Annotated in this window: 57 protein-coding genes (2 of these 57 cut by a window edge); 27 read left to right on the top strand and 30 right to left on the bottom strand. The window is 72.0% G+C overall.

Annotated features, from left to right (window positions below; translation table 11 throughout):
* Both ACQPY0_RS13440 and ACQPY0_RS13435 read right to left on the bottom strand, forming a co-directional pair.
* On the bottom strand, positions 1-568 hold the 5' portion of the coding sequence (locus ACQPY0_RS13440) for a response regulator (RefSeq protein ID WP_432988475.1). It extends 110 nt beyond the left edge of the window; only the first 568 of its 678 coding nucleotides appear in the window; the start codon lies at positions 566-568; its stop codon lies off the left edge, out of view.
* A complete protein-coding gene (locus ACQPY0_RS13435; RefSeq protein WP_432988473.1) occupies positions 565-1644 on the bottom strand; it encodes a sensor histidine kinase in 1080 nt (359 codons plus the stop codon). Before ACQPY0_RS13435 ends, ACQPY0_RS13440 begins: the two co-directional genes overlap by 4 nt.
* Before the next feature lie 116 nt (positions 1645-1760).
* Here ACQPY0_RS13435 and ACQPY0_RS13430 point away from each other — a divergent pair, with 116 nt between their 5' ends.
* Positions 1761-2990 (top strand): alpha/beta fold hydrolase, encoded by a 1230-nt coding sequence (locus ACQPY0_RS13430; protein ID WP_432988471.1) that lies wholly within the window; start codon positions 1761-1763, stop codon positions 2988-2990.
* A gap of 63 nt (positions 2991-3053) precedes the next feature.
* Here ACQPY0_RS13430 and ACQPY0_RS13425 read toward each other — a convergent pair whose 3' ends face one another.
* The 3 genes from ACQPY0_RS13425 to ACQPY0_RS13415 all read right to left on the bottom strand — a co-directional run bounded on the left by ACQPY0_RS13425 (position 3054) and on the right by ACQPY0_RS13415 (position 6824).
* A complete protein-coding gene (locus ACQPY0_RS13425) occupies positions 3054-4460 on the bottom strand; it encodes an endo-1,4-beta-xylanase (protein WP_432988469.1) in 1407 nt (468 codons plus the stop codon).
* On the bottom strand, positions 4457-4699 hold the full coding sequence (locus ACQPY0_RS13420; protein WP_432988467.1) for a hypothetical protein: 243 nt from the start codon (positions 4697-4699) through the stop codon (positions 4457-4459). The genes ACQPY0_RS13425 and ACQPY0_RS13420 overlap by 4 nt, the downstream gene beginning before the upstream one ends.
* 244 nt (positions 4700-4943) lie before the next feature.
* Positions 4944-6824, bottom strand: a complete 1881-nt coding sequence (locus tag ACQPY0_RS13415; protein ID WP_432988465.1) for a diguanylate cyclase domain-containing protein — start codon at positions 6822-6824, stop codon at positions 4944-4946.
* A 226-nt stretch (positions 6825-7050) separates the two neighbouring features.
* On the opposite strand from ACQPY0_RS13415, the gene ACQPY0_RS13410 reads away from it, so the two are divergent.
* Positions 7051-7800, top strand: coding sequence for a hypothetical protein (locus tag ACQPY0_RS13410; protein ID WP_432988463.1), 750 nt, complete (start codon positions 7051-7053; stop codon positions 7798-7800).
* A 54-nt stretch (positions 7801-7854) separates the two neighbouring features.
* Here ACQPY0_RS13410 and ACQPY0_RS13405 read toward each other — a convergent pair whose 3' ends face one another.
* Positions 7855-9042, bottom strand: coding sequence for an RCC1 domain-containing protein (locus ACQPY0_RS13405; protein WP_432988461.1), 1188 nt, complete (start codon positions 9040-9042; stop codon positions 7855-7857).
* A gap of 279 nt (positions 9043-9321) precedes the next feature.
* On the opposite strand from ACQPY0_RS13405, the gene ACQPY0_RS13400 reads away from it, so the two are divergent.
* The 4 genes from ACQPY0_RS13400 to ACQPY0_RS13385 are packed head-to-tail and all read left to right on the top strand — an operon-like array spanning position 9322 to position 12621.
* Entirely contained in the window at positions 9322-11199 is a 1878-nt protein-coding gene (locus tag ACQPY0_RS13400) for a sensor histidine kinase (protein ID WP_432988459.1), read from the top strand.
* 44 nt (positions 11200-11243) lie between these two features.
* Complete coding sequence (locus ACQPY0_RS13395) at positions 11244-11633, top strand: hypothetical protein (protein WP_432988457.1); 390 nt, start codon at positions 11244-11246, stop codon at positions 11631-11633.
* Complete coding sequence (locus ACQPY0_RS13390; protein WP_432988455.1) at positions 11630-12199, top strand: hypothetical protein; 570 nt, start codon at positions 11630-11632, stop codon at positions 12197-12199. The genes ACQPY0_RS13395 and ACQPY0_RS13390 overlap by 4 nt, the downstream gene beginning before the upstream one ends.
* Positions 12196-12621, top strand: coding sequence for a hypothetical protein (locus ACQPY0_RS13385; protein WP_432988453.1), 426 nt, complete (start codon positions 12196-12198; stop codon positions 12619-12621). Before ACQPY0_RS13390 ends, ACQPY0_RS13385 begins: the two co-directional genes overlap by 4 nt.
* Here the strand turns inward: ACQPY0_RS13385 and ACQPY0_RS13380 are convergent.
* From ACQPY0_RS13380 to ACQPY0_RS13345, 8 genes are all read right to left on the bottom strand, one after another.
* Positions 12573-13841, bottom strand: coding sequence for a hypothetical protein (locus ACQPY0_RS13380; protein ID WP_432988451.1), 1269 nt, complete (start codon positions 13839-13841; stop codon positions 12573-12575). The two genes, ACQPY0_RS13385 and ACQPY0_RS13380, sit on opposite strands and share 49 nt — an antisense overlap.
* A 100-nt stretch (positions 13842-13941) precedes the next feature.
* On the bottom strand, positions 13942-15429 hold the full coding sequence (locus ACQPY0_RS13375; RefSeq protein ID WP_432988449.1) for a nucleoside hydrolase-like domain-containing protein: 1488 nt from the start codon (positions 15427-15429) through the stop codon (positions 13942-13944).
* Positions 15430-15654: 225 nt separating this feature from the next.
* Positions 15655-16299, bottom strand: coding sequence for a DNA alkylation repair protein (locus ACQPY0_RS13370; protein WP_432995217.1), 645 nt, complete (start codon positions 16297-16299; stop codon positions 15655-15657).
* 244 nt (positions 16300-16543) lie between these two features.
* A complete protein-coding gene (locus tag ACQPY0_RS13365) occupies positions 16544-20539 on the bottom strand; it encodes a glycoside hydrolase family 38 C-terminal domain-containing protein (protein WP_432988447.1) in 3996 nt (1331 codons plus the stop codon).
* Positions 20536-21399 (bottom strand): carbohydrate ABC transporter permease, encoded by an 864-nt coding sequence (locus tag ACQPY0_RS13360; protein WP_432995214.1) that lies wholly within the window; start codon positions 21397-21399, stop codon positions 20536-20538. The genes ACQPY0_RS13365 and ACQPY0_RS13360 overlap by 4 nt, the downstream gene beginning before the upstream one ends.
* A gap of 26 nt (positions 21400-21425) precedes the next feature.
* Positions 21426-22403: a carbohydrate ABC transporter permease gene (locus tag ACQPY0_RS13355; RefSeq protein WP_432988445.1), complete on the bottom strand. Its 978-nt coding sequence runs from the start codon at positions 22401-22403 to the stop codon at positions 21426-21428.
* An 18-nt stretch (positions 22404-22421) separates the two neighbouring features.
* The gene (locus ACQPY0_RS13350) at positions 22422-23690 is read right to left on the bottom strand and encodes an ABC transporter substrate-binding protein (protein ID WP_432988443.1); all 1269 of its coding nucleotides are present in this window, start codon (positions 23688-23690) and stop codon (positions 22422-22424) included.
* 434 nt (positions 23691-24124) lie between these two features.
* Entirely contained in the window at positions 24125-25078 is a 954-nt protein-coding gene (locus ACQPY0_RS13345; protein WP_432988441.1) for a GlxA family transcriptional regulator, read from the bottom strand.
* 74 nt (positions 25079-25152) lie between these two features.
* On the opposite strand from ACQPY0_RS13345, the gene ACQPY0_RS13340 reads away from it, so the two are divergent.
* Together ACQPY0_RS13340 and ACQPY0_RS13335 are read left to right on the top strand one after the other, a co-directional pair.
* Entirely contained in the window at positions 25153-25878 is a 726-nt protein-coding gene (locus ACQPY0_RS13340) for a DJ-1/PfpI family protein (RefSeq protein WP_432988439.1), read from the top strand.
* Positions 25879-25916: 38 nt separating this feature from the next.
* Positions 25917-26225 (top strand): hypothetical protein, encoded by a 309-nt coding sequence (locus ACQPY0_RS13335; RefSeq protein WP_432988437.1) that lies wholly within the window; start codon positions 25917-25919, stop codon positions 26223-26225.
* A 58-nt stretch (positions 26226-26283) separates the two neighbouring features.
* Here ACQPY0_RS13335 and ACQPY0_RS13330 read toward each other — a convergent pair whose 3' ends face one another.
* The 6 genes from ACQPY0_RS13330 to ACQPY0_RS13305 form a co-directional block, all read right to left on the bottom strand.
* Entirely contained in the window at positions 26284-26691 is a 408-nt protein-coding gene (locus tag ACQPY0_RS13330; protein WP_432988435.1) for an LppU/SCO3897 family protein, read from the bottom strand.
* Positions 26692-27151: 460 nt separating this feature from the next.
* Complete coding sequence (locus ACQPY0_RS13325; protein ID WP_432988433.1) at positions 27152-27748, bottom strand: hypothetical protein; 597 nt, start codon at positions 27746-27748, stop codon at positions 27152-27154.
* 73 nt (positions 27749-27821) lie between these two features.
* Positions 27822-29042 carry a hypothetical protein gene (locus ACQPY0_RS13320; RefSeq protein WP_432988431.1) on the bottom strand — a complete coding sequence of 407 codons (1221 nt, stop codon included), beginning with the start codon at positions 29040-29042 and terminating at the stop codon, positions 27822-27824.
* A gap of 53 nt (positions 29043-29095) precedes the next feature.
* Positions 29096-29842 carry an ABC transporter ATP-binding protein gene (locus tag ACQPY0_RS13315; RefSeq protein ID WP_432988429.1) on the bottom strand — a complete coding sequence of 249 codons (747 nt, stop codon included), beginning with the start codon at positions 29840-29842 and terminating at the stop codon, positions 29096-29098.
* A gap of 86 nt (positions 29843-29928) precedes the next feature.
* Positions 29929-30225 carry a hypothetical protein gene (locus ACQPY0_RS13310; protein WP_432988427.1) on the bottom strand — a complete coding sequence of 99 codons (297 nt, stop codon included), beginning with the start codon at positions 30223-30225 and terminating at the stop codon, positions 29929-29931.
* Positions 30226-30352: 127 nt separating this feature from the next.
* Positions 30353-30712 carry a hypothetical protein gene (locus ACQPY0_RS13305; RefSeq protein ID WP_432988425.1) on the bottom strand — a complete coding sequence of 120 codons (360 nt, stop codon included), beginning with the start codon at positions 30710-30712 and terminating at the stop codon, positions 30353-30355.
* A gap of 456 nt (positions 30713-31168) precedes the next feature.
* Here ACQPY0_RS13305 and ACQPY0_RS13300 point away from each other — a divergent pair, with 456 nt between their 5' ends.
* The 6 genes from ACQPY0_RS13300 to ACQPY0_RS13275 all read left to right on the top strand — a co-directional run bounded on the left by ACQPY0_RS13300 (position 31169) and on the right by ACQPY0_RS13275 (position 35997).
* Positions 31169-31399 (top strand): hypothetical protein, encoded by a 231-nt coding sequence (locus ACQPY0_RS13300; protein ID WP_432988423.1) that lies wholly within the window; start codon positions 31169-31171, stop codon positions 31397-31399.
* A gap of 141 nt (positions 31400-31540) precedes the next feature.
* Positions 31541-31759, top strand: a complete 219-nt coding sequence (locus ACQPY0_RS13295; protein ID WP_432988421.1) for a hypothetical protein — start codon at positions 31541-31543, stop codon at positions 31757-31759.
* Positions 31760-32041: 282 nt separating this feature from the next.
* Positions 32042-33307 carry a hypothetical protein gene (locus ACQPY0_RS13290; RefSeq protein WP_432988419.1) on the top strand — a complete coding sequence of 422 codons (1266 nt, stop codon included), beginning with the start codon at positions 32042-32044 and terminating at the stop codon, positions 33305-33307.
* 171 nt (positions 33308-33478) lie between these two features.
* Positions 33479-33625 (top strand): hypothetical protein, encoded by a 147-nt coding sequence (locus tag ACQPY0_RS13285; protein WP_432988417.1) that lies wholly within the window; start codon positions 33479-33481, stop codon positions 33623-33625.
* 22 nt (positions 33626-33647) lie between these two features.
* Positions 33648-34514: a hypothetical protein gene (locus ACQPY0_RS13280; RefSeq protein WP_432988415.1), complete on the top strand. Its 867-nt coding sequence runs from the start codon at positions 33648-33650 to the stop codon at positions 34512-34514.
* A 106-nt stretch (positions 34515-34620) separates the two neighbouring features.
* Positions 34621-35997 (top strand): PQQ-binding-like beta-propeller repeat protein, encoded by a 1377-nt coding sequence (locus ACQPY0_RS13275; RefSeq protein WP_432988413.1) that lies wholly within the window; start codon positions 34621-34623, stop codon positions 35995-35997.
* Between the two features lie 82 nt (positions 35998-36079).
* On the opposite strand, the gene ACQPY0_RS13270 is transcribed toward ACQPY0_RS13275, so the two are convergent.
* Entirely contained in the window at positions 36080-36913 is an 834-nt protein-coding gene (locus ACQPY0_RS13270) for a helix-turn-helix domain-containing protein (RefSeq protein WP_432988411.1), read from the bottom strand.
* Positions 36914-37116: 203 nt separating this feature from the next.
* Complete coding sequence (locus tag ACQPY0_RS13265) at positions 37117-37359, bottom strand: DUF397 domain-containing protein (RefSeq protein ID WP_432988409.1); 243 nt, start codon at positions 37357-37359, stop codon at positions 37117-37119.
* A gap of 207 nt (positions 37360-37566) precedes the next feature.
* Here ACQPY0_RS13265 and ACQPY0_RS13260 point away from each other — a divergent pair, with 207 nt between their 5' ends.
* The 3 genes from ACQPY0_RS13260 to ACQPY0_RS13250 are packed head-to-tail and all read left to right on the top strand — an operon-like array spanning position 37567 to position 38937.
* Positions 37567-38292, top strand: coding sequence for a GGDEF domain-containing protein (locus ACQPY0_RS13260; protein ID WP_432988408.1), 726 nt, complete (start codon positions 37567-37569; stop codon positions 38290-38292).
* 10 nt (positions 38293-38302) lie between these two features.
* Positions 38303-38506, top strand: a complete 204-nt coding sequence (locus tag ACQPY0_RS13255; protein WP_432988406.1) for a hypothetical protein — start codon at positions 38303-38305, stop codon at positions 38504-38506.
* On the top strand, positions 38503-38937 hold the full coding sequence (locus ACQPY0_RS13250; RefSeq protein ID WP_432988404.1) for a hypothetical protein: 435 nt from the start codon (positions 38503-38505) through the stop codon (positions 38935-38937). The genes ACQPY0_RS13255 and ACQPY0_RS13250 overlap by 4 nt, the downstream gene beginning before the upstream one ends.
* On the opposite strand, the gene ACQPY0_RS13245 is transcribed toward ACQPY0_RS13250, so the two are convergent.
* Positions 38858-39598: an endonuclease/exonuclease/phosphatase family protein gene (locus ACQPY0_RS13245; protein WP_432988402.1), complete on the bottom strand. Its 741-nt coding sequence runs from the start codon at positions 39596-39598 to the stop codon at positions 38858-38860. The genes ACQPY0_RS13250 and ACQPY0_RS13245 overlap by 80 nt on opposite strands.
* Before the next feature lie 11 nt (positions 39599-39609).
* Between ACQPY0_RS13245 and ACQPY0_RS13240 the strand changes: the two genes are divergently transcribed.
* Positions 39610-40866: an ArgE/DapE family deacylase gene (locus ACQPY0_RS13240; RefSeq protein WP_432988400.1), complete on the top strand. Its 1257-nt coding sequence runs from the start codon at positions 39610-39612 to the stop codon at positions 40864-40866.
* A 175-nt stretch (positions 40867-41041) separates the two neighbouring features.
* Entirely contained in the window at positions 41042-41389 is a 348-nt protein-coding gene (locus ACQPY0_RS13235; protein WP_432988398.1) for a PadR family transcriptional regulator, read from the top strand.
* A 234-nt stretch (positions 41390-41623) separates the two neighbouring features.
* Here ACQPY0_RS13235 and ACQPY0_RS13230 read toward each other — a convergent pair whose 3' ends face one another.
* Complete coding sequence (locus tag ACQPY0_RS13230; protein WP_432988396.1) at positions 41624-42064, bottom strand: MarR family winged helix-turn-helix transcriptional regulator; 441 nt, start codon at positions 42062-42064, stop codon at positions 41624-41626.
* Between the two features lie 81 nt (positions 42065-42145).
* Between ACQPY0_RS13230 and ACQPY0_RS13225 the strand changes: the two genes are divergently transcribed.
* Positions 42146-42517: a cupin domain-containing protein gene (locus ACQPY0_RS13225; protein ID WP_432988394.1), complete on the top strand. Its 372-nt coding sequence runs from the start codon at positions 42146-42148 to the stop codon at positions 42515-42517.
* On the opposite strand, the gene ACQPY0_RS13220 is transcribed toward ACQPY0_RS13225, so the two are convergent.
* The gene (locus ACQPY0_RS13220) at positions 42469-43296 is read right to left on the bottom strand and encodes an AraC family transcriptional regulator (RefSeq protein ID WP_432988392.1); all 828 of its coding nucleotides are present in this window, start codon (positions 43294-43296) and stop codon (positions 42469-42471) included. The two genes, ACQPY0_RS13225 and ACQPY0_RS13220, sit on opposite strands and share 49 nt — an antisense overlap.
* 48 nt (positions 43297-43344) lie before the next feature.
* On the opposite strand from ACQPY0_RS13220, the gene ACQPY0_RS13215 reads away from it, so the two are divergent.
* The 5 genes from ACQPY0_RS13215 (at position 43345) to ACQPY0_RS13195 (ending at position 46943) form a co-directional block, all read left to right on the top strand.
* Positions 43345-43755: a DUF2000 family protein gene (locus ACQPY0_RS13215; RefSeq protein WP_432988390.1), complete on the top strand. Its 411-nt coding sequence runs from the start codon at positions 43345-43347 to the stop codon at positions 43753-43755.
* A gap of 36 nt (positions 43756-43791) precedes the next feature.
* The gene (locus ACQPY0_RS13210; protein WP_432988389.1) at positions 43792-45105 is read left to right on the top strand and encodes a condensation domain-containing protein; all 1314 of its coding nucleotides are present in this window, start codon (positions 43792-43794) and stop codon (positions 45103-45105) included.
* A gap of 75 nt (positions 45106-45180) precedes the next feature.
* A complete protein-coding gene (locus ACQPY0_RS13205; protein WP_432988387.1) occupies positions 45181-45816 on the top strand; it encodes a hypothetical protein in 636 nt (211 codons plus the stop codon).
* 61 nt (positions 45817-45877) lie between these two features.
* Positions 45878-46132, top strand: a complete 255-nt coding sequence (locus tag ACQPY0_RS13200; RefSeq protein WP_432988385.1) for a sigma-70 family RNA polymerase sigma factor — start codon at positions 45878-45880, stop codon at positions 46130-46132.
* A gap of 34 nt (positions 46133-46166) precedes the next feature.
* Positions 46167-46943, top strand: a complete 777-nt coding sequence (locus ACQPY0_RS13195; protein WP_432988383.1) for an alpha/beta fold hydrolase — start codon at positions 46167-46169, stop codon at positions 46941-46943.
* Positions 46944-47361: 418 nt separating this feature from the next.
* Here ACQPY0_RS13195 and ACQPY0_RS13190 read toward each other — a convergent pair whose 3' ends face one another.
* Positions 47362-48564 (bottom strand): MFS transporter, encoded by a 1203-nt coding sequence (locus tag ACQPY0_RS13190; protein WP_432988381.1) that lies wholly within the window; start codon positions 48562-48564, stop codon positions 47362-47364.
* 231 nt (positions 48565-48795) lie between these two features.
* A complete protein-coding gene (locus ACQPY0_RS13185; RefSeq protein ID WP_432988379.1) occupies positions 48796-50343 on the bottom strand; it encodes a hypothetical protein in 1548 nt (515 codons plus the stop codon).
* A gap of 55 nt (positions 50344-50398) precedes the next feature.
* Here ACQPY0_RS13185 and ACQPY0_RS13180 point away from each other — a divergent pair, with 55 nt between their 5' ends.
* Positions 50399-51796 (top strand): FAD-dependent oxidoreductase, encoded by a 1398-nt coding sequence (locus ACQPY0_RS13180; protein ID WP_432988377.1) that lies wholly within the window; start codon positions 50399-50401, stop codon positions 51794-51796.
* Positions 51797-51828: 32 nt separating this feature from the next.
* Here ACQPY0_RS13180 and ACQPY0_RS13175 read toward each other — a convergent pair whose 3' ends face one another.
* Complete coding sequence (locus ACQPY0_RS13175; protein ID WP_432988375.1) at positions 51829-52443, bottom strand: DUF4328 domain-containing protein; 615 nt, start codon at positions 52441-52443, stop codon at positions 51829-51831.
* Positions 52444-52526: 83 nt separating this feature from the next.
* Entirely contained in the window at positions 52527-53438 is a 912-nt protein-coding gene (locus ACQPY0_RS13170) for a LysR family transcriptional regulator (RefSeq protein ID WP_432988373.1), read from the bottom strand.
* A gap of 11 nt (positions 53439-53449) precedes the next feature.
* Between ACQPY0_RS13170 and ACQPY0_RS13165 the strand changes: the two genes are divergently transcribed.
* A complete protein-coding gene (locus ACQPY0_RS13165) occupies positions 53450-54532 on the top strand; it encodes a TDT family transporter (protein ID WP_432988371.1) in 1083 nt (360 codons plus the stop codon).
* Here ACQPY0_RS13165 and ACQPY0_RS13160 read toward each other — a convergent pair.
* Positions 54501-54665 carry the end of an alkaline phosphatase PhoX gene (locus ACQPY0_RS13160; protein WP_432988369.1) on the bottom strand. Its footprint extends 1236 nt past the window's final position, so 165 of the gene's 1401 nt are visible here — the last part of the coding sequence; its start codon lies beyond the right edge, outside the window — the gene reads right to left on this strand; the stop codon is at positions 54501-54503. The genes ACQPY0_RS13165 and ACQPY0_RS13160 overlap by 32 nt on opposite strands.

Here is a 54665-nt window from a genome sequence, read left to right as displayed (position 1 = left end):
TCGCCTCGCCGACGTGCAGCGCCGCGGAGATCTCGGCGTTGGAGCGGCCCCGGGCGAGCAGGGTGAGCACCTCACGTTCCCGGTCGGTGAGGCGGTCGATGCGCCGCCGAACCTGCGGGTCCGGCTGCCCCGGCACAGCCCGGGCGAACTCGGTCAGCAGGCGGCGGGTGACGGACGGGCCGAGCATCGCGTCGCCGGCCGCCACCGCACGGATGCCGTCCAGCAGCACCTCGGGCGGGGTGCGCTTGAGCAGAAAGCCGCTGGCTCCCGCCCGTACCGCCGAGAAAACGTATTCGTCGACCTCGAAGGTCGTCAGGACCAGCACCTTGGCCGCGGTGGACCGGCAGATCTCCGCGGTGGCGGCGATGCCGTCGAGGTCCGGCATCCGCACGTCCATGAGCACCAGGTCGGGCCGATGCCGCTGGGCGAGGTGCACGGCCTCGCGGCCGTCGGCCGCCTCGCCGACGATGACGAGGTCCTCCTGGGTCTGCAGCATCATCCGCAGGCCGGTCCGCATGAGGTGCTCGTCCTCGGCGATGAGCACCCGGATCACGGCGGATTCGGTCATGCCGGAATCTCCGCCGCGACGCGCCAGCCCCGGTCGCCGTCGGGTCCGGCGGCGACGACCCCGCCGACGAGCCGCACCCGCTGCGCCATCCCGGCGAGCCCCCGCCCGGTTGCCGTGCCGGCCTCGGTGGCCTGGCCGGGTCCGGCGCCCTCGTCGCGCACCTCGACGTGCACCGCGCCGCCCTCCCGCCGCACCCGGACGGTTGCCGTCGTCGGCGCGGCGTGCCGCAGCACGTTGGTGAGCGACTCCTGAACGATCCGGTGCACGGTGTCCGCCACCGGCGGCGACAGCCCGTCCAGGTCCCCGCCGAGGTCGACGCTCACCGGTACCGATGCGGGCAATGCGGCCACCAGCGATCGCACCGAGTCGGTCAACGCGACCGGCGCCGCCTCCAGCAGCCCGAGGATCCGTTCCAGGTCGGTCATCGCCCGGCGGCCGACGTCCTCGATGTCCGCGAGCGCCCCGGCGACGGCGGGGTTGCCCGCGCCGAGGCTCAGCCGAGCCGCGCCGGCGTGCGTCACCATCACGGTGACGGCGTGACCGACGGCGTCGTGCAACTCCCGGGTGAGCCGTGCCCGCTCGTTCGCGACGGCGAGGTCGTGCCGCGCGAGCTGCGCCTCCCACCGGCCCCGGCCGACCTCCCCGGTGAGCCACGCGGCGCCGTGCACGAACGTGGCGATGACGACCGTCGACACATTGTCGGCCGCGAACGCCAGCGCGGTGAGGGCCACCGCGACCGGCGGTATCGTGACGGCGAGCGCCCGTCGCCGCGGCCGGGTCTGCACGACCATCGTGACGGCGAGCGCAGTCGCGAGCGACAGGTTGGTGACCGGGTGCCCGGTGAGCGCGACCGCGACCGTCGCCGCCGCGCCGCCGGCCAGGGCCGCCACCGGCGCGAGCCGGCGAAGCGCGATCGCGAGGAACCACACGACCGCAGCGGCCCGCACCACGACGGGGCCGTCGAGCACCGACGCGGTGACGTCCGACGGCCCGACCGGGATCACCGCCGACAGGTACGCCAGCACGACGTCGACGGCGATCCAGCCCCAGCGCCTGTCCGGCCTGCGCGTCTCCACGAGGGCCAGGGTAGGCCGTCCTGCCACGGGTGGAGCGGCGGTCCCCTCGCAGGGGGAGCGACCGGAGCCGTCGCGAGCGACGCGCGCCGACCGCGCCGGCGGCGAGGCTTGCGCACATGAGGAAATTCCTGTTCCCCGCGCTCGGCTTGCTGCTGGCGCTCCCGGTGGCGGCCGCCGCGTTCGTCGCCGGCGCCCTGGTGAGCGACGTCCCGCCGGTCCTGTCCCTGCTCGCGCTGGTCGGCGCCGCGCTGGTCGCGCTGCTCGGCGCGCGGCTCGGGCGGCTCGGTCCGCGGCCCGGCGGCGCGGTCGTCGCCGTCGCGCTGCTGCTGACCGTGAGCGCCGGCCTGTACACGTTCGGCCCGTCCCTGGGGTCGCTCCCAGCCGCCGAGCCGAGCCAGTTCTGGGAACTGCCGACCGGCTCGCGGCTGGCGTACACCGCGGTGAAGGCGCAGGGTCCCCGTCGCGACACACCGGTCGTGCTGCTGCACGGCGGCCCCGGCACACCGGGCGACGGTCCCGGCGACCTCGGTGCCGCACTGGCCGCGGAGGGATTCGACGTGTACGCCTACGACCAGCTCGGCGGCGGCGCGTCGACCCGCCTCGCCGACCCGACGGGGTACACGGTGGACCGGCAGCTCGCGGATCTGGAAGCGGTACGGCAGCGGCTCGGCGCCGAACGTGTCGTCCTCGTCGGCGGCTCGTGGGGCGCCACGCTCGCCGCTGAGTACCTCGCCGCGCACCCGGAGCACGTGGCCGCCGCAGTGTTCGTCTCCCCCGGCGCGATATGGACCCCGCAGTGGCGCGACAGCGGCGAGGGCGACATCTGGGACCGCCTCACGCCGGCGCAACAGGCACAGGTCGACGAGCTGGAGGCGAGCCCGAAGCTCGCCGCGTGGTCGGTGCTCATGGGCGTCAACCCGCGCGCGGCCCACGCCCTGGTGCCGGACGCCGAGCTGGACGCGGTCTTCGACCGTCTGCTGTCGGTTGCCGCCCCGGCCGCCACCTGCCACCCGGACCGCCCGGTGACGGCGCCTTCGGCCCGGCCCGGCTTCTACGTCAACCAGCTCACCTCCGCGGACCAGGACACGCGCCCGGACCCGCGTCCGGCACTGCGCAGGGTGAGCGTGCCGGCGCTCGTCCTGCGTGGACAGTGCGACTACAAGCGGTGGGAGATCGCCCGCGAGTACCGTGAGACGATCCCGGGCGCCCGGATGTTGTGGATCCCTGACGCCGGCCATGTCATCGAGTTCGAGCAGCCCCGGGTGTACCGCGAGGCGATCGTCGGCTTCCTCACCGGCCGCCCGCTGCCGCTGCCCGACTACACCGGCACCGAGGCGCCGGCCTAGATCTGGATCACCGCGGCTCCGAGGGCCCCGGGCCTGCCGCACCGGGGTCCTCGGAGCATCGCGTCAGGAGCAGCTCACCGCCGGGATCGCATTGGTACCGTTCCACGAGGCGAGGAACCCGAACGTCGCCGGCGGCGTGGCGTTCCACGAGGCCGGCTTGACCGTGACCGAAGCGCCCGACTGCGTGACGGTCCCGCCCCACAGCTGGCTGATCGTCTGGCCGTTGGCGAAGGTCCAGGTGACGGTCCAGCCGGTCTTGCCGGTCACGTTCACCTCGCCCTGGAACCCGCCCGGCCAGCTGCCGACGATCTTGTACGTCGCCGTGCACGACCCCGCCGGCGGCGGGCTGGACGAGGCGCTGGGCGAGGGCGAGACCGAGCGGCTCGGCGACGGCGACGCCGACGAGACCGACGGCGAGGGCGACGAGACGGTCCCGCCCAGGGCGGTCACGATCGCGTTGTACGCCGTCGGCTTCTGCTGCAGGTTCTCGTCCCACGGCAGCGCCGCGCCCTGGCCGGAGAACGTGCTCGGCACCCACGAGTACTTGTCGGTGTAGTCCCAGATCGTGATGCCGACGCAGCGGGTCACCGCCACGCAGGCCTTCACCACGTTGCTGTAGTAGGTCGCCTGGGTGGCGTCCTTCGTCGAGTCCCGCGGCAGGACCATGCGCACGTCCAGCTCGGTGATCGCCACGTCGACGCCGAGGTCGGCGAAGCGCTGCAGGTTCTGCTGCATCTGCGACGGGAAGCCGTACTGGATCGCCAGGTGCGCCTGGAAGCCCACCCCGTCGATCGGCACGCCCTGGGACTTGAGCGTCTTGACCAGGTTGTACATCGCGTCGGCCTTGGCGCCCAGGCCGTCGGTGTTGTAGTCGTTGATGTACAGCTTCGCGTCCGGGTCCGCCGCGCGGGCGGTGCGGAACGCGGCGGCGATGTAGTCGGTGCCCATCGCGGCGTAGAACGGCGACGTGGAGCGGAACGTGCCGTCGTCGTTGAAGGGCTCGTTGACGACGTCCCAGGCGAAGACCTTGCCGCGGAAGTGCGTGGCGACCGCGGTGATGTGGTTCTCCATCGCCGCCTGGACCTCGGTGGCCGGCAGCTGCGAGACCCAGCCGGGCAGCTGGTTGTGCCACAGCAGCGTGTGCCCGCGGACCTTCATGTTGTGCGCTTGCGCGAAGGTCACGACCGCGTCGCCCTTGGTGAAGCTGAAGGCGTTGCGGGTCGGCTCGGTGGTGTCCCACTTCATCGAGTTGCCCGGCGTGGTCTGGCCGAACTCGCCGCCGCCGAGGATCGCGGTGTAGGCGGTGTCGGTCAGCTCCGGGTTGTCGGTGGCGGAGCCGAAGTACCGTCCGTTCGCCGCCGCGAGGGACTGCAGCGTCTGCGTCGCCGCCTCGGCCCGGGTCAGCACGAACGTGAACGTGCCGGCGGCCGCGAGCAGCGCGGCCGCGCCGGCGAAGAGTGTGCGCCTCATGACGAAACTCCCGCGAGGTGATCCTTGATGCCGTTGAAGCCGATACTGGTGCTGGCGCCGCCGGCGAGCGCGCCGTTGTACGACATGCTGGCGGCCGTGACGTTGGCGGTGAACCCGCCCTGGCCGGAGCCGCTGCTCCAGTCGTTGGTGGTGTACGTGACCTGACAGCCCGCGGCGGCCTGTGCCGAGGTCGGCAGCAGGCCGCCGGCCACCGCGAGGGTGGTTGTGCGGTACCGCATAGGGCTCCTTCGAGCTTCGGGTGGCGGAACGCACCGAGCCCGCCACCGCGGCGGCGGCGACCGGCCCAGGCGTCTGGAAGCGCTCCCATCCTTCGCCGTGTCCTTGGGCCGTCAAGCGCTTCGACACCTTCGCCCCCGTTGTCCGAGACAACGACTGAAATTTCCATCGATGCGAAGCGGAGCCGCCTCCCGGAACTCCTCGCGTTCCGCGCCGCCTCGACGAGCGGGCGCGGCGGCCGCGTGGTCACCAGGTCAGCTGGCGGTCCGGGGCGTGCTTGACGGAGTACATCGCCGCGTCCGCGGCCCGCAGGAGCGTGTCGGAGTCGGAGAGCGCGCCGCAGGCCGCACCGATGCTGGCGCGGATCGGCACCCGGGCGCCGTCGATGACGACCGGCTCGGCGAAGGATTCGTGGACGCGGCGGGTGAGCTCCTCGGCGTACTCCAGCGGCGTCCCCGGCAGCAGCACCGCGAACTCGTCCCCGCCGAGCCGCGCGACCGTGTCCGCCGGGCGCACGCAGCCGCGCAGCCGGTCCGCGACCGCGCGCAGCAGGGCGTCGCCGGCGTGGTGGCCGAAGGTGTCGTTGACCGCCTTGAACCCGTCCAGGTCGATGATGAGGATCGAGGCGGACCCGCCGGCCACGGCGATGCGCTCGGCGAACAGGGCCCGGTTGGCCAGGCCGGTCAGCGGGTCGTGGGTCGCCTCGTGGCGCAGCCGGTCCTGGAACGCGATGACCTCGGTGATGTCGTGGGCGTTGTACACCACCCCGCGGATGCTCGGCACGTGCAGCAGGTTCGTGGCCACGGCCGACAGCCAGCGCACGGTCCCGTCGGAGCGCTCGACCTGCAGCCGCAGCGTGATGCTCGTGCCGGGCCGGGTCAGCAGGTCGGCCAGGCGCGAGCGCAGCGCGTCGTGGCCCGCGGGCACGATGAGCTCCTCGATGCGCCGGCCGATCACCGCGTCGGGCGGGACGCCGAAGGTGCGCTCGACGGCCGGGCTCGCGTAGGTCAGCACGTGGTCGGGGCCGGCGATGACCGTGATGTCGGAGGAGTGCTGGACCAGGGCCCGGAACCGCTCCTCCTGCTCGGCCAGCGCGTGCAGGCTCCGATCGAGCTGGCCCAGCAGCCGGGCGTTGTCGGTGAACGCGATCAGCTGCCGGGTCACCACGATGCCGGTGACCAGCACCACGCCGATGACGACACCCCACACCTTCACCGTCAGCGGGCCGCCGGTCAGGGACACGACCAGCAGCGCGAAGGCGGCGACGACACCGAAGTACGGCAGCAGGCTGAACGGCCGCGCCGGGCGCCGCTGCAGGATGTCCGGATCGGCGCGCAGGTTCACCTCGTTGATCCGCGGCACCGCGGCCAGCAGCGCGCACGGCAGCAGCCGGGCGAGCATCGCCACCTCGGGCCGGGCCACCCCCACCAGCGCCGGCGTCAGCCCCGTGCTGAGCCCGACGAGCACGCTGGCCAGCCCCGCGCTCCAGCCGGCGATCGGGGTGAACGGCATGTTGCGCCCGAGCATGAGCTTGACGAGCCCGAACGAGCCCGCGAGGCTGACCCCGGCCGAGGCCAGGGCGAGCAGCAGCGCCCCGCCGCCGGCCCGCCAGTCACCGCTGGGCAGCAGGTACCACACGAAGACCATGGTCGCGGCGACCACCGTGGCCGCGTCGAGCGTGAACCGCAGCCGCTCCCGCCCGGCGGTGCGGGTCGGGTGCAGGACCATGGCGAGCAGGCAGACCAGCGACCCGCACGTGACCAGCCCGGACTGCACCGCCCCGCCCTGCACCATCCCGTCCACGGGCGTCGCGAACGTCTGGACCCCCTGCACCGAGTCGGCAACGGTGAAGAACACGGCCGCGACCGCGATGAGCCGCCAGAACCGCCGGTGCGCCCCCGACACGCCCGGCCGCGAGCTCATCCGCGCCGAGAACACCGCGAACACGACGTCGAGCAGCACCTGGAGGGGCCAGAACAGCGCCAGCTTGGCCACCGCCGCGGCCCCGGGCAGCGCATACCAGACGGTGAAGGCGGCAGTGAGCACGAGCAGGACGCGTAACACGGGGTCGCGTAACATCGCGGCACTCGCCGCCGGGCGAGCCCGCTGCTCATCGGATGTGCTCACGGCACTCCATTCATTGCGCCGGACTCTACAGCCATTTCGGGCGGCGTAGGGTGCCGTCTACATCGTCCCTACGGCCCCGGACCTGAGTACGGATGAACGAATTCCGCGAGATCTACGCCGCGGGGATGCGGTCCGCCGGATTTGCCGCATTGATGGGGGCGATGCCCGGTCGCCCGGGACGACTGTCCCTGGTGGCCCGGGACGGCCGGTCGCTCTACTCGGCCGTATGAGAAGAACACTCGTCCGCGCCGGGGCCGCCGTGCTGCTGGCCCTCGCGGGGTCCCTTGCCGCGCCCGGCACCGCCGGTCACGCGTCGCCGCTGTGTGACCGGCCCGTCCCGCCGCCGAGCTGTGGCGATCCCGATCCCGATCCCGACCCCGGGCCCGTCGACGCCCCGCCGCTCGGATCCCTCGACACTGTGACGTTCGTCGGCAACGGGGTGCGCGTCACCGGCTGGGCCGCCGACGCCGACGCGAACGGCCCGATCCAGGTGCACATCTACGTCGACGGCGCCTTCGTGCAGGGGCTGACCACCCGCGCCGACCGGACCTTCGACGGGTTCGCGCCGTCGGGGCACGGGGCCCACACCGTGTGCGCGTGGGCGCTCAACGTGCCCCTGGCCGGTGCCACCCCGGCGGCCAACCGGCAGATCGGCTGCAAGAGCTACGACGTGCCGGTGGTGGCGAACATCCGGTCCTGGTACGACTTCACCGGCGGCCGGTGGATGATCGCGTTCGACGACAACGTGGCCGGCGAGTCCGGGTTCGAGGTCCGGTGGGACTACTACGTCCTGCAGAACATTCCGGGCTCCAGCCAGCAGATCGCCTGGCCGCAGAGCCTCACGTACACGCTGCCGGCCCACCCCGGCACCGGGCCGGTGTCACTGCCCGCGCCGAAGGGCCGGCCGGACCACGCGTTACGGCTCACCGTCACCGCGCCGGGCTTCGGCAGCGCGAGCACCACCAGCGTGTACTGATCCCGCCGGCCCGGGCCGGGCAACCGCACCGGCCCGGGCCGCGACAGGGTTCGGCTACGGCAGGGTCACCTGCGCCGGGGCCGACCGCTGGGTGGTGGTGCCGTCGCCCAGCTGCGCGTTGGCGTTGTTGCCCCAGCACCACAGGCCGGCGTCGGTGCGGATCACGCAGGTGTGGTAGTTGACGGCCAGGCCGGTCGTCCAGGTGGTGGCGGTGCCGACGCGGGTCGGGGCGTACCGGTTCGTCGTGGTGCCGTCGCCCAGCTGGCCGGCCATGTTGTTGCCCCAGCACCACAGGCTGCCGTCGGTGCGCGCGGCGCACGCCGTGTCGTCGCCCGCGTTCACCCGGCTCCAGGTGTTGACCGTGCCGACCTGCATTGGCGTGGTCTGGTACGTGACGCCGGCGCCCAGCTGGCCGTAGCCGTTCTCACCCCAGCACCACAGGGTGTGGTCGGTCCGGACCGCGCAGGTGAAGGCGTACCCGGCGGTGGCGCCGCTCCACGTGGTCGCGGTGCCGACCTGCGCCGGGGCGGTCGAGTAGGCCACACTGCCCAGGCCGAGCTGGCCGGACGAGCTGTCGCCCCAGCACCACAGGGTGCCGTCGGCGCGGGTCGCGCAGGTGTGGGCGAAGCCGGCCGTGACGCTCGCCCAGGTGGTCGCCGTGCCGACCTGCTGCGGGGTGCTCACGGTGTAGACGGACGAACCGAGACCCAGCTGCCCCAGACGGTTGAAGCCCCAGCACCACAGCGTGCCGTCGGTACGCACGGCGCAGGTGTGGCTGTCGCCGGCGCTGACGCTCGCCCAGGTGGTCGCCGTGCCGATCTGCACGGGGGCCGTCCGGTTCGTGGTGGTGCCGTCGCCGAGCTGGCCGCGGAAGTTCCGGCCCCAGCACCACAGCGTGTGGTCGGTCCGGACCGCGCACGTGTGACTGGCCCCGGCGTCGATGCCGGACCAGGTGGCGGCGGTGCCGACCCGCACGGGCGTGGTCCGGTCCACGCCGGTGCCGTCACCGAGCTCGCCGCTCCAGTTGCTGCCCCAGCACCACAGCGTCGCGTCGGTACGGATCGCGCAGGTGTGGGCGTAGCCCGCGGCGACGCTGGAAACCCCCGCGGCGGCCAGCGGGGCGTTCAGCGCGCCCCGCTCGGTGGGCCCGGCGGCCGCCGGGCCCACCATGGCGGCGATGACGAACACGGCACCGGCGACGGACGTCAGCGCCGCGGCAATGACCCTTCTCAAGTCGCTCATGCGCGGCGACGCTACGGTCGCCCGGCCGCGGTGGGCAAAACTGCCGGCGGCGCACCGCCACCGTGCTGGAACGGCCCCGGAAAGTTACAGAAGTCAATCAGTTGTGGCCACCGGGGGATGCCCCCGCGACGAGCGTGGAAGGGTGAATCCGGGGGTGGTCCGTGGCGCCCCGGACCACCACGACTCCGGCGTCGGCGAACACCGCCCTAGCATCAACTCGTTGCCTCCGCTCGACCGGCTCTGCCCGCCCCGACACGGCAGAACTCAACAAGAGGAACGATGATGCAGGGACGCCTGGCGACGTGGCTGGTACGGCCGAGTCCGCCGCCAATCGCCGTGGGGATCGCAGTCAGCATCGGGTTCATCGTCGCGGAGACCCTGTTGTTCTTCCCGCTGCGGAACATCGTTGCGACAGAGGCCCTGGCCGTTGTCTACCTGCCCGGTCTGCTCGTCGTCTCCACGGTGTGGGGCTTGTGGCTGGGCGTGGCCACGTCGTTCGTCTGCGCGCTCACCTTCGACTTCTTCTTCACCGCGCCGATCGGGCGCTTCGCGACGGAGGACTGGCGGGACTGGCTGGTGCTCTCGGTGTACCTCATGGTCGCCGGGATCGCCGGTTCGGTGGCCCAGCTGGCCCGTGCGCGGGCGATCGAGACCGTCGAACGGCGCCGGGAGACCGACGCGGTCGCCGAGCTGACCCGGCTCATCCTCGGCGCCGACGATATGCGAGCGGTACTTCCGCAAGCCTCCGCCTGCATCGCCCACGCCATGCGGCTGCCACACGCCGCGATCGAGCTCGACGCGGTCCCGCCGCACGAGGGGTGGGTCCAGCTGCCACTGCAGCCGGGCGCGCTCGTCGTGCCCGCGGATCTGCCGGAGCGGGTCATGGTGCGCCTGCGCGACGGGGTGGTGCCCGGGCTGGCGACCGTGTTGCGGGCCGGCAGGTCGCTGCAGGCGAGCCGGACCGAGCTGCAGGCACTGCTCACGCAACAGGCGGCACTGCGGCGGGTGGCGGAGCTCGTGGCCCACGGCGTCGCTCCCGCCGAGCTCGTCGCCGCGGTCGCCGCCGAGGCGGCCGAGCTGTTCGACCCGGACACCACCCGGGTGTTGCGCCGGGAGGGTGACAGCACGGTGAGCGTCGTCGCCGAGTGCAGCAAGAAGTCAGGAGTCGAGCCGCTGCTGGGCAATCGGCTCGACTCCTCCGGCGGCCTCGCGGAGCTGGTGCTGCGCGACGCCCGTCCGGCCCGCATGGATTCGTACGAGGAGGACGGCGACCGGCTCGTCAACCTCGTCCGCGCCGGGGGCTTCCGCGCCTCCGTCGGCGCGCCGATCATCGTCGACGGCCAGGTCTGGGGCGTCCTCATCGCCCACTGGGGCAGGACCGGCACACCGCCACCCGGCACCGAACACAATCTCGCCCAGTTCACGGAGCTCGTCGCGACCGCGATCGCCAACACCGAGAGCCGCGCGGAGCTCACCGCGTCACGGGCCCGGCTCGTCTTCGCCGCGGACGAGGCCCGCCGCGGCATCGAACGCGAACTCCACGATCGCGTGCAGCAGCGGCTCATCTCGCTCGGAATCGAGTTGCGCGTCGCCGAGGCGCTGGTCCCCGAGGATCTCGGCGAGCTGCGGTCCCGGCTGTCGAACACCTCGGCGGGGCTGTCCGGCGCCTTCGAGGACCTCCAGGGGATCGTCCGCAGCATACATCCGTCGCTGCTCTCTCAGGGCGGGCTCCTCCCCGCGGTCAAGGCGCTCGCCCGTCGCTGCCCGGTCCCGGTGACGGTCCACGGCGGGCCGAACCGTCGCCTGCCCGGCTACGTCGAGGTCGCCGCGTACCACATGATCTCCGAGGCGCTCGCCAGCTCGGCCGAACAGGCCGACACCTCGGCGATCGAGGTGGAGCTCGGCATCATCGCCGACGAATCGGCACTGGGCGAATCCGCGCCGGTCGAGGTCCTCAGCGTGACCGTCCACGACGACGGCGCCGGCAGCGCGGAGCCGTATGAGGGCCTGGCCGGCGTGCGCGACCGCGTCGAGGCGCTCGGCGGCACGCTGTCACTGACCAGCCCGGTCGGCCGCGGCACGTCCGTCAGCGTGAAACTGCCCGTAGGCGGCCAGGAGCAGCGGGGCCCGGAGCCCGGGCCATTCGGCGGAAGGTGACGACGGGACAACGCCGAGCGGTGGCAGGCGCTACAGTCTGCGCCGTGAAAATCCACCCGCTCGGGTGGTCGCTGACCGGCGTCGCGCTGATCGCCGGGTTCGGCGTGGCGACCGGCAGCGGGCCCGCCGATCCCCCCTTCGCCGTCGACGTGGCCCGCCTCGCCGGGTGCACCGGCGGCCAGGCCCGCCTCGGCGAGCGCGGGGTGCGGGAGACCGTCACGTGCACGGAGGACGGCTTCGACGTCACGGCGGTGACGTTCGACGACAACGCCCAGCGCGACGCGTGGGTGGAGGACCTGCGGGTCGTGGTCGTCACGTCCGGCCTGGCCGGCTTCCCGGACGCGCTCGTCGCCGGTGACCGGTGGGCGGTGCGCACCGGCGATGCCGACCGGGCCGATGCGCTGGTGCGGGTCGCGCGGGGGTGGCGGGTATGACGGCCGGCACGCAAGCGGCGCCGCCGTTCCGGCGCGCGGCCGGCGGGGCGGGCGCCCGCATCGAGGCGGTCATGTGGATGCTGCTCGCCGCGATCGGCGTCTTCGCCGTCGTCGCCGCGTTCGACCTCGTGTACCTCGCCCGGGTCCTGGCCACGCTGCCGGGGCCGGACCTCGGCCGGCTCGCCGCCGGGGAGAACCTCGGCGTCACCGAGATGGTGCTGCTCTGGGGCCTGCTGCTCGTCTACGCCGTCTGGTTCGTGATGACCGGCCGGGTGGTGCGCGACCTCGGCGCGGACCCCGCCCCGGTCCTGCGCACCACGCCGATGACGCTGTGGCAGGTCGGCGCCGCGGTCACGCTCGTCACCGCCTTCGTGCTGCCCAAGGCGGACCTGATGGCCACCGGTGCGTTCGGCGAGCGGCTGCGGTGGATGGTGCCGATCGTCGCCGTGCGGCTGGGCCTGGCGGTGGTGCTCGTCGCGGCGGTCTCGGGCTGCGGCGGCGGGTGTACGTCGTCATGCTGGCGACCGGGGTGGCGGCGCTGCCGGGCCGCGACGAGCGGCCGATGACGCTCCTGGACATGGCGAAGCGGGCCGCGACGATCGCGCCGCCGCTGCCCGTCGCCGGCGACGCCTGGTGGTCGGAGGCCGCCGACCGGGCCGCCGCGGCCGGGGCCGCCCTGCCGCTGCTGGAGTCGACGGGCCCGGGCGACGGCCGGTGGCTGCTCGTCGAGCCCGGCGCCGACCTGGCGACGCTGCGCGAGTCACTGCGCCCGGGCGCGACGCTGACCCTGTTCCCGTCTCCACCGGACGGCCGGGCGACCGGCGCGCGGGCCGGCCTGATCGAGGAGCCCGACGGCACGCTGCGCTACGACCGGGTCGAGACCGGGCCGCAGCTGGAGGCGTGGCGGGCGCGGGCCGCGCAGGCCACCCGCGGCGCGCTCTACCCCCTGGACGATCCCGACGCCATTTCCGCGGCCGTACCCGGCTGAGCTACCGGTCCACGCCGCGGACGCACGGACCACACCAGGAGGGGGCCGGTCGCCAGGGCGATCGCGGCGGCCACCAGAGCGGGCCGGGCCGGCCAGGCCGGCGGAGGGCCGACCGGGCGCACGGCTGTGGAGGCCAGCGCCGCGTCCGCGACATCGACCGAGAGGAAGGCGCCCGACAGGGCGACGAGCTCGTCGGCCTGGCCGTCGGGGCCGAGGGCCACGACCGAGACTCCCCGCACGAAGTCGAAGTGGGTGGGAAGACGGTCCACATCGGCCGGATCGAAGCCGGCGGGTGCGTCCGGCTCGGGGTGATACGCGACCACGATCGCGCGGTCGCCGGGCGCCCATCCGAGCAGGAGCAACGTCGTGACGCCGGGGAACCCGCGGACTGCGCCGCCGTCGACCGGCGCGCCGGTCGACGGCGCGACCAGCGAGAGTTCCGAGGCGCGGCCGTGGTCGGTGACCAGCGCGAGGGACCGCCCGTCCGGCGTCCAGGCGCCCTTGCCCGCCAGCCGTGCCCCGGCCGGCGGATGGAAACAGGAGTCGCGGCGCCGGCCGGTGAAGACGCACACCTGGTCGCCGGCCTGAACCGCCACGGTACCGTCCGGACGGAACGCGGCGACCAGCAACTGCGACGCACCGGTGTCCAGCAGCGGGACAAACTCGCCGGTGCCGACGTCCAGAGAGCCCAGCGAGCCGGCGTCCTCGGCCCGGGATCGCTCCACGATCAGGCTGCGCTGGTCCGGTGCCCAGGCGATGGGGCGGGTGGCCTGCTCACCGGTGCCCGGGACGGTGCGCGCGGCGCCGGTCGTGAGGTCCTGCACGACGATCCCGATGCCCTGCAGCACGGTGTACGCGGCCCGGGTGCCGTCCGGGGAGAGCAGCAGGGTCTCCCCCGGGATCGCCGAGCCGATGTACGGCACGTCCAGGGTGCGCTGGCGGCCGGTGGCGTCGGCGAACACGACGACGGACTCGTTGCCCGTGAGCAGGTCTCCAAGCGTGGTCGTCGGCCCGGCCGCCGCGATCGGTACGGGGCCGATCGGGGCCTGCGCCACCGTCGGCGTCCACAGCCATGGCGCGTCGATCCTGGCGGGTACGCCGTCCGGACCGGCCACCGGGGACCGCCCCGGCAATGCCGCCGCCGCGATCCAGTACGCGGCGGCGGTCAGAGCCAGCCATGCGGCGAGGAACCAGGCCGCTCGTCGCAAGGTGTGCCGCATCTCGACGTCCCTCTCGGTGGGCGGGCGCTGCCACCACCCATCATCCGGCGGCGCGCAAGAGCCGGGAGGGGTGGCCCGACGACCCCCCTCCCGGCCCGTCCTACTTCACCGTGACGATGACCCGCTGGTAGTGCTTGAGCGCGGGGGTGCCGTTGTCGGTGACCTCGAGAATGAGGTGGATGGTGTCGCCCGGCTTCGCGTCGGCGGGGACGGTGAACGACGTGGTCGGCGAGGCCGCGCCCGTGAGCGCGACCGTGCCGGCGTAGGTGTCGGCGTCCGTGTACTGCCACCAGCGGTAGGTGAGCGCGTCGCCGTCGGGGTCGCCGCCGCGACCGTGCAGGGTCACCGTCTTGCCGACCTTCGCCTTCAGGTTCAGCCCTTCGCGGACCGAGGCCGTCGGGTTGTGGTTGGCGTCGCGGTACTTCGGGGTGACGCCCCAGTCGGCGCGCGCCGCGAAGTCGTTCTGCAGGTCGACGACCCACCGGGTCTGCGGGTACGCCCGGTCGGCCGCGCCGGTGCTCGGGTTGACGTCGGCCGTGTCGATCCAGCCGCTGGCGTTCGGCGCGAACCGGCCGCCCCAGCCGCCGAACGTCGGGTCCTGCGACGAGCGCAGCCCGTTGAAGTCGAGCAGGTACAGGAACGACGGGGAGTCGCCCTCGGAGATGAAGTCGTGCACGGCGTAGGTGAGGTTCTGCTCCGGCCGCCACCGGTTGTTCTGGTCATCGCCGGGGGTCGGCTTGCCGTCGCGGTAGGTGCGGTACTCCTCCAGCAGCGGGCCGTGCCCGGTCAGGAAGTTCTGCTCCAGGTACGGCGCCTTGAGCGCGTACTGGTTGGCGGCCGGCACCTGCCGCGTCCACTGGTAGGCGAAGCTCCAGAACTGGCTCTGGTTGTCGACGATCTTCAGGTCGGGCCAGTTGGGCTTGATGTAGTCGTTGAGGGTGGCGTCCTGGTTGAGGATGTTGTAGATCACCACCTTCTTGCTGATCTTGCGCTGAATGTCCGGCCACTTGCGGCTGTTCTGGTACTGCTCCTGGATGGACTTCAGCGCCCGGGCCGTGGTGTTCAGGCCGCCCCACGACTGGATGTAGAGCGGGCCGGGCTCGTCGGCGAGGATCACCTTCTTGATCCATTCGGAGCCTTCGGTGACCTTGTCCATCTCGCTGACGTTGTCGATGTTGCCGATCTTGTACAGCGAGCGCAGCTTCGCCGGGCTCGGGTAGCCGTCCGCGTGCTTGCGCAGGTTCGGGTAGATCTTCTCGTACAGGTCGATGTAGTGACTGAGCCACTCGGTGCCGGTCCAGCGGAACGGCTGCACGCCTGCCCCGTCGCCCGCGTAGTGGTACCGCGAGCTCGAGTAGACGATGCCCTCGATGTCGAACTCGTTGGCGTAGTACAGGAAGCGGATGAACGAGTCCATGTCGTCCACCTCGCCGTCCTGCGAGACGATGATGCGCGGCTTGCTCGACGACGAGCCGCCTCGCGAGTTGCCGTCCTCGCCGGCGGCCTGGGCGGCGGTCGCGGCCGTGAATGGCAGGGTCACTGCCAGGGCCGCGGCGACCAGGCACCTTCGGAGCGTTCGGGCTTGCATTGCGCACGTCCTTCCGGAATTGGGCAGCCGCCAGCGGCCCCGTGTCGCTTGGGGAACTGCGAGGAGTTGGGGGTGAATAGATATTCACAATTGCATCAATACCGCAACAGCACCGTAACGGCGCCGTAAGCTGGCCGTCAAGACCCGTGTTCGTCCGGCCGGGTACCGGCGGAGGCCGCTCGCGGGCCGCCACGTCGCGAAGCGCGCGCGTAGGCGGCAACCGTCCTACTTGCCGGGTTGCCGGCGCACCATCTCCGTGATCCAGATGGGCGCGAACGGAGACGTACAGTTCGGCGGCGTCGGGTAGTCCTTGAGCACCTCGAGGCGCTCGCCGATGTCGATCGCGCGGACGCGGTGCCCGGCATGCTCGATCCCGATCCGAGCCAGGCAGCTGTTCATCGCCCACTGCAGACGGTCCGGGGCGTCTCTCATCTCCGCCTCAATGACGTCGAGCAGTCCCGCGAGGTCGAGGCCCTCAGGCTTCTTGGCCACCCGTTCGGCGGTCAGCACCCAACCGGCACTCGCGACCACCGGATCCGGATCGGCGGACCAGGCCACGCGCAGCTGTTCGGCGTGCGGGTGCTTCTTCACCACGTAGTTCACGAGCCAGTCATGCACCTTGGGGGTGCGCGCCTCGCGCAACATGACATCCAATTCGTCACGCTCGAACGCCTTCGGCCGGCAGATCAGCATCGCCAGCAGCCTCGCCGCGCTGTCGTCGGTCTTCCAGAGCCGGCGCGCGAGTTCGTGCTGCGTCTTGAGCCGTTTGGCGAGCGCGCGCAGCATGCCGAGGTTCACACCGTGGTCGTCACCGTGTTTCTCGTTCACCGCACGGGTCTTCGAATCCTCGATCGCCGACAGCTCGGCCATCACCTCGGCCACCGTCGTCTCGGTCACCTCAGCCTCCCGTCTGTCGGGCGGACCATTCGCGCAGCGGGGGTGATCCGGTACCCCGGCAGCGTTTCCACCATTATTCTGGATGCTGCCGCGCGGTCAGTGGCGTTCGCGTCCGCCGCGGGCGAGCTCGCTGACGGCGGCGATCTGCTCCGCGTCGGCGAGCAGCTCGAGTATTCGGCGGCGAACCGGGTCGACGGCCATGACGCGGGCTCGGGGGTCAGGCGCCGGCGGAGCGGACGACGATGCGGACGGGTTCGCAGTAGGCGATCCGGCCGAAGGCGCAGATCTTGGGCTGGGCCCAGAACTCCCCGGGTGGCGTCCCGACCGGGACGGCGATGGGGAACTCGACGCTCTGCGTGGACCCGGGCGCGATGGTGAAGCCCCGGGTCGGCTCGCTCGTCAGCGGCCAGATGTAGTGCGGGGTGATGAGCTGGGCGTGGCCCCGCAGCGGGGTGCGCAGGTCGTGGCTCACTCGCACGCGGACGTGGCCCTGCGCCCCCGGGGACAGCGTGAGCTCCCGGGCCTCGGCGCGCGCGTGCAGCAGCGGCCCGGGCGCGGGCCGGCCCACCGGCACGACGATGGCGTCCTGCAGCTCCTGGCCCCGGTGGGCGATGCTCGCCGCGACCGCGTACCAGCCGGGTTCGGCGTCGCCGGGAGCCGTGACGGTGACGGGCACGCCGAGGTGGCCGCCCGCGGCGACGGTCACGCGCCTCGACCGGGGGGTGGCGGCCCAGCCGTCCGGCGCGCTGACGAGCAGGTCCCCGGTGTAGCCGGCGTCGGTGTCGTCGCAGACGATCTGAGCGCACAGCCGCACGCCGGCCGCGGCGCCGTCGGCCCTCGGCTGGTCGTCCGGCCGGAGGGTGAGCGCGACCGGCAGGTTGCCCATGGGCGCGGGGCCGCAGTTGTGCAGCCAGTAGCGGGTGAACACCGGCTGCACGGGTTCGGTGCTCGCCGCGAGCGCTGCCCCGCCCCGCTCGGCGCGAGCCGGTGACAGGGCCAGCGACGTGATCCGGTACCCCTCGACGTCGAGCCGCACCTCCCGGCCGTCGTACTCGAGGGGCTCGCCGGGGCCGTCGAGCAGGTCGGCGGCCGTGGCCGAGGCGATACCGCCGGCGAGGCGGATCGCGACGCTGCCGGAGCGGCCGTGGGGCTCGTAGCCGCGGACGATCAGGCTGTCGCACGCGTCGGCGGGCACCGCGGAGCCGGTGGCGAGCGGCTCCCCCCGCGGCTTGACCGCGGTGACGACGAAGTTCTCGGCGGGCTCGACGCTCAGCAGGGATCCGGTGGCCGGCAGCGCCCCGTCGCCGGCCGGCGACGCGGTCGCGGCGAGCGGGTGGTTGACCGACTGCCCGGCGGCGACGAACCCGGCGGTGCGCCATCCGCCGGAGCCGCTCACCAGGTAGTACTCGAAACGCCTGCTGGTGTGGTGCTGGAAGCTGCGCCCGCCCGGTGCGTTGCGGTCCGGGAAGTTGATCGCGGTTCCGGTGGGCCAGCCGGTGCACGCGCGGGTCAGCGACATGTTCAGCGTGCCGTCGGGCTCGACCGCGAAGCCGGGGGTGCCGCGGTTGAGCAGCGCGACGGCGTAGTCCTCGACGGTCGCCTCGCCGTGGTGCAGCGCGGAGGGCTGCGTGACGTGCACGTTCGCGTCGCGGGCGTCGTCGAGGAGCTCGGTGAGGGCCCGCCGCTCGGCGTCCGCGTCGTTGCCGGCGATCAGCAGGACGGGCAGGTCCCGGATCGAGCGCACGTCGGCGCCCGGCCGCCAGACCTCGCCGAGCGGCCGCTCGGCCGGGATCCAGAGGCGGGCCGTGCCGGTGGCCGCGAGCCGAGCGGCCAGTTCGGCGGCGAACGGCGCCGGTGCCCGGTCGAGGAGCTCGGCGACGAACGCGTTGCGCTGCGGGGTGCCGACCGCGACGCGGCAGTCGGGGAGGTTGGAGTCGGTGTCCAGCGCGCCGTAGCGGTTTCCCGTCGCGCTCGTCACGGTGGCGGTGACACCCGCCCGGGCCAGCCCGACGGCGAGCCGCCGGGTCGAGGGCAGGCCCTCGTCGCCGTCGGGGACGACGATCTCGGCGATGGACACCGCTCGCGAGCGCTCGGAGCGCTCCTGCGGATCGTGCAGGTGGACGGTCAGTGCCGCGGCGAGGCCGAACCAGCGGTGCGCCGTGTTGTCCAGGGTCCGGGGGTGCTCCGCCGCGTCGGCGTCGAGCAGGGCGTAGCCGCGGCCGATGACGGCGGCCGCGGTCTCGCTGACGGGCATGCCGCCGGGGATGTCGCAGGGTATGCGTACCCGCAGGAGCCGGTCGGTGGCGGCGAACCCGTCGATGCCCGTGGCGAAGTCGATCCGGTCGATGCCGTACCACAGGGTGGTCTGCTGTGTGTAGCGGCATCCGTCGACCTCCGCGGTGGCCGTGATGCGCTCGCCGATCGGGCAGCGTTCGACGGTGACGGCCGCCGCGGTGTCCGCGCTGCGCCAGGCGACGGCGTGGGGCAGCAGGTGCCACGGGCCCTCGCCGAACTCGGGATGCTCGCGGTGCTCGGCGACGCAGACCAGCTCGTTGCCCACCCGGCCCCGCGGGAGGAGATCCCGGCCGGCGGCGAGGTCGGTGATCTCGGTCAGGGCGCCGCCCCGCGCGGGATCCGCGCGAAGCCGGTAGCGGTCGTTGGCGATGCTCGTCGCCTCGACGGGTTGCCACGCGGACGCCGACGGCTCCGCGGTGCCGGGCAGCAGGCGGTAGGTGCGGTAGCCCATCGACGGCACGTCGCGCGCGACCCACCGCAGCAGCGCCCGGCCCGGCCGGCCGTCGGCGGCGTGCGCGAGGGCCTCGGTGAGGTACGGGACCGGGACCCCGCCGTCGTCGATGAGTGTGACACCCACGGCCGGGTCGAGGTCGATCTGCAGGCCGACGATGTCCGTGCGGGGGTGCGCCAGCGGGTTGAACACGACGACCGCGGTGCCCTCCCCGCGGGTGTCGACGTGCCGGGCCAGGTGCCGGCGGGCCGAGCGGTCCACGTCGGCGGCCAGGTCGTGCGCCTCGCGCCAGCCGGCGACCAGGTCGAGATAGACCTGGTCGGACTGGGTGCCGGTGACCGCGTCGTGGTGCGCGCCGAACAGCAGCAGCCGCCACGCCTTGTCGAGCGCCGCGGCGGGGTAGGCCGCGCCGCGCAGCGCGGCGAAGGTGGCCCACTTCTCGGCGTCCAGCAGCAGCGTCTCCACCAGGCGGTGGGCCTGCTTGGTGTCGATCGCGGTGACGTCCTTGCCGGTGTAGATCGGGTTCATGTCGCGGGTCTGCGGCGTGGCGTGCACGCCCCGCGCGGCGAGTTCGTCCCGCACGGCGGCGAAGAAGTCGCGCGGCAGGCCGTACCGCAGCCGCACGTGCGGGTACCGCTCCTCCCAGGCCGCGCGCAGCTCGGTGACCCAGCGCATGGGAGGGCTGAAGTCGCTGCCCATCGGGATCATGACGTTGCGGGTCGCGGCGGCCGGGCGCAGCTGGGTGAACAGCTCGTGCAGCTGCGCCGCCGCGGCCTGCGGGTCCTGGGCGGCGTCGAGGCTGAAGCCGGCCGAGTAGTGGCCGGCCATGTAGTGGGTGAGCAGGCCGTCCCCGCCGGGCGACACCCATTCGAACTCGGTGGGGAACTGGGTCGGCGCGAACGGCTTGCGATGCTCGCGGATGTTCCAGCTGCTCAGCATGGGCCCCCACTGGTGGTACGGGCCGCGGGCGAAGGCGATCGAGGTCAGCCCGGCGCCGGCCATCACCTGCGCGAACTGCGGATCGTGGCCGAACACGTCCAGCTGCCACGCGGTGGACGGGACGCCTCCGACGACGTTGCGCTGAAACCCGGTGCCGTGCACGGCGTTGCGGATCGTCGTCTCGATGCCGGTGAGGTTGGTGTTGGGCTCGTTGTAGGTGCCGCCGACCAGCTCCAGGCGGCCGTCGGCGATCAGCCGCCGGATGAGTTCGCGGTCCTCGGGATACGTGTCCCAGTACGGCTTGAGGTAGTCGACCTCGGCGAGGACCACGCTGTAGTGCGGATCCTCGCGGATCTTCGCCAGGTGCGCCTTGACGAGACTGAACGCGCTGTGCCCGGGCCAGGCGAAGCGCTCCTCCCCCGCGTCGGGGGCCTGCGGTTGATCCCAGGTCTGGGTGTACGCGGACTGGGTGTTCCACCACACCGGGTCGTAGTGGAAGTGCGGGATGACCCAGACGGTCCAGTTCACGCCTTCACCGCCCCCTGCATGATCCCGCCGATGATCTGCTTGCCGAGGAAGAGGAACACCAGCAGCACGGGCGCCGTGCTGATCAGGGTTCCCGCGAGCACGAGCGAGTAGTCCATGTAGTAGCCACCGGCCAGTGTGGACAGTGCGACCTGGGTGGTGGGGTTGCCCTGGCCCAGGGCCAGCAGCGGCCAGAAGAAGTCGTTCCAGGCGTTCATGAAGGTGAACAGCGCGAGCACCGCGGCGACGGGCCGCGCCGCGGGCAGCACGACGTGCCAGTACAGCCGGTGCGTCGAGCATCCGTCCATCCGGCCGGCTTCCAGCAGTGCGTCGGGCAGTGCCTCGGAGAGGTACTGGCGCATCAGGAAGACGCCGAACGCGGAGGTGGCCGCCGGGACGATGACCGCCTGCAGGTGCCCGGTCCAGCCCAGCCACTGCGACATCATGATGTACAGCGGGATGATGCCCAGCTGGGCCGGCACCATCATCGTCACGAGCAGGAACCCGAGCAGGGCGTTGCTACCGCGGAACTTGAGCTTCGCGAAGGCGAAACCGGCCAGCGTGCTGGTGAGCACGACGGAGACCGTGATCACGGTCGCGACGATCATCGAGTTGAGCAGGGCGAGGCCGAAGTTCGCCTGGGTGTACGCCCGCTGCAGGTTCTCCCACAGGTGACTGCCGGGCAGCAGCCGCGGCGGCCAGCTCCCCGCCGCGGAGTTGTCGTTGGACGCGGCGACCAGCGACCAGTACAGCGGGAACGCCGACACTGCGGCGATGAGCCCCAGCAGCACGTAGGTCCTCGCTCCGGCGCGGCGCCGGCCCGGCGCCGCGGACCGCCCGCGGACGCGGCGCTCGCCGGTCATGGCCCGGGAAACCGGTATCAGGGTCGTCATGTGGAGCTCCGAATGCGTCGGGACAGCAGGTAGTTCGCGCCGACCGCCAGGATGATGATCATGAACATGGCCCAGGAGACCGTGGCGGCGTAGGAGTACTTGCCGTGGGTCCAGAACTGCTCGTACACGTACATGGCGAGGGTCTGGAACTGGCGGGAGTCCCCGCCGGTCGGGCTCATACCCGGGTTGAACATCAGCGGTTCGGTGAACAGCTGGATCGTGCCGATGGTCGACATGATCACGCTGAAGATGATGGTCGGGCGCAGCGCCGGGACGGTGATGGTCCGGAACTTCTGGAACTGCCCGGCGCCGTCGAGGTCCGCCGCCTCGTAGAGGTCGTCCGACACGGCCTGCAGCGCCGCGAGGTAGATCAGGGAGTTGTAGCCGGTCCAGCGCCAGGTCAGGATGACGGCCAGCGCCACCCACGACTGCCAGGTGCCCGCCTGCCAGTCGACCTTGCCCAGGCCGACCAGGCTGAGCACCCAGTTGATCAGGCCGAGGTCCCGCCCGAACAGCTGGGCGAAGATCAGCCCGACGGCGGCCACCGAGGTGATGTTGGGCAGCAGGACGCCCATCCGCAGCAGGGTGCGGGCGCGCATCCGGCGATGCAGCAGGTGGGCGATCCACATCGCGAGCAGCAGCTGCGGCACGGTGCCCAGCACACCGATCGCGGCGGTGTTGAGCAGCGCGTTCCAGAAGTAGTCGTCGTGGATGAGCCGCACGAAGTTGCCCAGCCCGACGAAGGTGTGCTCGCTGCCGGGTATGTCACGGTTCCACTGGTTGATGGCCATCCAGCCGGTGTAGAGCAGCGGGAACAGCCCGAACGCCGCGAACACCACGAAGAACGGTGCGATGTAGAGGTACGGCGTGCCACGCACGTCGAACTTGCGGCGCAGGTGGGACCACCGCTCAACCTTTGCCGGTACGGTGTCGCGCCGCTCGGGCAACACCGACGGGGGTGCGATTACCGCCATCAGGCTCGTCGTTCCTTTCTACGGCTCGGTGGCATTCGCGACGTCTTCGAGAACCTGGTGCCACGCCTGGTCAGGTCGCTGCTTGCCCTTGTCGACCCGGGTGATCCCGAGGCCGATGAGCGGTCCGATGTCGCCGTCCTTGGGGCCCTGGTACTGCGGCCGCAGGGTCCTCGCCGCCTCGGTGAAGATCCGGCCGGTGGGCGCGTTGTTGAAGAACGCGTTGGTGTTGCCGAGCACGGCCGGGTCGTCGTAGAGCGCGGCCTGGCTGGGCAGGTGGCCCTGGGTGCGGAAGATCCAGCTCGCCTGCTCGGGTGCGGTCAGGAACCTGGCGAGCTCGGCGGCCTCCTTGCGGTGCTTGCTCTGCTTCGGCACGCTCAGGAACGAGCCACCCCAGTTGCCGCTGCCGCCGGGGATCCTGGCGATGTCCCACTTGCCGCTGGTCTGCGGCGCGTTCTGCTTGATGGTGTCGGTCATCCACGCCGGGCAGGCCACGGTGGCGAACGATCCGCGCTGGAACCCGGCGTTCCACTGCTGGCTGAACGTCGCCAGCTTCGCCGACTCGCCGGCCTGCACGGCCTCGACCGCGAGGTTGAACGCCTGCTTGACGGCCGGATTGTCCGCCACCACCACCCTGTTGCCGGTGGCGGTGTAGCCGACCGGCGCCTGGTTGATGATGGCGTTGAAGACGTTGGAACCGGAGTCGAACCAGGCCACGCCGTCGGGCGCGTTGGCCTTGAACCGCTTGCCGGCCGCGATGTACGACTGCCAGTCCGGCCACAGCGCGGCCACCTGGTCACGGTCGGTCGGCAGGCCGGCCTGTGCGAACAGGTCCCGGCGGTAGCACATCGCCAGGCCGCCGACGTCGGCTCCCAGCCCCATCAGGCTGCCGTCGGGGCCGGTCGCCTGCTGCGACTTCCACGGCAGCCACTGGCCCGGGTCGGCGCCGTACTGCCTGAAGTCGACGAACTTGTCGGACATGACCTTGAACTGCGCGATGTAGCCGCCGTCGATGGCCTCGATGTCGCCGGTTCCCGATCCGCCCAGCAGGTGCGCCTGCAGGTTCTTGTGGTGGTCGTCGTACGAGACGATGTGCTCGACGATCTTGACCCCGGGATGGCTCTGCTCGTACTTGGTGTACAGGTCGTGGTATCCCAGGTCGCCGAAGATCTCGACCACGAGCTGCGTCTGGCCCGGCTTGGCGGAACCGCACGCGCCGACCGCCGTGGCGACGAGCGCCAAGCAGCCCAGCATCAGCGCGGTCAACGCCGCGGGCCTGCGGGTGCGCATCGGATCTCCTTCGGAGTTTCGCGGAGTGCTCGGACTGCTGACGGGATCCGATGCGCAGGAACGAGGGCACGGCATCGCCGCACGGCGAGTGCGTCACCGAATCCGAGGTCGGCCCAGGAGGCCGTCGCCGACCCGGTCGACCGGGAACGGGCGCGAGGCCGCGGCGGAGGCGCTAGCAGGACGACGGCTTCGTGCAATGCGGTCAACAGCGCAGTGCACCCGGCCCCTACGGCGGCGGTCGGGTGCACTGCCCGCCGTGAAACCTCGCGGGAGCGGCCCCAACTGCCGGTGACTCTAGCCCGATCGCTTTGGCCGTGTAAAGTCCGAATTGCGGAGAACCTTCGTATTGTCCGCTCGGCAACTATTGAGCGGTCAGGCGCCGTGGTGCGCTCGCCTGTACGGTCCCAGCGGATTTCAGCTTCCCTGATGCGCTGCTAATGGGTTGACCGTGCTGCACGGAACGTGCTTCGGTACGCCTGGGGCGTGACCCCGCTGATCCGCTTGAACTGGGCCCGGAAGTTGGTCGGCGAGGCGAACCCGGCCTGATGCGCCACCCGGTCGACGGCGAGGTCGGTAGTCTCGAGCAGCTCCTGCGCCCGGCGGATGCGCGCCGAGTTGAGCCACTGCATCGGCGTCGCCCCCGTCTCCTCGTGGAACCGCCGGTTGAGCGTCCTGCGGCTGAGCCCGGCCCGGGCGGCGATGTCGTCGAGGGTGAGGTCGCGGTGGGCGTGCTGCTCGACCCACTCGAGCAGCGGCCCCAGCCCCGGCCCGGCGCCTCGGGCCGGGGGCCTGACGATGTACTGCGCCTGCCCGCCGTCGCGGTGCAGCGGCGCCACCGCCAGCCGCGAGGCGTCGGCGGCCACGGCGGCCCCGTAGTCGAGCCGCACGAGGTGCAGGCACATGTCGACCCCGGCGGTGGCCCCGGCCGACGTCACGAACTGTCCACTGTCGACGTACAGTACGTCGGGGTCGAGCTCGACGCGCGGAAATGCGGCCCGGAAGGCGTCGGCGGCGGCCCAGTGCGTGGTGGCCCGCCGCCCGTCGAGCAGCCCGGCCGCGGCGAGCGTGAACGCCCCGACGCAGATCGAGGCGATGCGCGTGCCCCGGGCGGCCGCGCGCCGCAGCGCTTCGATCGCGGCCGCGGGAACGGCGGCGGTCGGATCGTTGCGCCCGGGGACGATGACGGTTCCGGCCCGCTCGATCGCGTCGAGCCCGTGCTGGGCGACGATCCGCACGGCCCCGGCGGCGACGAGGGGCTCGATGGCGCAGACCTCGACGCCGTACCCGGCCCGCCCGTCCCCAAGCCGCACCCGCCCCAGCACCTCGAGCGGCGTGGCCAGGTCAAACGCGATGGTGTCGGGCAGCGCGAGCACAACTACGGAATGCACGTTGGCAAAATACCGCCATACCTCGGCAGTCTTGCCACTGGAGCCACAGCCGCAGCCGCCCGAGGATCGTGGGCATGCTCGCGCAGATCGTGCTGTTCGACGGATTCGACCCGTTGGACGTCATCGCCCCGTTCGAGGTCCTGGCCGCCGGAGCCGACTTCCTGGCCGCCACCCCCGACTCGCCGGCAGCCACCGGCTCTGCCACCGACGGCGCCCACAGCGACCCGGCCACCCGCACCGGGCTCAGCCCGGCCGGCGGCGCGCTGGAGGTGCGGCTCGTATCCGCCGACGGCCCCGGCCCGGTCGTGAGCGGCACCCTCGGCCTCGCTCTCCACGCGACCGCGCACCTCGACCCGACCCGGCCGGGCTTCGTCATCGTGCCCGGCGCCAGCGGCCCGACCGACGGCGACCCCGACGAGGGCGACGTGACGATCCCGGTCCTGCTCTCCCGCTTCGCGGACTCCCCCGCGATCGAGCGGATCCGCACAGCGTTCGCGGACCCGGACGTCACCGTCGCCACCGTGTGTGGTGGGTCGCTCGCGCTCGCCATGGCCGGGCTCATCGAGGGTCGGCACGCGGTCACCCACACGCTCGGGCTCGACGTGCTCGAGGCGACCGGCGTCCGCGTCGTGCGGGCGCGCGTCGTCGACGATGGCGACTTCGTCAGCGCCGGCGGCGTGACGTCGGGACTCGACCTCGGGCTGTACCTGCTCGAACGCGCCTTCGGGCCGCAGATCGCGCATGCCGTGGAGACGCTCTTCGAGTACGAGCGGCGCGGGGTTGTATGGCGCGCCGCCTGACGAACACGTCTTCACCCAGTCACGCGGAAGGGAACGAGATGCACCCGATCATCGGCACGTGGGATGTCAGCCTCAAGACCCCGATCGGCACCATCACCGCCGTCTACGAGTTCACCGGCGAGCCACGGAACATCGAAGGTTCCGCATCCGCGAAGGCCGAGACGGTACCGCTGACCGACATCGCCTGCGACGGGCCGCGGATCACGTGGCGGCAGTCGGTCACCCGGCCCATGCGCCTGCACCTCGAGTTCGACGTCAACGTCGACGGCGACACCCTGTCCGGCACCTCCCGCGCCGGCCGCCTGCCCCGCACCACCGTCACGGGCACCCGCCGAAGCGCCCGATGACGCACCACCATCGTGCGGTACCGCGGGCCGGCTGCCGGCCCGCGGTACCGCCGGGGTCTTACTGGCCCTTCAGGCCCTTCATGCAGAGGATCGTGCCCTTCTGGCCCGACTTGCCCTCCCAGTAGGCGCTCGTCGTGTCCGCCCACTGGTCGCACACGCCGGTCGTGTCGACCTCGCTCTGGGTCTTGTCCTCGACCCGGCCGAGCACGGTGAAGTCCGCGTCCGCACTGTCACACTTGACGATCGACACGTCGTTCGGGCCCGTCTGGTGCATGCAGTCGCCAATCTTGGCGTTCAGCGCGTCGTCGCGGCTGAGGTACCAGCCGATGCCGCCCAGCACGACCAGGACGACGAGCGAGATCACCAGCCGCGGGACCTTGATGCCCTTCTTGGCCGGCTGCGGCGCCGCGGGCTGCTGCAGGGGTGACTGCTCCTGCGGCGATTGCTGCTGCTGGGGTGTGGTCATGATATTGGTGCCTCCCGTTGAATGTGTACCGGGTAGGACTACCGGGCCGGAACCGGTTCGTCGAGAGGTTGTCCACTTCCGGACTTGTGATCTTGATCGCTTACACGGACCGCCACGGCACGGGTACCTTCGGCAGCCCCGATCTCGGTTGCGTGGTGTGACCCCGCAGGCAGCGGTGCGTGATGCCGGTGTGGGCGACGCGGCCGTCGGTCACCGTGCGCACGGACAAGGCCCACGGAAACTTCGCGAGGACGCGACGATCGACGCATGGACACCCGATCCGACAGGGCCAGCGGCGCGGTCGGCAACCCGAGCTCCGCCGACCGGGCAGCGGCCGGGTTACGCGGACAGGTCGCGCAGGCGCTTCTCCCAGCGTTCGCGGCGCTCTGGCAGCGTCTGCTCCCACCACGGGTGCCGCGCCATCGGCGGCCGCCGATGGTGACGAAGTGCCCGTCGTCGCTCAGCGGTCCACGCCGCTTCCCGTGCGGCGACGCAGCGCCCAGAAACGGGCCAGGCGATAAACCCGCCACGGCGAGCTCGTGAACATCGCCAGACCGACGACCAGCAGGACGATCGCGAGGATTCCGCTGGCGGGGTGACCAGCAGGCTGAGCGGTGAACTCCCACCACCGGTATTGCCCGGCGTCACTGTCGAAACCCCAGTAGAGCATCGCGCAAAGCGTCGCGAACGGAAGCAGCCAGGCGTACGTGAATCCCAGCACCCGTCCCGACACCAGCGCGATGCCGAACCAAGCGATCAGAGCCCGAGCGGTCTGCCACATCGCGGAGGTGCCGACGCCGGCCGCGACCGCCGCCAGAAAACACGCGCTCGAACCGACGAAGGCCACACCGAGTACCAGGGCCCGTAGCCGATGGTACGACCGGCCCCCGATCGCTTCGAGATCCGTCATCGAGCCGGCCAGCGTCAGCACCGGCAGCACACCGGATCCGACCGCCAGCAGGCGCCAGAACTGGACGGTGGTGCTTCCGGTGTCGGTGGCCGCGGGGGTGACGGCCTCGTACGAACCGAAGCCGTAGACCGTGAGTCCGACGGCCACCGTGACGCAGACCAGCCACCGCCAGTTGCGAGCGCTGAGGTACCACCTGAGCATTTGCATCAACACCCGTTGGTCATGCGGCCAAGCAATAGTTCGCCTTCGCGTCGGCGACGAGAGCTGTGACCCAGGCACTCTGGTCTGCATCGGAGAGTTCGGCCGCCCTTCGTCGTCCGTTGCTCCACGCCGCTTGAAGGTCGCCCGGCGCGTTCGTTCGATAGTCGGGCGTGCCCCCGCCGGCGAGTCGCCATTCCAGCCAGGCCAGCAACTGTTCGGACTGCAGCTGAGGATCCGCCTTGGCGCTCGGACTGCAGTCCTTGAAGACCTCCCCGACGATGGCGGAGGCCACGCCGCGGGCAAGTGCCCATTCGCTGCCTTCCGAGATGTCGAACTCGGGCGGGAACTGACCGGACCGCTCCACCGCGGTGTCCAAATCCAGCCACTGGGTCGACCCCGACAGCGAGTAGTCGACGATTCGGCTCGGGAGAGCCAGCTTGACCGGGAGCGCCGACACCCGGCGGTCCACCGCCTGCACCATGGGAATGTACTTGGCGTGCTCGGGCCAGAGGCAGTACTCGATCGCACCCTGGACGCAGCGGGGATGGGCGACTGGGTCCCGATATCGGACCATGTCGGTGGCGGTGAACGCACCGATGACCAGGGCGAGCGCCACGATGGACGCCACGACGCCCCGGGCGAAGGAACGCCGGGACACCTTCCATGGAATCAGGATGACCGAAACAGCGAAGACGACGAGCGCAGCCGCGCGGATGACGAATGCGTCCGCCTGCAGAGCGAACCACGGCGGGCCGGAGACGCGCAGCGCCGAGGTGCTGTCGCCGAGCAGCGATCCCACGATGAACCAGCTCAGCGCGGCGGACAGCGCTCCGACGATCGGTGCGAGCAACCGGCCCACGAGCCAGCCCCAGGCGCTACCGAAGACGATCATCAGCGCGCCCAGGCCGACGTACTCGAAGAACATCCCCACGCCAGGCGCGAAGACAGTGAAGGCCGTCGCGACGAACGCGACCAGCGAGACCAGCAGGTACGGGCCGATCATCCAGGCGAGCACGATGCCGAAACGCACGCCCTCCACGGTCGCGGGACGGATCGCGCCAGACGCGGCCTGCTCTTGCATGCCCCGGACCTCGAACGTCGCCGCCACCCAGGCGGCCAGGCCCGCGGCCAGCACGCTCAGGAAGTAACCGCTGAGCTGAGCCGCTGCACCGGTCTCCGGCCAGATCCCGAGCCAGAACCGGCTGCGCCCGAAAAGAATGGCGACGCCCAGGACCGACAACGGAAGAAAGCCGTACCGCCCGACGCTGGACCTGAGGTGGAGCCACAGTCCGGTCATCGCGTCTTTTCCTCGTCCGGCAGCAGGCTCATGTAGGCCCGCTCCAGGGCAGTGTGGCCCGGCATCGCCGCGTCGTCCCTGGCCTTGAGCTCATCGGTGGAGCCGGCGAAGCGGATGCGTCCCGCGTGCATGACCACGACACGGGAACAGATCGCGTCGACGTCATCGATCAAGTGCGTGCTCAGCAAGACGGTCGTCTCGCGCAGTGCGGAGATGATGTCGCGGAACCGCAGGCGCTGCTGCGGATCGAGGCCCACCGTCGGTTCGTCGAGCAGCACGATGCCCGGCCGGCCGACGATCGCCCAGGCGATGCCGGCTCGTTGCCGCATCCCGCCGGACAGGCGCCCCATCCGCGTCTTCTCCTGCTCCTGCAGCGACACCCGCTCCAGCGCCTCCCCGGCCGCGTCGTGCCATTCCCGCGAAGGGATGCCGCGCAGCCAGGCACCGTACCGGACGAAGTCGCCGACGCGCATGCCCGGCTCGAACCCGAAGCGCTGCGGAAGGTAACCGATCTGACGCCTGACCGACCGCGCGGCCTTTTCGGAATCCACGCGCTGATCCGCAATCGTGAGTTCACCTCCGCGAGGCGGCTGAATCGTGGCCAACGTCCGCAGGAGGGTCGTCTTTCCAGCACCATTTGGCCCGAGCAGGGCGGCGACACCCGGGCCGAGATCGAGGTTCAGACCACGAATGACGAGATGCCGTCCGTAGCCCTGATCCAACTGCCTTACCGAGAGCAACACTTGGCCTTTCCTGTCGCGGCTCCGGGATGCGCCGGCCAAGGTGCGGGCACCCTGGCCGGCGCACCGGTGATCAGTTTACGGCGAGATCACTGCCAGAAGCTGGTGCCGACCGAGTGAATCCCGTACTTGCAGTCGGGCCCATCGTAACTGGTTGTACTGCCGGCCGTGCGATAGGCGTTGACGTACTTGTCCGGAATCTGCGGCGCGGTGCAGTCCGCCGTCGAGTCGTAATGACCGGTCGACTCGGCGCCACCGCCCTGGCATTCCTGATTCCAGTCCGTGTTCCACCAGATGCCGTAGCACCGGTGGACAGTGTTGCCGTAATTGGCGGCCGCGGCCGGGTTCACCACAATGCCGCCGGCCACCGCGGCCAGCACGAACACCAGGGCCACCTGCCAGGTAACCCGAAGCGCTTTGCTACTCCTCGACAATTTTCCTCCCCGTGGATGCGTCATCGAGGCAGCCGACGGCTGCATCGTCTTGGAGCACCGGAACTCGCTGCGTCGCGAATCAGCGGAACCTGATGTAGGCGGTGTTGATGCCGAAGACACAGTCCTCGCCGTCATAGCTTTCACGACTGCCCACGATCCGGTACCAGGTCGTGTTTCGATCATTTACCTGTGGCGATGAGCAATCCACGGTCGAGGTGTACGAGCCGGCATATTCGGCGCCAGGGCTGTTGCATTCCTGGTTCCAGTCGCGGCTCCACCAGATGGTGTAGCAGTTGTGAGTCGGAGACGTCTGTCCCGAGCTCCAGGCGGGACCGCCGACGGTCAAACCCGCCATGCCCGCCAAACCGACTACGAGGCTCACTTTCGCGATCCGCTTTGCGGTTTTCCTGGTGATAGACAATCGCTCCCCCATGGTCACGAGCCATCAATGGATTGGACGAACCCAGACGGATTCGCCCGGCATTCGGCTGCCGGCGGCCGAATGAACAGAGGATATCGCGTGCGTCAATGCGCAGTGAACTCTGGTGGACAAATCATGTCGATCACCGCCAACACGGCAGGTACTGACAAAATCGGCAATTGCGATATCGGAGCGCCAGACCGGTCAGCACCGGGCGGGTGGTGCAGCGGTGGAGGCGATCCTCCACTGTGGACGGCAGCCGGTCGAGCCGGGCAGGGCCCGCGTCGCCTTCGCGGACCGCGATCGTCCGGGTGAACCCCGAGGGGTGTCGCGACGACGAGGGCGAGCGCACGACCCCACCCTCGTCCCGGCTGACGCGGTGGGTCACCCCGTCGACCTCGACGAGGTGTGGACGGCGAGGTTCGGCAGCCGCTGTTGAGGGCGGCCGGGACGGCGTTTGAGGGTGTGGCGCCGGTGCGTGAGTTCTCGTCGTATCGGGGGCAGCGGCATTTTCCGGATTCGTATTGGTCAGCTTCGATGAACAGCCATGTGGGCTTCGGGTCGTGGCTGGAGTGTGATCACGCGATCCTGCCGGACTTCGATCCGCAGGTGGTGGCGTTCGCGTCGCAGCCGTCTGGCTGCACTGGCGGGATGCTGCGACTGGTCAGGCACGTGCGCATGCACCGGATTCCTTCGCCACGCTGAGCGACGGGGTTGGGCTGGTGGTGGACTGCTGGCCGGTCGACCGGGTCGAGGGGCGGTCTGCAGCGGTGTTCGCCGCGATGGGACGGGCATGCGAGGCGGTCAGTTGGGGTTCCCGGCTGTCGGATCGCGACACCGGCACGGGTGGTGGCGTTCTGCGCCGGGCAGGTCGTGGCCGAGCACGACCAGTCCTGGACGGCCGGGGCCATGATCACCGACCCGCAGCATCGGGCCACCGCGAAGCTGCTGCGCGCCGAGCTGGCCGAACGCCGCGCCGACACTCCAGCCGCGGCTACCAAAGCCCCGGCACCTATGGGAACCCCACCAACATACCGGCAGCTATCCGCGCTCAAGGTAGCTTGAAACCCAATACATCGACCCTGTCCGTCAAACCGGGTCAAGCCCAAAGCACGTCAGGACGCCGCAAACGCCTCACAGGCTGTAGCGATGACGTATAGGCGCAGCACATCGTTCAAGATCAACGGTGTGGGCATTTCGTGCGTGTCACCCCCTTGACACCGTCCGTGCGGGTTGCTGGCCCCTGGGCGGGCTGCCGCATCCGGCCCTGTCGGCCGCTCGGCGCGGCCCGTCCGGTCTGCAGTCCTGCTGCTGCTTGTAGCGGCGGCAGCGGGTAGAACGGACGCTGTGGATGCCAAGCGTGCGCAGGGGATCGGGTTCGCCGCCGTCATGGGAGCCGCCGCGGGGGCGGCCCTCGCCGCGCACCGCGGGCCCCGGCGCGCCGTCACCGCGGCGCTGCTCGGCGCCGGCGCGATGACGGCCGTCGACGCCGCCGCCCGGGCCATGCAGCGGCCCAACGAGATCCCCGCCGTCTGGTCCCGCATCGCCGCCAGCGGAGCGCTCGCCGCGCCCGCCGGCTGGGTGGCCGGCAAGGCCGGCGCATCGCCGCTCGCGGTCGGGATCGCGAGCGGGGCCGTCGCGGGAGCGATGGGCGTGCGACCGCAGAAGGTCGCGCTCGGGCCCGCCATCGGGCTCGCCGTCGGCGCCGCGATGCGCCACCGGCCGCCCGCGCAGGTCGCTGCGGCGAGCGTCGTCGCCTTCCGGATCGTGTCACAGCTGCTGTTCCGCGACCCGCAGGTAGCACTGCTCGCGGAACGCGCGCCCGCCGAGGCACTGCCGTTCGTGGTCCCGCTCGAGGCCCGCACCCGCTACGTCGGCACCGGCTACGTGCGCGACCTCGCCGCGGCCACCGCCGGCACCTACCAGGAGGCGGCGCCCGACATGGGCATCGTCGCCGACCTCGATGCCCTCGCCGGACCCCGGTTCGACCCCGCCACCGTCGATCCGCCGGTCCGCGAGTTCTACGAGCACACGACCCGCTTCACGCTCGACATCGTGCCGCACTGGCGCCCCTGGGTGCGGCCAGGTTACCTGCTGTACCGCACCCTGGTCGCCCGCCCGCTGGGCCAGGCCAACGTGCCCATGAACCTTCGCGAGGCGCAGCGCGGAGTGCACAGCCGCATCGACACCATCACCGGCGCCGACGGCGTGGTGTCGACGAGGGGCTGGATACGGACCTTCGCCGGCACTGGAGAACCGATTTACGTCGGCATCTACACGACCTACCGGCACGAGGACACCGGCTACGTCAGCGTCGGCTTCCCCTTGCCCCAGGCCAACTTCACCGCAACGCTCGCACCGCGCTCACGCGACGACGGCGGGCTGCGGCTGACCAGCCGCGGCGGGGACGGACAGACCGGGCACTACCTCAGCTACATCGATGCGCAAAGCCGCGCACTGACCACGCTCGCGGTGCACGGCTTCGCCGAGGAGCTGGACGTCCACGTCGACGAGGCCGGCGAACTGCGCGCCGACCACGCGTTCTCGATGTTCGGGCTGCCGTTTCTGACCCTGGAGTACCGCATCAGCCGAAAACCGGCGGTCACCGGATGACGGTGACCAGGCCCGTCGCGCCCGGGTGGAGCGTGGCGACCGGGCTGGCCTTCTGGGATCGCTGGGCGCGGACGCTGGTGCACCGGCGGCACTCAGGGCACCTGCCGCCGCCGTCGATACTGCTGCCGAGCTGGCAGGCGCTGCCCGGGCCGGTCGCCGCGAGGCTCGCGGGTGCCGCCGGCCGAGGACGCCGACCTGGAGGTCCGCAAGGCCGAAACCCCGGTCGTGGCCGGGATTCTCGCCGCCGGCCAGGGGCACCTGCCGCACCGGTATGTCCCCCGCAACACGGCGATGGACCGCATCGAGGCGGGCGCCTGAGGCACGGGTACGCTCCCCCGCCATGGGGGATCCCTTCGCCGGGCTGGACACCTCGTGGGCCAAGGCCGCCGAGCGCAGGGCCGTGCGCGCCAACCGCTTCCGCCGGCTGGGCGGGCTGTTGCGCCGCCGTCGCCGGGGCGGCGGGTCGCGCGGGCGTCGGCGGCTGCTGCTCATCGGCGGCATCGCCGCGGCCGCCGTGGTGGCGTCGTTCGGGCTGTCGTTCCTGCTCAAGCGCGGGCCGTTCGACGGCACGCCGGCCGAGGACTACGCGCGCGGCGTGGCCGGCATCGGGCTGCCCGCGGCCGCGGCCGTCGAGGGGTTCACCGCCGGGCAGGTCGACGACGCGCTGCGGCAGGTGCGCGCGGCACTGGTCGCCGCCCGGCTCGACCCGCGGATGCTCACCGGGCACGACCCGGCCGCGCTGGTGGCCCTGCTCGCGCCGCAGCAGCGCGAGTCGGTGAGCGGCTGGTTCGGCGACCCCCGCCAGCACGGGTTCGCGACGTTCGTCGACCCGGCCGCGCGGCTCGACGCCGACGAGGAGCCGCGGGTGCGCGGCACGGTCACGTACAACGCGGACACCGCCGACGGCCGCCCGACGCTGCACGTGCTGACAAACTTCGTGTGGGTGTACGCGTTCGCCGGCGACGGGCTCGCCGCGCCCTACGCGGCCGTCCACGACCAGCTGCGGTGGGACTTTCCGGCCGGTCAGGGCATGTGGCTCGGCACCGGCCGGTGGTACGTGACCCACATGGACTGCGACGCGCTGCGCCACGGGCTGCTCTCGCCCATGCGGCAGGCCAAGATCAAGGCCGGCATCCAGTTCAAGGACCCGCGGGACTACCTCGACGCCGGCCACACGATGGACGTCACCAACACCTGCGACGGCTAAGGCCTGGCCGCGGGGACGTGCTGGTGTTCGTCACACCAGTTCGGCAGGAGCGGGGAGGCGAGCGCTTCGCCGGTGTGGGACGCTCTTCTGACGATAGGGGGGTCCCGTGCCGGACGCGATCATCGAGCTCGATCTGAGCACTCCGTGGGAGCCGCTGGAGTCGCCGCCCTCACCGCGCCGACGTATGCAATGGCAGTGGTTCGCGCTCGCCGCGGTCGCGTTACTCACCGCAGGTCTGCTCGTGGCGGCCGTGCCGGCCCGGGGCTTCGGACCGGCGTTCACCGTCGACGACTCGGTCTTGAGTGTCAACTTCGCCAACGGCCGGCTCGTCCTGAGCCAGTCGTCGGGTGCGATCGAGGTCCTGAGCCTGAGCGACGGCTCGCGGCTCTGGTCGGTGCCGTCCGACGGCAACCACAACGAGCATCTCGCGATCGTGACCGACCAGGTGGTCGGGCTGATCACCGGGTTCGGCATCACCGACCGGGGCAGCACGCTCACCGTGCTCGACTTGGCCACCGGCGCGCGGCTCTGGCAGCGCAAGCAGGTCGGCGAGTTCGGGCCGGCCGGTGGGCGGTTCATCGTGGAGGACCTGACCGGGGTCGTGGATCGCCTGACCACCGTTTCCTATGGCGCCGATGACAACTCGTCCAACCCCCCGGCGGAGCAGCGCGACCAGCGGTTCCTCGCGCTCGACGAGCGGACCGGTGCCACGGTCTGGGAGGTCGACGTGCCGAAGGGCTCGCTGGGCGCCCTCCCGTGGAGCAGCGTCGGCTCCGTCGAGCATATGACGGAGCTGAGCCCGACCGGTCTGCTGCGGATCCGCGACGTCGGCACCGGCGCCGTCACCGCCGCCCATCAGCTGTCCTGGTCGGGCACCATCTCCTCGTACACGACCGGCACCTCGTTCCCGGGCTCCGTCGCCCCGGCCCGTGACCAGGTGGTCATCTTCAAGGCCGGCGACCGTGGCGCCGACGTCTACGACCGCGGCAGCGGCCGACTGCTCTGGCACTGGCAGGGCCAATCGCCGTTCGGCGGGCCCTCGACCTGCGGCGCGGAGCTGAACTGCGTGCAGAGCCGGGACGGCATGTACGCCCTCGACGCGCACACCGGCCGGACCGTGTGGCGCGTCGAGGGGTACAACATCATCCTGCGCGTCGAGGCGGGCATCATCGCGTTGACCAGGTGGTCAGATTCAGGCAACCTCACCCTGAAGGGCGTCGCGACCGTCGATGTGCGCACCGGCCAGGTCCTGCGAAAACTCGACAATTGGTCCGTCGCGCAGGGCGGTTCCAGGGACCGGTTCGTCGTCTGGAAGCTGCTGGACGACCACTCCGCCGTGCTCGGTGTCCTCGACCCGCGCACCGGCGGGGTGACCGTGTTCGGCAAGGCCAGGGACTGGTACGGGCGGCCCGCCTGCATCCAGTCCGGCGACGATCTGGCCTGCGTGGCGGCCGGCAGCCTCTCGGTGTGGAAGCTGCCCTGATCATCAGCACAAGCTGCGACGACTCCTGTCCGCCAGCCATCAAATATCGACCCGGGTGAACGTGAATGGCCAGCGCACTGGATCAGGCGTCGAGGTCCTTGCGGATGTCCTCCAGGATCCGCGCCGTATCCGTCGGCGGGCGGGCCTCGACGCACAGGCGCTCCATCGCCTCGGCGTAGAGGTCGACGTCGTCGCGCTTGTCCAGATACAGCGCCGAGGTCAACTGCTCGATGTAGACCACGTCGGGCAGGTCCTCGTCCGGGAAGCGCAGGATCGTGAAGGCGCCGCCGGCCGCGGCGTGGCCGCCGGCGTTGAACGGGATGACCTGGAGCCGGACGTTGGGCAGCGTGCTGTTGATCTCCAACAGGGCCTCGACCTGGCCGCGCATGACGTCCAGGCCGCCGATCGGGCGGCGCAGGGCGGCCTCGTCGACGACCATCCACAGGCGGGGCGCGTCGGGGCGGGTCAGGATCTGCTGGCGCTGCATGCGCAGCTCGACCCGGCGCTCGATCTCGTCCTCCTTGGCCCGGCCGTGGCCGAGCAGGACGACCGATCGGGCGTAGTCCTTGGTCTGCAGCAGCCCCGGCACGAACTGGACCTCGTAGGTGCGGATGAGCGCCGCGGCGGCCTCGAGGCCGAGGTAGGACTGGAACCAGTTGGGCAGCACGTCGCCGAAGCGGTGCCACCAGCCCGGGTTGTTGGCGTCGCGGGCCAGCGCGAGCAGGCGTGTGCGCTCCTCGGGGTCGTCGACCCCGTAGAGGGTGAGCAGGTCGGCGACGTCGCGCTCCTTGAACCCGACGCGGCCCAGCTCCATCCGGCTGATCTTCGACTCCGACGAACGGATCTCCCAGCCGGCGTCCTCCCGGGTCACCCCCTGCGCCTCGCGCAGGCGCCGCAGATGGGCGCCGAGCAGCATCCGGAGGACCGTGGGGCCTCCGGATGCGCCTCCTTCAGTTAGACCGGTCGTCACCGTGCTGCCTCCGGGACCGTCTTGGTCGAACAGTCTCGCTCCGCGGGGCACCCCGCGGACCCGAGTAAGCATGCCATGACCGGACAGTAAGCGGGAGTGGGCTCGCCTCGGTCGGCGGGACGCGAGCCTGCTCGATCTTCAGCGGGGCTTTACTCACCTAACAGATTGTCGAAGTCTCCGTCGCGCGCGCCGCCGATGAAGGCAGCGATCTCGTCGTGCGTGTAGATCAGCGCCGGCCCCTCGGGGTCGCGCGAGTTCCTCATGGCGAAGCCGGTCCCGTCGGGCAGGCGGGTCAGCTCGACACAGTTGCCGCTGGGGTTGCTGCGGCGGCTCTTCTGCCAGGTCACACCGGAGATGTGACCGGCCGGCATCCCGTTGTACGTCTGCTCCATGGGCATCTTTCTGAGGACCTTGGTTGAAAGTTCACCAAGCGAAGGGCGTCTGCACGTGCATCGGCTCTTGCTTCTGCAGCCGATAAAGCGCATGCTAGCGCATGTGCGAATGTCAGGGCTCGCTCACAATTCGTGATCGAAACCGGACGTTCGCTCCCAAATGATCGGGCGGCTTCCCCAGCTGCGATCCATGGAAGGGACGCGCGCATGGATCCCCTCGCCTTCCTGGCCGGTGCGGCCGCGGCGGCTGGGGCGTGCGTGGCCATTCCTGTCTACCTACGCGCGCGCCGCGCGGAGCGGCTCGCCGAGCTGCTGAGCGCCGAACTCGAGGTGCAGCGCCACGCGGCGTTCCACGACCCGCTCACCGGCCTGGCCAACCGCCGCGCGTTCTACCAGCGCGGCGCCGAGCTCGTCGCCGACCGCGCGCGACACCCCCTCGTCGCCGTCGTGCTCGACGTCGACGGGTTCAAGCAGATCAACGACGTCTACGGCCACACGGCCGGCGACCAGATGCTCGTGACGACCGCCCGCCGCCTCTCCGCCTACGCCGCCGAGTCCGGGATCGTGGCCCGCCTCGGCGGCGACGAGTTCGCCGGGCTGCTGGCCAGCGGCCCCGGATCCCCGCAGGAGCAGGCCGACCGGCTCGCGGAGGAGCTCGCCGCGCCGATGCGGCTGCCGGGGTTGCCGGCCGGGCAGGTCATCACCGTGAGCGTGTCCGTCGGGCTCGTCCCCGTCGAGCCCGGCGCGCACCTCGCCGACGCCGTGCACCGCGCCGACGCCGCCATGTACCGCTCCAAGGGTGCCCGCCGCCGTCACCACCCGGCGGCGCAGCACCTGGCCGTCCACCCGGCCACCCGTCTGGTCGAGCACCAGCACGTGGTGCGGGTGAGCAAGCCCCGCGACACCTCCCCCTTTCCGACCACGGCGACCTAGAGGATTCGCTATGGAGCTTCCCGACCTCGTCCGCCAGCGCCGTCGCCACCAGCCGCGCCCCCGCGGATGGCTGGCCGCCAAGCTCAAGCGCGGCGAGCTGTGCCGCGACTGCGGCCGGCCGTGGCCGTGCGACCAGTACGTGACCGCCCGCAACTCGGTGCTCGTCTACGCCCTGCGACGCCTCGAGGTCGCCCGGCCGGGGAGTCTGGGGTGAGTGCGGCGCACATTCCGGCCCGGCCCGAGTGGCGGTGCACGGGATGTGCCGAGCCGTGGCCGTGCGCGACCAAGCGCGAGCAGCTCACCGCCGAGTACACGGACAATCCGGCCGAGCTGCGCACGCTGATGGCGCTGCGGGTGGCCGACGCGGCCGAGGATCTGCGGCAGTACGGCCAGGAGCAGCTGTGGCAGCGCTTCCTCGGCTGGCTGCCCGCCCCCGGTCCCGGCCCGATCATCCGCTGGGTGGCCAACCCGCCGCTGGGCGGGTTGCGCCGCTCGCTGCCCCCGCGCGAGCAGATCGACCCGCGCACCTCCGGCAGCGCCGCGCAGGCCGCCGCCGCCCAGGTCTCTACGCTGCCCGGGCCACCAGCGGGTAGTGGTCCGAAGCGGATTCCGCCTCCCCGCCGGTCACGACGAAGCACTCGCTGAACCGCCCCGCCACGCCCGGCGTCGCCCACGCGTAGTCCAGCCGCATCTCGGTGAACTCCGCTCCCCCGCCGCGGGTCGTGGGCACGGTCCACGCCTGCCCGCGCCCGCAGCGCCGGTAGAGATCCACGAGCCCCCGCCGGGCCAGCAGCGCCGTGGCCCGCGTGTCCGGCCTGCGGCCGTTCAGGTGCCGGCGGCGGTACGGCATGGACAGCGTCGCCAGCGACACCGAGTGCTCGCCCCACGGGTCGAGCGTGTTGAGATCGCCGAGCAGCACCGCGTCACCCGTGACGAAGCCGGCGAGCCAGCCCGCCTCCACCTGCCGGACCCGTCCCCAGTACGGGAACAGGTGCGCCGACACGATCGTCAGCGGCCCCAGGTCCGTCGCGACACGCACCCACGCCGCCGCGTGGTGGAACGGCCGCGCGATCCGCCCGGCCCCCAGCACCCGCAGGCGCCGCGAGACGAGCAGCCCCACGGGCTGTCCGCGCCGCGAGCGGGCCGTGAATTGCCGCATTCCGGTCAACGCCCCCAGCGGCGGCTCCCCGCGCAGCTCCTGAAGGGCCACCACGTCCGGCTCGGGCCCGGCCACGACCCGCCCGATCGCCTCGAGCCGATCGCCGCCGCCGCTTCTGATGTTGTACGTCATGAGCGTCAGCGACATATGTTGCCCTCGTGAACCATGCAGCCCAGCCTGTTCTCGACGCTCTGCGCGCGGCCCGCCCCGAAACCGTCGCCACGCTGAGCGACCTGATCCGGATACCCAGTGTGGGCGGCAGCGCCGCGGAAAGCGAGATCGTGCACCACGTCGCCGCCCGGCTGCGCGCCGAGGGCGTCGAGATCGACCTCTGGCCGATCCCGGTCGCCGAGCTCGCCGCCCGGCCGGACTTCCCCGGCATGGAGGTCCACCGCGACGAGGCCTGGGGCCTGGTCGCCCGCCTCCCCGGCAGCGACCCCGGCGCGCCGTCGCTCATGTTCAACGGCCACCTCGACGTCGTCCCGCCCGGCCAGCCCGCCACCTGGAGCATCGACCCGTGGTCCGGCGAGGTCCGCGACGGCCACGCGTACGGCCGCGGCGCCTGCGACATGAAGGGCGGCTTCGTCGCCGCGCTGCAGGCGTTCCTGGCCCTGCACCGCACCGGCACCCGTCCCCGCGGCGACCTCCTGCTGGCCGCCGTCGTCGGTGAGGAGGACGGCGGCCTGGGCACGTACGCCACCCTGGAGCGCGGCTGGCGCGCCGACGCCTGCGTCATCACCGAGCCCACCGCCCTGGACGTCCTGGCCGCCAACGGCGGCGCCCTGACCTTCCGCCTGCGCGTCCCGGGCCTGGCCGCGCACGCCTGCGCCCGCACCAGCGGAGTGAGCGCGGTCGAGAAGTTCCAGCTGATCTTCCCGGTCCTGCGCGCGCTGGAGGCCTCCCGCAACCGTGCCGTCGACCCGATGATGCGCCGGTGGGACATCGCGTACCCGCTGGAGATCGGAACCGTCCGCGCCGGCGACTGGGCCTCCACGGTCCCGGATCTCCTGGTCGCGGAGGGCCGCTTCGGCGTGGCCCTGGACGAGCCGGTGGACTCCGCCCGCGCCGAGTTCGAGTCCACGGTCGCGCAGGCGTGCGCCGCCGACCCGTGGCTGAAGGAGCACCCGGTCACGGTCGAGTGGTGGGGCGGGCAGTTCGCCTCGGGCCGCTGCCCGGCCGGCAGCGACCTGGTCCAGCGTGTGGTGTCGACCCACGCCGCGGTCCACGGCGGCGCGGAGCCCGCCGTGGTCGGCGCCCCGTACGGCTCGGACCTGCGCCTCCTGACGGCGGCGGGCATCCCTGCGGTGCAGTACGGCCCGGGCGTCGGCTACGGCCACTGCCCGGACGAGCGCGTGTCCCTGGACCAGGTCCACGCCTGCGCCGAGACCCTGGTGCACCTGGCCCTGCCGGAGTAGCCGCCCAGCTACTGTACGTAAGAATGTAAATACATTTCGTGTTCGAGGGTGCCGAAGCATTGACCCGCTGCTGTTAAGACAGTTAACTAAAACACATCCAATCGAGTGCGGCCACGACAGCCTGTCAACCGTTCGGTTGATGGTATATATCGACAATCTTTATATAGTGATGGGTATGACTGGCTTACCGTTACGCGAACCGACGTTTCTCGTGCTCACCGCGTTGGCGGCCGAGGCGCAGCATGGATACAGCGTCCTGGACGACGTGCGCCGCATCTCCGAGGGAAGGGTGCGGCTGCAGGCCGGGACGCTGTACGGCATCCTGGACCGGCTTCGCGCCGACGGGCTGATCGAGGTGGATCGCGAGGAGGTCGTCGCGTCGCGGCTGCGGCGGTACTACCGGCTCACCGGGGTCGGCCGGGACCTGCTCAGCGCCGAGACCGACCGGCTGCACCGCAACGCGGCCGCGGCGGATCGCCGACTCCGGCAGCTCAGCCTGTCGACCAACGAGGCCGCGGCATAACGCACCACGCGGGGCGATCGACCGACCGCCGCCGCACGGTCGAGGGCTATCAAATTTCGGATAAATCCGGGCACCTCATGCCGGGATTTATCCGATTTTTTTGTCGCGAATTCGGCCACCCGGACCGGTTTGCCCGCCCGGCCGCCGCACATGCCGATAAATCGTGATATGTCCGAAAAGTCGTGGCGCGGCAGCGCCCGAGTTTTCGGACATATCGCCGATCAGGCGGAGGCCTCAGGAAGCCGAGATCCGCAGCAGTATCTCCCGCAGCCGGGTCAGCTCCGCGGACCCGAGCAACTCCGCGAAGTCCCGATCCACCGCGGCCATCGCCGCCGGCGCCTCGTCCCGGAACCGCTCCCCCCGCTCGGTCAGGGAGACGACGACGGCCCGCTGATCGGTCGCGTGCGGCCGCGACCGCACGTAGTCGAGCGCCTCGAGCTCCTTGACCAGCCGCCCCATCATCTGCCGCGTCATGCCGGCCCGCGCCGCCAGATCGGTGATCCGCGTCCCCTCCGGATCGAGGTTCGTAATCACGGGCACGTGCCCGAGCCGGATCTCCGCATGCCCGCTCGCCTGCAGCTTGGCCAGCGACGCGGCCTGGGCCCGCCGGTGGGCGTGCAGCAGCAGGCGTCCCAGGGGCAGAGCGCGCAGCTCGGCGTCAGTGAGGTCCGACATGCGAAACCCCGTTTACAAAGTACGAAACCTGGTTTAGTTTCAAGGCCACACACCAACCGACGGGAAGGGAACAACCAGACGATGAGTATCGTCCGTGCGGCCACGGCGCCGCGATTCGAGCTGGGCGGCACGCGGTTCACGGTGTATGCCGGGCCCAGCCACGGCTCCCAGGAGATCTGCACCTGGCGGCTCAGCGTGCCGGCCGGGCAGCAGTCCATGCCGCACACGATCGACCGGGACGAGGTGTTCATGGTGCTGTCCGGCGCCATCCACCTGGAGCCGGGCGGGGAGGTGCTGGGGCCGGGCGACTCGGCCGTCGTGCCGGCCGGGGAGAAGATCGAGATCGGCAACCCGGGCGACGAACCCGCCGAGGTGTACGTCGCGCTCAAGGCCGGCGTCACGGCCTACCACCTGGACGGGACACGGTTCGGCACGCCGGCCTGGGCCGCGTAGGCGCCCGGCGTGACGCCGACGTACCGCTTGAAGTGCCGGTGCAGGTGCGCCTGATCGTGGAAGCCCACCTCGGCGGCGACGTCGGCCGGGCGCCGGCCCGCCAGCAGGAGCCGTCGAGCTCGCTCGATGCGGCGGCTCAGGAGGTACCGATGCGGCGGCAATCCGAACGTGGACGTGAAGGCCCGGACGAGGTGGCCGGGGTGACTGCCCAGCAGGGCGCCCGCCTCCTTGAGCGTGATGCCCGTGGCGGTGCGGGCGTCGATCAGCTCGCGCAGCCCGTCGGCCAGCCGCCGGGGCTGCGGTACCGCCGGGTCCGAGACATGGTGCCGATCCAGGTGCTCACGCAGGCGGCCCCGGATCAGCGCGAGCCGGCTCTCCGCCTCCAGCTCGTCACCCGGTGAGTCCAGGGCCTGGTGCAGCTGGTGGATGCGCGTGCGCAGCAGCGGGTCGTCGAAGCCGGGCTCGTCGACGGCGGCGGCGGCCAGGGACGGGGGCAGGACGGCCGCGTCGAGGTACACCACGCGCTTGCGAAACCCGTGGTGCGTCGCGGCGCGGCCGTCGTGCGGGACGTCCGGCGGCAGGATCGTGACGCTCGCGCGGCCGGCGGCGCCGCGGTGGTGGCGGTCGAGGTCGAAGCGGATCGCGCCGGCGTCGACGATGAGCAGGGTCCAGGCGTCGTGGACGTGCGGCGGGTACGCGTGGTCGACGAAGTGCGCGTGGAAGACCTCGGCGACGCCCGGCACCCGCGGGCGCCACGCCGTGACCAGCTCGGACGCCATGTTCACAACGTACAAGCCAGGGCGGGCGCCGTACCGCAGGGTCGTACCATGACGTTCCCCACCAAGATCGCCGTGCTGCTCCGCGACGACCTGCCCGTCTGGCAGCGGCTCAACGTGACCGCGTTCGTCGTCAGCGGGGTCGCTGGCACCCAGCCGGAGCTGCTCGGCGAGGACTACGCGGACGCGGACGGCACGACGTACCTGCCGATGTTCGGCCAGCCCGTGCTCGTCTTCGAGGGCGACGCAGCCGCCCTCGCCGCCGCCCACCACCGGGCCGTCGAGCGCGGCGTCGCATGTGCAGTTTTCACACAGGAGCTCTTCGAGACCGGCAACGACACCGACAACCGGGCCGCCGTACGCGCCGTCGCCCGGGCTGACCTGCGGCTGGCCGGGCTGGCGGTGCACGGGCCGAAGAACGCGGTGGACAAGATCCTCAAGGGGGCCCGGTTGCATGGTTAGATTCCGGCGGTTGCCCGCCCGAATCGAGGAGAGCAAATGGCCACCCCCGCCCGCGTCGTCATCCCGTTCGAGGGCGAGGGGGCCGGCCGCGGCCCGCTGTCCTGGGGGCAGATCGAGAGCTGGCAGGCCGTGCAGCGGCTCGGGCACTGGATGCCGATCGGCGGCGTGCGGCCGGTGCCGGCCGGGACCACCCTCACCGACCTCGTCGGCGAGCTGCGGTTCACGGTGCAGCGGCACGTTACGCTGCGCACCCGCCTGCACGTCCCGGACGACGGCGGCACCCCGGAGCAGGAGGTGTTCGCCGCGGGCGAGCTGGTCGTCGAGGTGTACGAGAACGTCGATCCGGAGGCGATCGCGGACGGGTACCGTGTCCGGCCGTTGAACTTCGCCACCGAATGGCCGATCCGCGCCGCGGTCGTGTGCCACGACGGCGTCCCCGCCTTCCTGGTCGCGCTCATCTCGCACTTCGCGATGGACGCGGCCGGTGCCGCGACGATGCTGCGGGAGGTCGCCGAGCGTCCGCAGGAGCCGCCGGCCGGGCTGACGCCGCTGCAGCAGGCCGCGTGGCAGGCCTCGCCGTCGGGGCGGCGGCAGAACGCCTCCGCCCAGCGCCACTTCGAGGCCATCCTGCGGACGATGCCGCCGCAGCGCTTCGCGACGCCGGTCGTGCCGCGCTCCCCGCGGTACTGGCGCGCCCGCTTCGACTCGGCGGCGCTGCCGCTGGCGCTGCGCGCGATCACGGACCGGCTCGAGGTGGACCCGGCGGTGACGCTGCTGGCGGTGTACGCCGCGGCGCTGCACGAGACGTTCGGCCTGAACCCGGTGGTGATCCGGCCGCTGGTGAGCAACCGGTTCCGCGCCGGGCTGAGCGACATGGTGTGCACCGCGGTGCAGGCCGGCCTCTGCGGCGTCGACTGCGAGGCCGGCTTCGACGAGATCGTGGAGCGGACGCGGAAGGCGGCGCTGGCCGGGTTCAAGTACGGGTACTTCGACCAGCGCGACCTCTGGGCGCTGCGGGACCGGGTGGCGGCCGAGCGCGGCGAGCCGCTGGAGATCGGCTGTTTCCTCAACGACCGGCGCGGGCCGGTGCCGATGGACCGCCCCTCCGCCGAGCAGATCGAGGCGGCGCTGCCCGAATCCCGGCTGTCCTGGATCACCCGGCAGGATCACCCGGCGCTGGAGCCGCTGATCCTCGACGTCGAGGACCTGCCGGAGGTGCCCGGGGCGGTCCGCTGCACGGCCCACACCGACACCGCGCTGCTCGCCCCGCGCGACGCCGAGCGGGTCCTGTGGAACATGGAGCACCTGGCGGTGTCCTTCGCGCACCCGGCCCATTCGTCCTTGGGGTGAGATCGGACCTGGTCGAGGACGCCACCAATCGCGTCGGAGCGCGCTCGGCGCGAAGGTCTATTAGGATCGAGCACTGTGACGGTCCAGCGCAGGCTCGCCACCGTGTTGCTCGCGTTCGTGTTCCTCGCCGGGTGCAGCTCAGGGCATCCGGGGGAGATCACGGTTACGAAAGTGCAGAGCGACCCGGTGCGGTATGCCTCACTCCAGGAGTTCCTGGCGGCCGTACCAATGATCATCACCGGTGCCGTGACCGACACCGTGACCATCGCCAAGGAGGTTCCGCCCCCCAACGGCGGCGGCCGCGACCTCTACGGCAAGATCACCTTCCAGCCGATCGACCTGCTCAAGGGCGACCCGCCGACGGGTGGGCTGACCGTCGAGTTCGCCAGCGGCAAGCGGCACGACGACAACGGGCCCGACTACACCGGCTACCAGGTCGACCGCCTCGAGGCCTTCCAGCTGGCCGACTCCACCCTGCTGCCGGTGACCGCCTTCGCCGGGCGCAGCTACATCGTCTTCGCCACCCCCGCCCCGCGCCCGGTGATCTCCGAGGGCTTCACGTGCCTCGTCGTGGCCGAGGTGCTGGGCGGCGGCCAGCTGAAGTTCCCGCAGAACGGCTCGCCGGTCCACACCCAGGGCCAGCCGGTCACCATCTCCCTGGACGACATCAAGGCCGCGCTGAACTACCAGCCGAAGCAGCCGTCGCGCTGAGACCACGACCGCGTAAGAGCGGTTTCAGCGGCGCGTCAGGATCGCCGCCCATCGTGGTCACATGGATGTCGTGCCCCTGCAGCGGCCGCCCGGCGAGCCACCGGACGCGATCGTCGAGCGCCTGCCGGTCATGGACCTGCTCAACAAGCTACCGCCACGCCGCCGCGCGGTCCTGGTGCTGCGCTACTGCTACGACCTGTCGATCGAGCAGACGGCCCGAACCCTGGGCTGCAGCACCGGCACCGTGAAGAGCCAGTCCGCACGAGCCCTCGCCACGCTGCGTAACCACATGGTACGCACCGGGTTCTCGTCCTGAGATTCTGTCGTACCCGGATGCCAGGATGCGGAGCATGGAACTGACCACGCGCGGCACCGGCACCCCCGTCCTGGCGATCCACGGCTGGACCCCCGACCACCGGCTCATGCTCGGCTGCCTCGAGCCGCTGTTCGCAGGACGCCCGGGATACCGCCGGCTCTATCCGGACCTGCCAGGCATGGGCCGCTCCCCCGCGCCGCCCGGCATCGACTCCACCGACGACGTTCTCGCCGCGCTGGAGTCTCACCTCGACGAATGGATCGGCGACGAGCCATACCTGGTCGTCGGCGAGTCCTACGGCGGCTACCTGGCCCGCGCCCTGGCCAACCGCCACCAGCACCGCGTGCTCGGCCTGGCCCTGCTCTGCCCGATCGGCACCGCGGTCAAGCACGCCGAGCGCACCCTGCCAGCCCACGTCACGCTACGCGCCGACCCCGCCCTGGCTGACGCCGACCCGGGATTCCTGGAGATGGCGGTGGTCCGCACCCCGGAAACGCTGCGCCGCTTCCAGACCGAGATCCAGCCCGGCCTGGACACCGCCAACGCGACGGCACTGGCCCGCATCGGCGCCCGCTACGCCCTGTCCACACCACCGGAGTCAGGCTTGCCGTATGCGCGACCGACCCTGATCCTGACGGGCCGCCAGGACTCGGCAACCGGCTACGCCGACCAGTATGCGCTGCTGCCCCACTACCCGCGGGCCACCTACGCGGTGCTGGACGTCGCCGGCCACAACCTGCAAATCGAGCAGCCGGCCCTGTTCGAGGCCCTGATGCACGAGTGGCTGGACCGCGTCGCGGAGTCAAGCTGACGGCCGAGCACCCGGCTCGAAGCCGCTGGCCCCATCACGGAGTCAGGTTGACGGCCGGGCGTCCGGCTCGGAACACGACCACGCCACGCAGCCCACCGACAAACAAGCACCCGGCCCGGGGCGCGGCTACGACCACGTCACGCAGTCACGCCCACGGCCGAGCATCCAGCTCCGAGCACGGCTGCGGCCGAAGCGCGGAGTCAGGCTGACGGTCGAGCATCCGGCTCGGAACGCGGCTGGGACCACGTCATGCGGGCAGGCTGACGGCCGGGCATCCGGCTCGGAACGCGGCTGGGACCACGTCACGCGGGCAGGCTGACGGCCGGGCATCCGGCTCGGAACGCGGCTGCGACCACGTCACGCGGGCAGGCTGACGGCCGGGCATCCGGCTCGGAACGCGACTGGGCCCGTCACAGAGTCAGGCTGAGGGTCGGGCGTCCGGCTCGGGGTGCGGCTGGGGCTGTGATCGGGGCTGGGGCTGGGGGGTGTGGACGGCGGCGGCGCTGGCGGCGACCAGCAAGGCCAGGGCGGCTGGCAGGATCAGGGCGATCGGGAGGGAGACGGCCCTGGTGGCGGCCCCGATGAGGACCGGGCCGGCGAGGAAGCCGGCGTAGCCCATGCTCACCGCGACCGAGAGCGCGCGGGCCGGCTGGGCGGGGTTGCGCGCGGTGGCGGCTGAGAACACCTGCGGGGCGACGCAGGACAGGCCGGCGCCCAGGGAGGCGAACCCGGCCACGCCCGCGAAGCGGTTGTCGACGAGCAGGGCGGTGCCCAGGCCTGCGGCGGCGAGGAGTCCTCCCGCGCGGACCAGGCGCACGGGGCCCAGGAGGGCGGTGAGGCGGTCACCGACGAGGCGGCCGGCGGTCATGGCGATGGCGAACGCAGCGTATCCGGCCGCGGCGAACCCGGCGGTCCCGCCCAGGTTGTCGCGGAGATACACGGCGCTCCAGTCCGCCGCGGCCCCCTCGCCGACGAGCGCGCAGAACGCGAGGGCGCCGAGGAGGTAAACGCCGTCCAGCCGCGTGGTGGTCGCGGTGGTGGCGGCGTCGGGGGTGCCGGGCGGCGGCTCGGGGGCGATCCAGGTCAGCGACCACGCGGCCAGGGCGGTGGTGATGACGGCCATGAGGAGGAAGGTGCCGCGCGGCGACCAGCCCGCGTGGGCGCACAGACCGCCGAGCGCGGCACCGGCGAAGCCGCCGATGCTGTAGACGGCGTGGAAGGAGGAGATGATCGGGCGGCCGTACGCACGCTGGACGCCCAGGGCGTTGGCGTTCATCGACACGTTGAGGATGCCGTGGTTCACGCCGAAGACGAGCAGGGCGACGGTCAGCAGCACCAGCGACGGGGCGTAGGCCGTCGGCAGGAGCAGGACGCCCTCCAGCAGGGCCGTCGGCGCCGCCACCCGCACGCTGCCGAAGCGGTCGACGAGCCGCCCGGCGCCCAGTTGCCCGGCGATCGCGCCCGCGGCCAGGCCCAGCAGGGCCGCGCTCAGCCGCCAGTCGTCGAGGGCCAGGCCGTGCTTGATGGCGGGGACCCGCGCCGTCCAGACTCCCAGGGCGCCGCCGAACAGCAGGAAGAGGAGGGCACCGGCGAACCTGGCGCGGCGAAGCTGGACTCGCACACCGCACGGTAACCGATAACCCCTCGGATCCGCAGACCACCGACACCGAGCCCCACCACGCCCACCATCACGAACGTAACAGCCACGGCCTTGAATACCGTCCCGCGCACCCGACACCGCCGCGCGGGCGTAAACATCGGGGCGTGGGCTTCGGGCTTGCGGTGTGAACTGCGGGAACGTGTGCCACCGGGCGGTGGGCGCTGCGGCGGCGGACCGGCTTCAGGTTCGGGGTCAGTTTGGCAGGCCGCAGGTCTTCGCCACCTGCCCGGCCGCCGTCAGGTTGCCCGTTCGGGCCAGGAGGATCGCCTCGTGGCGGGCTGTCGCTTCCGTTGGGGCGGCGGCTCTCGCGATTGCCATCAACGGCTCGTCGCCGGCCTCCGCCGCGGCTGCGGCCAGGTGCTCGGCGGTGCGGTCCCGCGCCTCGGGGGGCAGGGCGGCCAGGGCCTTCTCCAGGTGGGAGTGGGTGGCGGGCGGCAGCAGGCGGGTGGCGCCGGTCGAGGTCGCGCGGTCGGCCAGGGACGCGACCGCGGTGCGGGTGCACTCCTCGGGGTGGGTCGTGGGCAGGGCGGCGGCCTCGATCGCCTCGACCATGATCGGGGAGCGGGCCATCCAGCCGCTGTTCTTCGTTCCGACCAGGGCTGCCAGGTCGTGGCCGTCCTCGCCGGCGACGGCCGGGGCGGCGGTGACCAGCTGCTGGTCATACCACCGCAGGCGGGTCCGGAAGGTGTCGGCGTAGGTCTCGTTCAGGGTCTTGCGGAGCAGGGGGTCGCCCAGGCGGTACACGTGGATCAGTACCTCCGTGATCACAGTGGCCAGCTCCTGGGGGATGATCGCCTCGCCGGTCAGCGCGCCCAGGATCTCGCGCAGGCGCGCGTCGGTGGCCTGGTCGGGGTGGGCAGCCAGGTGACGGGCGATCTCGCGGGTGAGATACGCGGGGCCGTAGCCCGACACGCGGCAGTCGCGCATGCCGGCGAGGCTCCGCAGGGCGTCGTCGACCTTGCCGAAGCGTAGTTGGAGGGTGCCCAGGCGGTGGCGCCACATCTGCTGCTCGTCGCGGGTCCGGCCGGTCTTCGGGCACTTGCGCCACGCGGTCAGGAGGCGGTCGCCGTCCGTCGTCTCGATGCGCATCAGGGCCGCCTGGCGACGGCGGGGGTCCAGGCGGGTGGTCAGCGTCAGGGCGTCGTCGAGGCGGCCGGCGCGGGACAGGGCCCCGGCCAGGGCGGGGCCGTCGAAGTCGTCGACCGTGCCGCAGCGGGCGTCGATCTCGGCCAGGCCCAGCGGGGCCAGCTGCGTGGCGGCCGCGGCCAGGCGCGGCCGGTCGCCGAACTCGGAGGACCCCAGGATCGCGGCCCAGCGATCGAGCTGGGCGGTGTCCGATGCCGGGTACGCGGCGGAGCAGGCGGCGATCGCGCCGGAGACGCGTTCGCGGCGGTTGAGGTGCCCGGGGTAGCGCCGCTCGTGGTCGGTCGGCGCCATGACCGCGCGTAGCAGGGCCTCCTCCGGCTCCGGGTGACCGGCCACGCACGCGGCGAAGGCGGCGGCGACGTGGTCCGGTGGGTACTGGCCGCTGGTGCTCCACCACCGGGAGTACAGCTGCGGGCTGTCGAGGATGGGGCCGATCCGCTCCTCGGGCGGGAGCACGGCGAGGATGCGGGGGCCCTCGGTCACGAACGCCTCCCCGACGCCGCCGGCCAGGCGACGAAGGAGCGCACGGGCCGCGGGCTCACGGTCGCCGGCGTCGAACCAGGAAGCGAGCCAGCGAATCTCCACATCGGTCATCGCGCGACTCTATCTCCGTGAACTCGGTAAATATTTGCACTAGTAACCTCAACGTATGGCGCCCTCAGCATCGCAGCTCTTCGCCCGGATCAGCACGCCCCAGCCGCCCGGCCCGCCGCGCGTGCTCATGCGCCGGGCGGTCGTGCTCGGCGGCAGCATGGCCGGGCTGATGGCGGCGCGGGTCCTCAGCGACCACGCCGAGGAGGTGCTCATCGTCGAGCGCGACCCGACCGAGGGCCCGGGCCCGCGCCCGGGCGTGCCGCAGGGCACGCAGGTGCACGCGCTGCTGCCGGCCGGCCAGACGCAACTGGAGCGCTGGTTCCCCGGCTTCTCCGCGGAGGCGGTCGCGGCCGGCGCGCCGGGCTCCGCGCGCACGGACAACCGGGTGTACATCAACGACCGGCTCCGCGAGGTGCCGGACCCGCCGCCGACCCGCCCGATGCTCATCACCACGCGCCCGTTCCTGGAGTCGCAGGTTCGCCGCCGGGTGCTGGCGCTGCCGAACGTGACGATGGCGTACGGCCGGGCCGAGGGCCTGCTCTTCACCGGCACCGCCGTCCGCGGCGCGGTCTACGTGCCCGACGGCGCCGACGAGCCGGCCGAGGTCGAGGCGGATCTCGTCGTCGACGCGACGGGGCGCTCCAGCCGCCTCAACGACTGGCTGGAGGCGGCCGGCTGGCCGCGCGCGCCGATGGAGCGGATGCCCATCAAGCTCAACTACGCCTCGGCCCTCTTCGAGCGCGACGAGTCCGTCAGCGACACCTGGGTCGTCGTCACCCAGACCACGCCCGGCGAGGGCCGCGTGCCGCGCATCGGCGGGGTGCTCTCCGTCGAGGGCGACCGGTGGCTGATGCTCGTGGCCGGCTACGACGAGGACCGCCCGTCCCGCGACGCGGCCGAGTACGCGGCCCACTGCCGGGCCCACTTCCCGTCGATGTTCGGCGACATCGCCGAGCGCGGCCGCATGATCGGTGGCGTGATCACGTATCACCAGGCCGACTCGCGCCGCCGCGACTTCCATCTCGTCGACCGCCTGCCCGCCGGGCTGGTCGCCGCGGGCGATGCGGTGGCGTCGTTCAACCCGGTGTACGGGCAGGGCATGACCTCGGCGGCGCTGCATGCCTCGTGCCTGTCGGGCTGGCTGCAGACCGGGCCCGACGTGCGCACCGAGCCGGCCCGTGAGTACTTCGACAAGGTCCGGGTCGTCGTGGACGCCGCCTGGCAGGTGTCGACCTTCGCCGATCTGGGCCTGCCGCACATCACGTCGGGGCAGCCGCGCGGCTACCGCGTGATCCGCTGGGCCAGCGACCTGCTGCTGCGCGCCTCGATGAAGGACGAGCCGACGTGCCGGCGCCTCAACAGCGTGACGGCGATGGAGACCCACCCGGCCGCCCTGGCCAAACCCGGTGTCGTCCTGCGCGCCCTGCGCCTGCGGCTGCTCGGGCGCGTGTGAGGGCGTGGCCGGTTCCGGCCACGCCCCGGGGATCACGCCGCCGGCTTGGCGTCCTGCCAGGCCGAGACGCGACGGACGATGACCGCGCCGAGGATCGCGGCCAGCACGCCGGCGCCGCCGGTGACCGCGGCGACGAACGCGGGCGTGTGCACCTGCGTCGCGCCGCCGGCGTACGTGGTGGTTTCGGTGTACGAGACCAGGCTGACCAGCAGCGCGACCCACCAGGCGGTGACGACGCGGCGCGAGGTCCAGGTGCGGTCGGGCGAGCTGCGCGCGTAGACCTCACCGACGACCAGGCTCGGGATGACGAGGTTGGCCAGCGGGATGAACCAGCCGCCGATCGTCCAGCCCTTGCGCCAGTTGACGTTGTCGTCGTTGCGCCGGTCGAAGTTGTCGCGGGCCAGGTAGAGCCAGACGATGAAGACCACGAGCACCAGCAGGCAGGCCGCGTTGACGAGGGTCGAGGCGAGGCCCTCGCTCGCGAAGACGCCGAGCCCGGCGCGGCCCGCGGTCGCCACGACCCGGCCGGTCTCCCCGTCGGCGTCCGTGGTGCGGAACGAATCGACGACGGCGAAGAGATGGGCCAGCCCGGTGGCGGCCAGGGCGGCGACGACGATCCAACTGAACGACTGCAATCTATGTGGCATGCATAACCTTCCGAGTCGGTCCGAAAGCGTTACAACTGGCCAAAGATCGTAGGAGGATCGCGCAACACGCGGGGCGGCCCCGATCAGTGGCGGCGGCGGGCGATGGCGAACAGGTCGCGCGCCGGGCCCGTCAGCTGGTGGCCCACCGGCCACACCACGTGCAGGTGGCGCTGCAGCGGTACCGCCGCCGCCGGCACCGCCACCAGCGACCCGGCCGCCAGTTCCGCCACCACCGCGAGCGAGCTGAGCACCGCCGGCGCGTTGCCCGCCGCCACGGCGTGTTTGATCGCCGTCGTCGACGACAGCTCCAGCACCGGCGCGGCCGGCGCGCCCTGCCCGCACGAGGCCAGTGCCGCCTCCAGGGCGCCTCGCGTCCCCGACCCCGCCTCACGCGACACCAGCGGCGTCGCGGCCAGCTCGGCGGCGCTCACCCCGCGGCGGCGGCGCGCCCACGGATGCCCGGGCGCCACGATGACCGTCAGCCGGTCGGCGCCGACCACCGTGGCGTCCAGGCCCGGGGGCACTTCCGGCCCCTCGACGAAGCCCAGGTCCGCGTCGCCGGCCAGGACGCGGGTGGCCACGTCGGCCGAGTTGGCCGCCCGCAGGGTCACGGACAGGCCGGGGTTGCCGGCGTGCAGGGCGACCAGCCACGCCGGCAGGAGATACTCCGCGACCGTCTGGCTCGCCGCGACCGTCAGACGGCTGTGGCGGGACGCGCGCAGCGCGGCGATCCCCGCCCCGAGCGCGTCGGCGGCGTCGACGGCGCCACGGGCCCAGTCGGCGATGAGCGCGCCGGTCCCGGTCAGCGTTGACCCCCGCGGGCCGCGGTCCAGCAGCGTCACGCCCAGCCGCCGCTCCAGCTGCCGCAGCCGTGCGCTGGCCGCCGGCTGGGAGATGCGGTGCTCGGCCGCCGCGCGCCCGACCGAGCCCAGGCGCGCGACCGACAGCAGCAGGTCGAAGCTGGTCAGGTCGGTCACCGTCGGCGGGAGAGGCATAACCGTACCTTATGACCTCACAGGCCACGGCCGGCTACCGGCCGGCGGTCGTCGCGGGCAGATTCAAGGTCATGTTCAAGGGCGTGGAAAACCTGCCGCTACGGCCCAACCGGTTCGCCGCCGTCATGGGCACCGGAATCGTCGCCAACGCCGCCCCGCCCGCGCTGCACCCGGCCGCGGCCGCCGTGTGGGTGCTCGCGTCCGGGCTGCTGGCCGGCATGACCGTCGACGGCGTGCGCCGGGCCCGGGCCGGCGGCCTGGCCCTCGACCCGGCGACCGCGCCGTTCTGGGGCGCGCCGCCGATGGCGCTGATGACGGTTGGCGCCGGCACGCTGCTGTTCGGCCCGCACGCGGCCGTGCCCGTCGCCGTCGCGCTGTGGCTCGCCGGCACCGTCCTGGGGCTCGTCACGACCGTCGCCGTGCCGCTGCTGCTGACCAACCGCCGCGGCCCCGCGGTGACCGGCGCGTGGCTCATGCCCGTGGTGCCCCCGATGGTCTCGGCCGCCACCGGAGCGCCGCTCATCGCCCATTTTCCGGCGGCGGTACGCCCTGATGCCCTGCTGTGCTGCTACGCGCTGTTCGGGGTCAGCCTGTTCGCCGCCGTCGCGGTCATCGCCCAGCTCTGGGGCGGCCTGCTCCACCACGGCCCGGGCGAGCCCCGCACGGTCCCCACCCTCTGGATCGTGCTGGGCCCGCTGGGCCAGTCGGTGACCGCCGCGCACGCGCTCGCCGGTGCGGCGCACGGGGTCCTGCCCCCGCCGTACGCGCCGGGAGCCGAGGTCTTCGCCCTGCTCTACGGCGTCCCGGTGCTCGGCTTCGCGCTGGTGTGGCTCGCCTTCGCCGCCGCCGTCACGGTGGGCACGGCGCGCAGACCCGGGGGCCTGCCGTTCACGCCGGCCTGGTGGGCGTTCACGTTCCCGGTCGGCACCTGCGTCACCGGCGCCGCCGGCCTGGCCGCCCAGACCGGCTCGCCGCTGCTCGCGGGCGTCTCGATCGCCTTGTACCTGCTGCTGGTCACCGCCTGGGCGGGCGTCGGGACGCGGACGCTGCTCGCCGGTGGACTCAGTGCCGCCCGCCGTGCCACGGTCCGGTGATCACGCAGGTCACGCCCGGGTACTGCACGTTGATGAACAGGTACTTGCCGTCGGCGGTGAACGCGGCGCCGGCCAGTTCGCTGGCCCCCTTCGGACCCGGCTGCGGGAAGTCCTCCGGGCTCCAGTAGTGCAG

It is taken from the genome of Dactylosporangium sp. CA-233914, assembly GCF_050942935.1.
GTDB lineage: Bacteria > Actinomycetota > Actinomycetes > Mycobacteriales > Micromonosporaceae > Dactylosporangium.
The sequence above is the reverse complement of the archived record's forward strand: the minus strand, read 5'-3'. Positions and strand labels throughout refer to the sequence as shown.

Bases quoted from the DNA above. Each gene is read 5' to 3' on its own strand.
- ACQPY0_RS13430 (WP_432988471.1), top strand. From the start codon at position 1,761: ATGAGGAAATTCCTGTTCCCCGCGCTCGGCTTGCTGCTGGCGCTCCCG.
- ACQPY0_RS13425 (WP_432988469.1), bottom strand. From the start codon at position 4,460: ATGAGGCGCACACTCTTCGCCGGCGCGGCCGCGCTGCTCGCGGCCGCC.
- ACQPY0_RS13420 (WP_432988467.1), bottom strand. From the start codon at position 4,699: ATGCGGTACCGCACAACCACCCTCGCGGTGGCCGGCGGCCTGCTGCCG.
- ACQPY0_RS13410 (WP_432988463.1), top strand. From the start codon at position 7,051: ATGAGAAGAACACTCGTCCGCGCCGGGGCCGCCGTGCTGCTGGCCCTC.
- ACQPY0_RS13405 (WP_432988461.1), bottom strand. From the start codon at position 9,042: ATGAGCGACTTGAGAAGGGTCATTGCCGCGGCGCTGACGTCCGTCGCC.
- ACQPY0_RS13400 (WP_432988459.1), top strand. From the start codon at position 9,322: ATGATGCAGGGACGCCTGGCGACGTGGCTGGTACGGCCGAGTCCGCCG.
- ACQPY0_RS13390 (WP_432988455.1), top strand. From the start codon at position 11,630: ATGACGGCCGGCACGCAAGCGGCGCCGCCGTTCCGGCGCGCGGCCGGC.
- ACQPY0_RS13385 (WP_432988453.1), top strand. From the start codon at position 12,196: ATGACGCTCCTGGACATGGCGAAGCGGGCCGCGACGATCGCGCCGCCG.
- ACQPY0_RS13380 (WP_432988451.1), bottom strand. From the start codon at position 13,841: ATGCGGCACACCTTGCGACGAGCGGCCTGGTTCCTCGCCGCATGGCTG.
- ACQPY0_RS13375 (WP_432988449.1), bottom strand. From the start codon at position 15,429: ATGCAAGCCCGAACGCTCCGAAGGTGCCTGGTCGCCGCGGCCCTGGCA.
- ACQPY0_RS13370 (WP_432995217.1), bottom strand. From the start codon at position 16,299: ATGGCCGAGCTGTCGGCGATCGAGGATTCGAAGACCCGTGCGGTGAAC.
- ACQPY0_RS13360 (WP_432995214.1), bottom strand. From the start codon at position 21,399: ATGACCGGCGAGCGCCGCGTCCGCGGGCGGTCCGCGGCGCCGGGCCGG.
- ACQPY0_RS13355 (WP_432988445.1), bottom strand. From the start codon at position 22,403: ATGGCGGTAATCGCACCCCCGTCGGTGTTGCCCGAGCGGCGCGACACC.
- ACQPY0_RS13350 (WP_432988443.1), bottom strand. From the start codon at position 23,690: ATGCGCACCCGCAGGCCCGCGGCGTTGACCGCGCTGATGCTGGGCTGC.
- ACQPY0_RS13340 (WP_432988439.1), top strand. From the start codon at position 25,153: ATGCTCGCGCAGATCGTGCTGTTCGACGGATTCGACCCGTTGGACGTC.
- ACQPY0_RS13335 (WP_432988437.1), top strand. From the start codon at position 25,917: ATGCACCCGATCATCGGCACGTGGGATGTCAGCCTCAAGACCCCGATC.
- ACQPY0_RS13330 (WP_432988435.1), bottom strand. From the start codon at position 26,691: ATGACCACACCCCAGCAGCAGCAATCGCCGCAGGAGCAGTCACCCCTG.
- ACQPY0_RS13280 (WP_432988415.1), top strand. From the start codon at position 33,648: ATGGGGGATCCCTTCGCCGGGCTGGACACCTCGTGGGCCAAGGCCGCC.
- ACQPY0_RS13270 (WP_432988411.1), bottom strand. From the start codon at position 36,913: ATGCTGCTCGGCGCCCATCTGCGGCGCCTGCGCGAGGCGCAGGGGGTG.
- ACQPY0_RS13265 (WP_432988409.1), bottom strand. From the start codon at position 37,359: ATGGAGCAGACGTACAACGGGATGCCGGCCGGTCACATCTCCGGTGTG.
- ACQPY0_RS13260 (WP_432988408.1), top strand. From the start codon at position 37,567: ATGGATCCCCTCGCCTTCCTGGCCGGTGCGGCCGCGGCGGCTGGGGCG.
- ACQPY0_RS13255 (WP_432988406.1), top strand. From the start codon at position 38,303: ATGGAGCTTCCCGACCTCGTCCGCCAGCGCCGTCGCCACCAGCCGCGC.
- ACQPY0_RS13245 (WP_432988402.1), bottom strand. From the start codon at position 39,598: ATGTCGCTGACGCTCATGACGTACAACATCAGAAGCGGCGGCGGCGAT.
- ACQPY0_RS13235 (WP_432988398.1), top strand. From the start codon at position 41,042: ATGACTGGCTTACCGTTACGCGAACCGACGTTTCTCGTGCTCACCGCG.
- ACQPY0_RS13230 (WP_432988396.1), bottom strand. From the start codon at position 42,064: ATGTCGGACCTCACTGACGCCGAGCTGCGCGCTCTGCCCCTGGGACGC.
- ACQPY0_RS13225 (WP_432988394.1), top strand. From the start codon at position 42,146: ATGAGTATCGTCCGTGCGGCCACGGCGCCGCGATTCGAGCTGGGCGGC.
- ACQPY0_RS13220 (WP_432988392.1), bottom strand. From the start codon at position 43,296: ATGGCGTCCGAGCTGGTCACGGCGTGGCGCCCGCGGGTGCCGGGCGTC.
- ACQPY0_RS13215 (WP_432988390.1), top strand. From the start codon at position 43,345: ATGACGTTCCCCACCAAGATCGCCGTGCTGCTCCGCGACGACCTGCCC.
- ACQPY0_RS13210 (WP_432988389.1), top strand. From the start codon at position 43,792: ATGGCCACCCCCGCCCGCGTCGTCATCCCGTTCGAGGGCGAGGGGGCC.
- ACQPY0_RS13200 (WP_432988385.1), top strand. From the start codon at position 45,878: ATGGATGTCGTGCCCCTGCAGCGGCCGCCCGGCGAGCCACCGGACGCG.
- ACQPY0_RS13195 (WP_432988383.1), top strand. From the start codon at position 46,167: ATGGAACTGACCACGCGCGGCACCGGCACCCCCGTCCTGGCGATCCAC.
- ACQPY0_RS13185 (WP_432988379.1), bottom strand. From the start codon at position 50,343: ATGACCGATGTGGAGATTCGCTGGCTCGCTTCCTGGTTCGACGCCGGC.
- ACQPY0_RS13180 (WP_432988377.1), top strand. From the start codon at position 50,399: ATGGCGCCCTCAGCATCGCAGCTCTTCGCCCGGATCAGCACGCCCCAG.
- ACQPY0_RS13175 (WP_432988375.1), bottom strand. From the start codon at position 52,443: ATGCCACATAGATTGCAGTCGTTCAGTTGGATCGTCGTCGCCGCCCTG.
- ACQPY0_RS13170 (WP_432988373.1), bottom strand. From the start codon at position 53,438: ATGCCTCTCCCGCCGACGGTGACCGACCTGACCAGCTTCGACCTGCTG.
- ACQPY0_RS13165 (WP_432988371.1), top strand. From the start codon at position 53,450: ATGACCTCACAGGCCACGGCCGGCTACCGGCCGGCGGTCGTCGCGGGC.